At 67.5% G+C, this 55,913-nt stretch carries 55 protein-coding genes (1 of these 55 running past the window's edge); 21 read left to right on the top strand and 34 right to left on the bottom strand.

Annotated features, from left to right (window positions below):
• From AC07PF_RS16080 to AC07PF_RS16020, 13 genes are all read left to right on the top strand, one after another.
• Window positions 1-345 carry the 3' portion of an LON peptidase substrate-binding domain-containing protein gene (locus tag AC07PF_RS16080; RefSeq protein WP_007857091.1) on the top strand. Its footprint begins 291 nt before the window's first position, so 345 of the gene's 636 nt are visible here — the last part of the coding sequence; its start codon lies beyond the left edge, outside the window; it ends in the stop codon at window positions 343-345.
• 34 nt (window positions 346-379) lie between these two features.
• The gene (locus AC07PF_RS16075; RefSeq protein WP_494612556.1) at window positions 380-2,275 is read left to right on the top strand and encodes a polysaccharide biosynthesis protein; all 1,896 of its coding nucleotides are present in this window, start codon (window positions 380-382) and stop codon (window positions 2,273-2,275) included.
• Between the two features lie 194 nt (window positions 2,276-2,469).
• A complete protein-coding gene (locus AC07PF_RS16070; protein WP_494612555.1) occupies window positions 2,470-3,702 on the top strand; it encodes a lipopolysaccharide biosynthesis protein in 1,233 nt (410 codons plus the stop codon).
• The gene (locus AC07PF_RS16065; RefSeq protein WP_494612554.1) at window positions 3,686-4,297 is read left to right on the top strand and encodes an acyltransferase; all 612 of its coding nucleotides are present in this window, start codon (window positions 3,686-3,688) and stop codon (window positions 4,295-4,297) included. Before AC07PF_RS16070 ends, AC07PF_RS16065 begins: the two co-directional genes overlap by 17 nt.
• Window positions 4,290-5,354, top strand: a complete 1,065-nt coding sequence (locus AC07PF_RS16060; RefSeq protein WP_494612553.1) for a glycosyltransferase — start codon at window positions 4,290-4,292, stop codon at window positions 5,352-5,354. Before AC07PF_RS16065 ends, AC07PF_RS16060 begins: the two co-directional genes overlap by 8 nt.
• Complete coding sequence (locus tag AC07PF_RS16055; protein WP_494612552.1) at window positions 5,351-6,382, top strand: glycosyltransferase family 2 protein; 1,032 nt, start codon at window positions 5,351-5,353, stop codon at window positions 6,380-6,382. Before AC07PF_RS16060 ends, AC07PF_RS16055 begins: the two co-directional genes overlap by 4 nt.
• A complete protein-coding gene (locus AC07PF_RS16050) occupies window positions 6,379-7,083 on the top strand; it encodes a class I SAM-dependent methyltransferase (protein WP_494612551.1) in 705 nt (234 codons plus the stop codon). Before AC07PF_RS16055 ends, AC07PF_RS16050 begins: the two co-directional genes overlap by 4 nt.
• 33 nt (window positions 7,084-7,116) lie before the next feature.
• A complete protein-coding gene (locus tag AC07PF_RS16045) occupies window positions 7,117-8,481 on the top strand; it encodes a UDP-glucose dehydrogenase family protein (protein WP_494612550.1) in 1,365 nt (454 codons plus the stop codon).
• Complete coding sequence (locus tag AC07PF_RS16040; RefSeq protein ID WP_494612549.1) at window positions 8,468-9,640, top strand: DegT/DnrJ/EryC1/StrS family aminotransferase; 1,173 nt, start codon at window positions 8,468-8,470, stop codon at window positions 9,638-9,640. Before AC07PF_RS16045 ends, AC07PF_RS16040 begins: the two co-directional genes overlap by 14 nt.
• Window positions 9,641-9,642: 2 nt before the next feature.
• On the top strand, window positions 9,643-10,275 hold the full coding sequence (locus AC07PF_RS16035) for a sugar transferase (RefSeq protein WP_494612548.1): 633 nt from the start codon (window positions 9,643-9,645) through the stop codon (window positions 10,273-10,275).
• Between the two features lie 143 nt (window positions 10,276-10,418).
• Complete coding sequence (gene lysS, locus AC07PF_RS16030) at window positions 10,419-11,963, top strand: lysine--tRNA ligase (protein WP_494612547.1); 1,545 nt, start codon at window positions 10,419-10,421, stop codon at window positions 11,961-11,963.
• Between the two features lie 47 nt (window positions 11,964-12,010).
• A complete protein-coding gene (locus AC07PF_RS16025) occupies window positions 12,011-13,048 on the top strand; it encodes a GGDEF domain-containing response regulator (RefSeq protein WP_494612546.1) in 1,038 nt (345 codons plus the stop codon).
• 46 nt (window positions 13,049-13,094) lie between these two features.
• Entirely contained in the window at window positions 13,095-13,766 is a 672-nt protein-coding gene (locus AC07PF_RS16020) for a mechanosensitive ion channel family protein (RefSeq protein WP_494612545.1), read from the top strand.
• A 19-nt stretch (window positions 13,767-13,785) separates the two neighbouring features.
• Here the strand turns inward: AC07PF_RS16020 and nagZ are convergent, their stop codons facing one another.
• The 22 genes from nagZ to AC07PF_RS15910 form a co-directional block, all read right to left on the bottom strand.
• On the bottom strand, window positions 13,786-14,895 hold the full coding sequence (gene nagZ / locus AC07PF_RS16015; RefSeq protein ID WP_494612544.1) for a beta-N-acetylhexosaminidase: 1,110 nt from the start codon (window positions 14,893-14,895) through the stop codon (window positions 13,786-13,788).
• A 65-nt stretch (window positions 14,896-14,960) separates the two neighbouring features.
• Complete coding sequence (gene acpS / locus AC07PF_RS16010; RefSeq protein ID WP_007857074.1) at window positions 14,961-15,356, bottom strand: holo-ACP synthase; 396 nt, start codon at window positions 15,354-15,356, stop codon at window positions 14,961-14,963.
• An 11-nt stretch (window positions 15,357-15,367) separates the two neighbouring features.
• Complete coding sequence (locus AC07PF_RS16005; RefSeq protein ID WP_494612543.1) at window positions 15,368-16,123, bottom strand: pyridoxine 5'-phosphate synthase; 756 nt, start codon at window positions 16,121-16,123, stop codon at window positions 15,368-15,370.
• 14 nt (window positions 16,124-16,137) lie between these two features.
• Window positions 16,138-16,905: a DNA repair protein RecO gene (gene recO / locus AC07PF_RS16000; RefSeq protein ID WP_494604603.1), complete on the bottom strand. Its 768-nt coding sequence runs from the start codon at window positions 16,903-16,905 to the stop codon at window positions 16,138-16,140.
• A gap of 67 nt (window positions 16,906-16,972) precedes the next feature.
• Complete coding sequence (gene era, locus AC07PF_RS15995) at window positions 16,973-17,983, bottom strand: GTPase Era (RefSeq protein WP_007857071.1); 1,011 nt, start codon at window positions 17,981-17,983, stop codon at window positions 16,973-16,975.
• A complete protein-coding gene (gene rnc, locus AC07PF_RS15990) occupies window positions 17,980-18,663 on the bottom strand; it encodes a ribonuclease III (RefSeq protein WP_108016326.1) in 684 nt (227 codons plus the stop codon). The genes era and rnc overlap by 4 nt, the downstream gene beginning before the upstream one ends.
• A complete protein-coding gene (locus AC07PF_RS15985; protein WP_007850118.1) occupies window positions 18,663-19,028 on the bottom strand; it encodes a DUF4845 domain-containing protein in 366 nt (121 codons plus the stop codon). Before AC07PF_RS15985 ends, rnc begins: the two co-directional genes overlap by 1 nt.
• A gap of 38 nt (window positions 19,029-19,066) precedes the next feature.
• Window positions 19,067-20,041 carry a signal peptidase I gene (gene lepB / locus AC07PF_RS15980; protein WP_145696860.1) on the bottom strand — a complete coding sequence of 325 codons (975 nt, stop codon included), beginning with the start codon at window positions 20,039-20,041 and terminating at the stop codon, window positions 19,067-19,069.
• Window positions 20,041-21,849, bottom strand: coding sequence for a translation elongation factor 4 (lepA, locus tag AC07PF_RS15975; RefSeq protein ID WP_007850122.1), 1,809 nt, complete (start codon window positions 21,847-21,849; stop codon window positions 20,041-20,043). The genes lepB and lepA overlap by 1 nt, the downstream gene beginning before the upstream one ends.
• Window positions 21,850-22,371: 522 nt before the next feature.
• On the bottom strand, window positions 22,372-23,844 hold the full coding sequence (locus AC07PF_RS15970) for a Do family serine endopeptidase (protein WP_494612542.1): 1,473 nt from the start codon (window positions 23,842-23,844) through the stop codon (window positions 22,372-22,374).
• Between the two features lie 108 nt (window positions 23,845-23,952).
• On the bottom strand, window positions 23,953-25,047 hold the full coding sequence (locus AC07PF_RS15965; protein WP_494612541.1) for a MucB/RseB C-terminal domain-containing protein: 1,095 nt from the start codon (window positions 25,045-25,047) through the stop codon (window positions 23,953-23,955).
• Between the two features lie 29 nt (window positions 25,048-25,076).
• Window positions 25,077-25,730 (bottom strand): sigma-E factor negative regulatory protein, encoded by a 654-nt coding sequence (locus tag AC07PF_RS15960; protein WP_007848146.1) that lies wholly within the window; start codon window positions 25,728-25,730, stop codon window positions 25,077-25,079.
• Between the two features lie 58 nt (window positions 25,731-25,788).
• Window positions 25,789-26,418 (bottom strand): RNA polymerase sigma factor RpoE, encoded by a 630-nt coding sequence (gene rpoE / locus AC07PF_RS15955; RefSeq protein ID WP_035201873.1) that lies wholly within the window; start codon window positions 26,416-26,418, stop codon window positions 25,789-25,791.
• 14 nt (window positions 26,419-26,432) lie between these two features.
• Entirely contained in the window at window positions 26,433-26,936 is a 504-nt protein-coding gene (locus AC07PF_RS15950; protein WP_007848150.1) for a hypothetical protein, read from the bottom strand.
• 110 nt (window positions 26,937-27,046) lie between these two features.
• Window positions 27,047-28,291, bottom strand: coding sequence for a beta-ketoacyl-ACP synthase II (fabF, locus tag AC07PF_RS15945; RefSeq protein ID WP_007848152.1), 1,245 nt, complete (start codon window positions 28,289-28,291; stop codon window positions 27,047-27,049).
• 48 nt (window positions 28,292-28,339) lie between these two features.
• Window positions 28,340-28,579, bottom strand: a complete 240-nt coding sequence (gene acpP, locus AC07PF_RS15940; protein WP_003058049.1) for an acyl carrier protein — start codon at window positions 28,577-28,579, stop codon at window positions 28,340-28,342.
• 103 nt (window positions 28,580-28,682) lie between these two features.
• Window positions 28,683-29,432: a 3-oxoacyl-ACP reductase FabG gene (gene fabG, locus AC07PF_RS15935; protein ID WP_007848198.1), complete on the bottom strand. Its 750-nt coding sequence runs from the start codon at window positions 29,430-29,432 to the stop codon at window positions 28,683-28,685.
• Window positions 29,429-30,379 carry an ACP S-malonyltransferase gene (fabD, locus tag AC07PF_RS15930; protein ID WP_494612540.1) on the bottom strand — a complete coding sequence of 317 codons (951 nt, stop codon included), beginning with the start codon at window positions 30,377-30,379 and terminating at the stop codon, window positions 29,429-29,431. Before fabD ends, fabG begins: the two co-directional genes overlap by 4 nt.
• Window positions 30,380-30,435: 56 nt before the next feature.
• On the bottom strand, window positions 30,436-31,413 hold the full coding sequence (locus AC07PF_RS15925) for a beta-ketoacyl-ACP synthase III (protein ID WP_145696855.1): 978 nt from the start codon (window positions 31,411-31,413) through the stop codon (window positions 30,436-30,438).
• On the bottom strand, window positions 31,413-32,465 hold the full coding sequence (gene plsX / locus AC07PF_RS15920) for a phosphate acyltransferase PlsX (protein ID WP_145696854.1): 1,053 nt from the start codon (window positions 32,463-32,465) through the stop codon (window positions 31,413-31,415). The genes AC07PF_RS15925 and plsX overlap by 1 nt, the downstream gene beginning before the upstream one ends.
• A 108-nt stretch (window positions 32,466-32,573) precedes the next feature.
• Entirely contained in the window at window positions 32,574-32,756 is a 183-nt protein-coding gene (rpmF, locus tag AC07PF_RS15915) for a 50S ribosomal protein L32 (protein WP_005794249.1), read from the bottom strand.
• A gap of 98 nt (window positions 32,757-32,854) precedes the next feature.
• Window positions 32,855-33,406 (bottom strand): YceD family protein, encoded by a 552-nt coding sequence (locus AC07PF_RS15910; RefSeq protein ID WP_007848215.1) that lies wholly within the window; start codon window positions 33,404-33,406, stop codon window positions 32,855-32,857.
• A gap of 25 nt (window positions 33,407-33,431) precedes the next feature.
• Here AC07PF_RS15910 and AC07PF_RS15905 point away from each other — a divergent pair, with 25 nt between their 5' ends.
• From AC07PF_RS15905 to AC07PF_RS15895, 3 genes are read left to right on the top strand one after another with little or no spacing between them, the layout of a single operon-like run.
• Window positions 33,432-34,031, top strand: a complete 600-nt coding sequence (locus tag AC07PF_RS15905) for a Maf family nucleotide pyrophosphatase (RefSeq protein ID WP_007848227.1) — start codon at window positions 33,432-33,434, stop codon at window positions 34,029-34,031.
• Window positions 34,028-34,843: an SAM-dependent methyltransferase gene (locus AC07PF_RS15900; RefSeq protein WP_494612539.1), complete on the top strand. Its 816-nt coding sequence runs from the start codon at window positions 34,028-34,030 to the stop codon at window positions 34,841-34,843. The genes AC07PF_RS15905 and AC07PF_RS15900 overlap by 4 nt, the downstream gene beginning before the upstream one ends.
• A 15-nt stretch (window positions 34,844-34,858) precedes the next feature.
• Complete coding sequence (locus tag AC07PF_RS15895) at window positions 34,859-36,040, top strand: toxin-antitoxin system YwqK family antitoxin (RefSeq protein ID WP_494612538.1); 1,182 nt, start codon at window positions 34,859-34,861, stop codon at window positions 36,038-36,040.
• Here the strand turns inward: AC07PF_RS15895 and AC07PF_RS15890 are convergent, their stop codons facing one another.
• The 4 genes from AC07PF_RS15890 to AC07PF_RS15875 form a co-directional block, all read right to left on the bottom strand.
• The gene (locus AC07PF_RS15890; protein WP_494612537.1) at window positions 36,041-37,081 is read right to left on the bottom strand and encodes a S49 family peptidase; all 1,041 of its coding nucleotides are present in this window, start codon (window positions 37,079-37,081) and stop codon (window positions 36,041-36,043) included.
• Window positions 37,082-37,163: 82 nt separating this feature from the next.
• A complete protein-coding gene (locus AC07PF_RS15885; protein WP_007848237.1) occupies window positions 37,164-37,541 on the bottom strand; it encodes a Rieske (2Fe-2S) protein in 378 nt (125 codons plus the stop codon).
• A gap of 30 nt (window positions 37,542-37,571) precedes the next feature.
• Window positions 37,572-38,243 (bottom strand): HAD family hydrolase, encoded by a 672-nt coding sequence (locus tag AC07PF_RS15880; protein WP_007848238.1) that lies wholly within the window; start codon window positions 38,241-38,243, stop codon window positions 37,572-37,574.
• 12 nt (window positions 38,244-38,255) lie between these two features.
• Window positions 38,256-39,266 carry an RluA family pseudouridine synthase gene (locus AC07PF_RS15875; RefSeq protein ID WP_494612536.1) on the bottom strand — a complete coding sequence of 337 codons (1,011 nt, stop codon included), beginning with the start codon at window positions 39,264-39,266 and terminating at the stop codon, window positions 38,256-38,258.
• A gap of 591 nt (window positions 39,267-39,857) precedes the next feature.
• On the opposite strand from AC07PF_RS15875, the gene AC07PF_RS15870 reads away from it, so the two are divergent.
• From AC07PF_RS15870 to queF, 4 genes are all read left to right on the top strand, one after another.
• Complete coding sequence (locus AC07PF_RS15870) at window positions 39,858-43,022, top strand: Rne/Rng family ribonuclease (RefSeq protein ID WP_494612535.1); 3,165 nt, start codon at window positions 39,858-39,860, stop codon at window positions 43,020-43,022.
• Window positions 43,023-43,175: 153 nt separating this feature from the next.
• On the top strand, window positions 43,176-43,955 hold the full coding sequence (yaaA, locus tag AC07PF_RS15865; protein ID WP_494612534.1) for a peroxide stress protein YaaA: 780 nt from the start codon (window positions 43,176-43,178) through the stop codon (window positions 43,953-43,955).
• An 8-nt stretch (window positions 43,956-43,963) separates the two neighbouring features.
• Complete coding sequence (locus AC07PF_RS15860) at window positions 43,964-44,863, top strand: 2OG-Fe(II) oxygenase (RefSeq protein ID WP_494612533.1); 900 nt, start codon at window positions 43,964-43,966, stop codon at window positions 44,861-44,863.
• A gap of 39 nt (window positions 44,864-44,902) precedes the next feature.
• Window positions 44,903-45,754, top strand: a complete 852-nt coding sequence (gene queF / locus AC07PF_RS15855) for an NADPH-dependent 7-cyano-7-deazaguanine reductase QueF (protein ID WP_494612532.1) — start codon at window positions 44,903-44,905, stop codon at window positions 45,752-45,754.
• A gap of 33 nt (window positions 45,755-45,787) precedes the next feature.
• Here the strand turns inward: queF and AC07PF_RS15850 are convergent, their stop codons facing one another.
• The 7 genes from AC07PF_RS15850 to amaB all read right to left on the bottom strand — a co-directional run bounded on the left by AC07PF_RS15850 (window position 45,788) and on the right by amaB (window position 54,317).
• Window positions 45,788-46,048, bottom strand: coding sequence for a hypothetical protein (locus tag AC07PF_RS15850; protein ID WP_007848258.1), 261 nt, complete (start codon window positions 46,046-46,048; stop codon window positions 45,788-45,790).
• A 75-nt stretch (window positions 46,049-46,123) separates the two neighbouring features.
• Window positions 46,124-47,392: a Y-family DNA polymerase gene (locus AC07PF_RS15845; RefSeq protein WP_494612531.1), complete on the bottom strand. Its 1,269-nt coding sequence runs from the start codon at window positions 47,390-47,392 to the stop codon at window positions 46,124-46,126.
• Between the two features lie 65 nt (window positions 47,393-47,457).
• Complete coding sequence (locus AC07PF_RS15840; protein ID WP_494612530.1) at window positions 47,458-49,155, bottom strand: thiamine pyrophosphate-binding protein; 1,698 nt, start codon at window positions 49,153-49,155, stop codon at window positions 47,458-47,460.
• Between the two features lie 48 nt (window positions 49,156-49,203).
• Entirely contained in the window at window positions 49,204-50,430 is a 1,227-nt protein-coding gene (locus AC07PF_RS15835; protein WP_494612529.1) for a pyridoxal phosphate-dependent aminotransferase, read from the bottom strand.
• Complete coding sequence (locus tag AC07PF_RS15830) at window positions 50,427-51,326, bottom strand: amino acid ABC transporter substrate-binding protein (protein WP_007848271.1); 900 nt, start codon at window positions 51,324-51,326, stop codon at window positions 50,427-50,429. The genes AC07PF_RS15835 and AC07PF_RS15830 overlap by 4 nt, the downstream gene beginning before the upstream one ends.
• Window positions 51,327-51,409: 83 nt before the next feature.
• Window positions 51,410-52,585 carry an NAD(P)/FAD-dependent oxidoreductase gene (locus AC07PF_RS15825; RefSeq protein ID WP_494612528.1) on the bottom strand — a complete coding sequence of 392 codons (1,176 nt, stop codon included), beginning with the start codon at window positions 52,583-52,585 and terminating at the stop codon, window positions 51,410-51,412.
• A 199-nt stretch (window positions 52,586-52,784) separates the two neighbouring features.
• Window positions 52,785-54,317: an L-piperidine-6-carboxylate dehydrogenase gene (gene amaB / locus AC07PF_RS15820; RefSeq protein ID WP_494612527.1), complete on the bottom strand. Its 1,533-nt coding sequence runs from the start codon at window positions 54,315-54,317 to the stop codon at window positions 52,785-52,787.
• Window positions 54,318-54,521: 204 nt separating this feature from the next.
• Between amaB and AC07PF_RS15815 the strand changes: the two genes are divergently transcribed.
• Entirely contained in the window at window positions 54,522-55,442 is a 921-nt protein-coding gene (locus tag AC07PF_RS15815; RefSeq protein WP_007848276.1) for a LysR family transcriptional regulator, read from the top strand.
• Here AC07PF_RS15815 and AC07PF_RS15810 read toward each other — a convergent pair.
• The gene (locus AC07PF_RS15810) at window positions 55,437-55,745 is read right to left on the bottom strand and encodes a TipAS antibiotic-recognition domain-containing protein (RefSeq protein WP_494612696.1); all 309 of its coding nucleotides are present in this window, start codon (window positions 55,743-55,745) and stop codon (window positions 55,437-55,439) included. The genes AC07PF_RS15815 and AC07PF_RS15810 overlap by 6 nt on opposite strands.
• Window positions 55,746-55,913 lie beyond the last annotated feature (168 nt).

Raw genomic sequence — 55,913 nt, 5'->3', positions numbered from 1 at the left:
CGTTTTCGCATCGTGCAACGCAGCCACCTGGTCCACGGGCTGTGGATCGCCGATGTGACGCACCTCGACCCCGATCTGGCCGTGCCCGTGCCCGATGACCTGCGCAAGGCGTCGCAGGCCCTGGCGCAGGTGCTCAACACCCTGCAGCAGCGCGATCCGGACAGCCCCGCGGCCCTGGTGCCCACCGCTGCCCAGCTCGACGACTGCGGCTGGGTGGCCAACCGCTGGTGCGAGTTGCTGCCCGTGCCGCTGGAGCTCAAGCAGCGGCTGATGGAGCTCGACAACCCCCTCGTGCGGCTGGAACTCGTGGGCGACGTGCTGGAGCGCACGGGCATCGCGCAATGACGACCCGCAGGGCTAGCAGCCAGGCGGCAGGCACGTGCTGAGCAATGTTCTGGAGTGGCCCCGCCCGGTCAAGCGGCTGGTGGTGGTGGCGCTGGACATCGGCATGGGCCTGTTCGCCATGTGGCTGGCCTTCACGCTGCGCCTCGATACCCTGCACTGGCCCAACGAGGGCATGCAGTGGCTGGCCTATGTGCTGGCGCCTGCGCTGGCCTTTCCCATCTTCGTGAACCTGGGACTGTACCGGGCCATCTTCCGCTACACCGGCATCGCGGCGCTCATCACCACGGGCAAGGCCGTGGCCATCTACGGTGCGCTGCTGTTCGCCATTTTGCTGGTCGGGCAGTGGACCGGCATTCCGCGCAGCGTGGGCATCCTGCAGCCGGTGATCTTTCTGCTGCTGGTGGGCGCCAGCCGTTCGCTGGGCTGGCTGTGGCTGGCCGGGCAGAACACCCGGGCCCCGCACCGCCTGCTGATCTATGGGGCCGGCTCGGCCGGCGCCCAGACGGCCGCCGGCCTGGTGAGCGCGCGCAATTACGTGCTCGAGGCCTTTGCCGACGACGACCACGCCAAGGTGGGCCGCAGCATCAATGGCGTGCGCGTGTATGCACCCATCGCCCTGGCCGAGGTGGTCAAGCGCTTTGGCATCACCGATGTGCTGCTGGCGCTGCCCAGCGTGCCACGCCAGCGCCGCCACCAGATCATCGAGAACCTGCGCGAGCTGCCCGTGCGCATACGCACCATCCCGGGCCTCACGGACCTGGCCAGCGGGCGCGTGACGGTGACCGACTTCCAGGACCTGGAGCTCGAGGACCTGCTGGGCCGCGACCCGGTGGCCCCCGACCCCGCACTGCTGGGCCGCCATATCCGTGGCCAGGTGGTGATGGTCACGGGCGCGGGCGGCAGCATCGGCAGCGAGCTGTGCCGCCAGATCGCGCGCCAGGGCGCGGCACGCCTGCTGTTGCTGGACCACAGCGAGTTCGCGCTCTACAGCATCCACCAGGAACTGCAGTCCATCGTGCAGCAGGAAGCCATGGCCTGCGAGCTGGTGCCGCTGCTGGCCAGCGTGAGCCACGCGCAGCACATGCTCGACCTGTGCCAGGCGCACCGCCCGCGCACCATTTACCATGCCGCCGCCTACAAGCATGTGCCCATGGTGGAAGCCAACGCGGGCGAAGGCATCCGCAACAATGTCTTCGGCACACTGCACATGGTGCGTGCGGCCATGGCCAGCGGGGTGGAAAATTTCGTGCTGGTCTCCACCGACAAGGCCGTTCGCCCCACCAATGTGATGGGGGCCAGCAAGCGCGTGGCCGAGCTGGTGCTGCAAGCGGTGGCGTCCTGCACCGGCAACCAGCCCCCGACCGAGGGCGGTGCTGCGCGCCGCCATTTCTCCATGGTGCGCTTTGGCAACGTGCTGGGTTCCAGTGGCAGCGTGATCCCGCTGTTCCGCAGCCAGATCGCCGCGGGCGGCCCGGTCACGGTGACGCACCCGGACGTGACCCGCTATTTCATGACCATCCCTGAAGCCGCGCAGCTGGTGCTGCAGGCCGGTGCCATGGCCCAGGGCGGCGAGGTCTTCGTGCTCGACATGGGCGAGCCCATCCGCATCCTGGACCTGGCGCAGCGCATGGTTGCGCTGTCGGGCCTGAGCGTGCGCGCCCCGGAGCACCCCGAGGGCGACATCGAGATCGTCTTCACCGGCCTGCGCCCCGGGGAAAAGCTCTACGAGGAACTGCTGATCGGCGATGGCGCACAGCCCACGCCGCACCCGCGCATTCTGCGTGCGCACGAGGAACACCTCGCCTGGGACGCATTGCAGGGCCGCCTGCAGGCCCTGGAGGAAGCCATCCACCAGGGCGATGGCGCGACCATGATGGCCCTGCTGCACGAACTGGTGCCAGGCTTCCACCAGGAGCCGCTACAGGCCTGACATGAAGCCCCCCCTGAGTCGCTTCACGCCTTCCCCCTCTCTCAGTTTGCTTCGCAATCTGGGAGGGGGACGCCCCCGGTGCAAGCGCTGGACACGCCGCCCTTGCGGCGGGGCAGCCCTTGCACGGGGGCACTGGCCTTGTGCGTGCCGGTTTCGGGGGCTGCAGGTGGCGCGCAGCGCCATGGATCACTGAAGTGAGCTCCACCCTGTTGCGTGCCACGGCGACCTTGCTGACCGGCAGTGTGGTGGCCCATGCGCTGCCGCTGCTGCTGGGGCCTGCCCTCACGCGCCTGTACACCCCCGCCGAATTCGGCCAGTTCGCGTTGCTGTGGGCCCTGGCGACCAATGTGGCGGTGGTCGGCTGCGCGCGCTACGAGTTCGCGCTGCCGCTGGAAAAGACCGAACCGGGTGCGGCCGAGCTGATGGCGCTGTGCGCGCGCCTGCTGCTGCTGGCCACGACCGGCACGCTGGTGGCCGGCGGGGTCATCGCCGTGCTGCAGGGCAAGCCGCTGGCCTGGGCCCTGCCCCTGGCCGTGCTGTCCATCGCGGCCACGCAGTGGCTCACGCTGTGGGCCACGCGCTCGCAGCGCTTTGGCCTGCTGTCCGTCGCGCGCCTGGTGCAGCATGGCGGCGGCGCCCTGCTGCAGCTGGCACTGGGCCTGCTCAAGGTGGGCACGGCAGGTCTGCTGGCCGGTGCCGTGGCCGCAGGGCTGGTGGCTGCAGCCGCACTGGCCAGGCCGGCTCCTGCCGGGGGCTGGGCGGTGCTGTGGAGCACCCCCTGGGCATCGCTGCGCGCCATGGCGGCGCGCCACCGCGACTTTCCGCTGCTCAACACGCCGCATGCCTTCATGGGTGCGCTGCAGGACACGCTGACACTGATCGCCGTGGCGGCCTGGGCGGGTGGTGCGGCAGCGGGCCTGTGGGCGCTGTCGCTGCGCTACCTCAAGGCACCGGCCACCTTGCTCGGCGGCGCGCTCTCGCAGGCGCTGTACCCCCAATTGCTGCAGGCCCGCACGGCGGGCGAGGCCCGTGCCCTGGTGCGCAAGAGCATGCTGGCGCTGGCCACCATCGCCCTGCCGATGGCAGCCGTGCTGATGCTCTGGGGACCCTGGCTGTTCACCACCGCGTTCGGTGCGCAGTGGAGCGAGGCGGGCCCGCTGGTGCGCGCGATCGCGCCCTACATCGCCCTGCACTTCATCGCCTCGCCGCTGTCGGTGACCACACTGGCCTGGCGCGCGCAGGCCTGGGCGCTGCGCCTGGCACTGGTGGGACAATTGGCCTTCTTTGCCGGGCTGCTGGCCGGCCTGGCCCTGGGCGGCCTGGAAGGTGCGGCCTGGGGCCTGTCGGCCTCCATGCTGCCCTACTTCGCCTACTACTTCCTCACCCTTGCCCACTGGAAAAACATCCCCGATGAAAGCCTGGCTTAACCGCGCACGGCGCCGGATCTGGCAGGCGCTGATGTACCGCATGGTGTTCGGCGAGCGCACGCCGGGCGGCGTGCTGCTGGCGCACACGCGCATCGCGCCCAGCACCTGCATCGAGGGGGAGCCGGGCCTCACGCTCGCGGACCACGTGTTCATCGGCCAGTTCAATTTTCTCGACGCCACCGCGGGTCTCACGATCGACGAGGGAGTGCAGATCACCAATTTCGTGAGCATCGTCACCCACAGCTCGCACCGTTCCATCCGGCTGCTCGGGCGCGGCTACGCAACCCATGCGGGTGGTGAAGTGCCCGGCTACGTGAAGGGGGCCGTGCACATCGGCGCCTATGCCTTCGTCGGGCCGCACAGCCTGGTCGAGGCCGGCACGCGCATCGGCCGCGGGGCGCTGATCTGCGCCTACTCGCAGGTGCGCGGCGAAGTACCGGCATTTGCCGTGATGGCCGGCGCGCCGGCACGCCAGGTGGGCGACGTGCGCACGGCCGATGCGGCCCTGCTGGCGCAGTACCCCGAATGGGCACAGCATTACCAGGCCTGGGCGGGAGAACTGCCCACCGCCGGGCCGGAGCAACCCCATGGCTGAGGCACAGAAGCACCTGTGCCTGCTGGGCGATGCCAACAGCCCGCACATCCGGCGCTGGGCGGCGGAGATGCGCGCGCGCGGCTACCGGGTATCACTGGTCACGGCCCGCCCGGAGCCTATCGAGGGGGTGGAGCAGAAGGTGCTGGCGCCCGTGCGCCGCTCAACCGACTGGCTGCTGCGCGTGGGGCAGGCACGCCGCTACGTGCAGGCGCTGGCGCCCGACATCGTGCACGCGCACTACATCACCTCCTACGGCTACCTGGCGGCCCGCTGTGGCCGCCACCCGCTGGTGATGACGGCCTGGGGCAGCGACCTGCTGGTGACGCCGCACAAGAGCGCGCTGATGCGCTGGCTCACGGGCTGGAGCCTGCGCCGGGCCGACCTGATCACCGGTGACTCGCAGAGCCTGATCGACGCGGCCCAGGCCTACGGCCTGGCCTGCCCTGTGCAGGAGATCCACTGGGGCGTGGACCTTGCGCGCTTTGCGCCGGTGCCCTGGGCCGGCAAGACCGGGCTGCAGCTCGTGAGCCTGCGCTCCTGGGAACCCAACTACAACATCGACACCATCGTCGAGGCGGTGGCCGCCCTGGTGGCGCGCCATCCCGAAGCAGGGGTGCAACTGCACCTGCTGGGCGGCGGATCGATGGAAGCCGCGCTGCGCGCGCTGGTGAGCGCCAGGGGGCTGGAGCAGCAGGTGGTCTTTCACGGCCGGCTGGACGATGCGGGCATGGCGCGGGTGCTGGCGCAGTGCAAGATCTCCGTCTCGGTGCCCACGAGCGACGCGACCTCGGTCTCGGTGCTCGAAAGCATGGCCTGCGGCCTGGCCGTGGTGGCCAGCGACCTGGACGCCAACCGTGCCTGGCTCGATGCCAGCGTGCTGGTGCCACCGCGCGATGCGGCCGCCCTGGCCCGCTGCCTGGAGGCGCTGGTTGCCGACGATGGAGGGGCGCAGCGCCACGGCCAGGAGAACACGCAGCGCATTGCGCGCGACGGCGACCGTGCCGTACAGATGGATACGATGGACCGACTTTACCGAGAACGGATGGGCACGCCATGAGCCGGCCCCAGGACACCCCGGCATGGGTCAGCGTGATCGCGCCCTGCTGCAACGAGGCGGCCCACATCGCGGCCTTCTGCGACAGCGCGCTGGCACAGGTGCTGCCGCCCAGCTGGCAGATGGAAGTGCTGGTGGCCGATGGCTGCAGCGACGACGGCACGCGCGAGTTGCTGGTTGCGCGCAGCGCGCAGGATGACAGGCTGCAGTGGGTGGACAACCCCGGGCGCATCGTCTCCACCGGGCTCAACGCCTGCATTGCACGCGCACGGGGCGAAGTCATCGTGCGGCTGGACATCCACACCCGCTTCGCACCCGACTATGTGGCGCGCTGCATCGAGACCTTGCAACGCACCGGCGCCGACAACGTGGGCGGCCCCTGGGTGGCCGAAGGCACGGGGCCCATGGGCCAAGCCGTGGCCGCCGCCTTCCAGTGCCGCTGGGTGGTGGGTGGCGCGCGCTCGCGCGACACCGGGTTCGACGGCGAGGTGGACACGGTCTACCTGGGCTGCTGGCCGCGCGCCGTGTTCGAGCGCATCGGCGGCTTCGACGAGGCCCTGGTGCGCAACCAGGACGACGAGCACAACCTGCGCCTGCGCCTGGCGGGCGGGCGCATCTGGCAGAGCCCGCTGATCCATTCGCTCTACCACCCGCGCAACTCGCTGCGCCATTTGTTCGCGCAGCAGCGGCAGTATGGCTACTGGCGCCCTTTCGTGGTGCGCAAGCACGGACAGGCCGGTTCGGTGCGGCAGCTGGTACCCGCCGCCTTCGTGGCCGCGCTCGGCCTGTTCGCGCTGTGCCTGCCCTGGACCGCGCTGCCGCTGGCCGCATTGGTGGCGCTGTATGCAGCCTACGTGGGCCTGGCCTCGGTGTCGGCTGCGCGCAGTGCAGGCCGCTGGCAATTGCTGGCGCGGCTGCCGGTGGTGATCGCCGCATACCATGTGGCCTATGGCCTGGGCACCTGGCGCGGCCTGTGGGACGTGCTGCGCGCGCGCGCGCCCTCGGCCCAATTTGCCCGGATCACGCGATGAGCAACCCCGGCGAACCCCAGGCCGTGCAGGCGCGCTATGCGCGCCGCGATGCCGCACAGGATGCCCTGCGCTACCAGCTGATGGCCAGCGCCTCGGCCCTGCAGGCGCAGCAGGAGCGCCTGCGCGCCCTGGTACGGCTGTGGAACGCCCATGGCTGGACCAGCCTCTCGGACCTGGCCATCACCGAGGTCGGCTGCGGCGCGGGCGGCAACCTGCAGGACCTGCTGCGCCTGGGTGCCAGCCCGGCACGCCTGCAGGGGCTGGAGCTGATCACCGAGCGTGCCGCGCAGGCGCGCGCCGCGCTGCCGGGTGCCGTGCGCATCACCGAGGGCGATGCCACGCTGGCCCCCGTGGCCGAGGACAGCCAGCATGCCGTGCTGGCCTTCACCCTGTTCAGCTCGCTGCTGGACCCGGCCTTCCGCAAGCACATGGCAGAGACCCTGTGGCGCTGGGCGGCTCCGGGCGGCGGCGTACTGGTCTATGACTTCATCGTGGACAATCCCCGCAATCCCGACGTGCGCGGCGTGCCCCTGACCGAACTGCGCCGCCTGTTTCCCCACGCGCAGGCGGTGCAGTCGCGGCGGACCACGCTGGCCCCGCCCATTGCGCGCCGGCTGCCTGCGGCCTGCCTCGCGCCGGCATCCGTACTGCTGTACCCGCTGCGCACCCACCGGTTGACCTGGCTGGCCAAGCCGGCCTGACCCTCTGCTTCGCACCGCACTGAATCACGCTCCATGAAAATCACCGTCATCGGCACCGGCTATGTGGGCCTTGTCACCGGGGCCTGTCTCTCGGAGATGGGCAACCACGTGGTGTGCCTGGACCTCGATGCGCGCCGGATCGCCGCGCTGAACCAGGGCCAGTTGCCCATCCACGAGCCCGGCCTGCTCGACGTGGTGCTGCGCAACGCGCGCAGCGGCCGCCTGGAGTTCACGACCGACATCGACCGTGCCGTGGCACACGGCATGCTGCAGTTCATCGCCGTGGGTACGCCCCCGAGCGAGGACGGCTCGGCCGACCTGCAGCATGTGCTGGCAGCGGCGCGCTCGATCGCCGAGCGCATGGCGGGCTACAAGCTCATCGTCAACAAGAGCACGGTGCCCGTGGGCACGGCCGACCGGGTGCGCGACGCGGTGGCCGGCGTGCTGGCAGGCCGCGGCCTGCCGGCCGACTTTGCGGTGGTGTCCAACCCCGAATTCCTCAAGGAAGGCAGCGCGGTACAGGACTTCATGCGGCCCGACCGCGTGATCGTGGGCAGCGCGGACGAACGCGCCACCGAGCTCATGCGCGCCGTGTACGCGCCCTTCATGCGCAACCGCGACCGCCTGGTGGTGATGGACGTGCGCAGCGCCGAATTCACCAAGTACGCGGCCAATGCCATGCTGGCCACGCGCATCAGCTTCATGAACGAGCTGGCGCTGCTGGCCGAGAAGCTTGGGGCCGACATCGAGAACGTGCGCACCGGCATCGGCATGGACCCACGCATCGGCACGCATTTCCTCTACGCAGGCACGGGCTATGGCGGGTCGTGCTTTCCCAAGGATGTGCGCGCGCTCATCCGGACTGCGCAGGACGCGGGGCAGGAGTTCCACATCCTGCCTGCAGTGCGGGCCGTGAACGAGCGCCAGAAACAGGTGCTCACGGACAAGATCACCGCGCGCTTCGGCCCCGACCTAGCGGGGCGGCGCTTTGCGCTGTGGGGCCTGGCCTTCAAGCCCGGTACCGACGACATGCGCGAGGCCCCGAGCCTGGCCATCATCGAGCGCCTTCTGGCCCTGGGCGCCGAGGTCGTTGCCTACGACCCCCAGGCCATGGACCAGGCGCGCCAGGCCCTGGGCGAACGCCCCGGCCTTTCTTTCGCGCAGCTCGCCGATGCGGCTTTGCAGGGCGCGGACGCGCTCGTCATCGCCACCGAGTGGAAGGAGTTCCGCAGCCCGGACTTCGCCCACCTGGCCGCCACGCTGCGCGAACGCGTGGTGTTCGATGGCCGCAACCTTTTCGAGCCCGCCGAGCTGCATGCCGCGGGGCTGGAATACCACGCCATCGGCCGTGGCACTGTCCCCGCCAAACCTTTGCCATCCAACCATGCCGAACGCTGACACTGCCGCCCTGCCCTTCCTCCCTTTCGCCCGCCCCGACATCGGCGATGCCGAGGTGAATGCGGTTGCCGAGGCCATGCGCTCGGGCTGGGTCACCACCGGGCCGCAGACCAGGACCTTCGAGCAGGCCTTCACCGACTACCTCGGCGGCGGCGTGGATAGCCTGGCCGTGAACTCGGCCACGGCCGGCCTGCACCTGGCCCTGGAAGCCCTGGGCATCGGCCCGGGCGACGAGGTGATCGCGCCCACGCTGACCTTCACGGCCACGACCGAGGTGGTGCGCTACCTCGGTGCCGACCCGGTGCTGGTGGATGTGGACCCGGTGACGCTGAACATGGACCCGGCCCGGGTGCGCGCCGCCATCACGCCGCGCACCAAGGCCGTCATGCCGGTGCACTACGGTGGCCTGGCCTGCGACATGGATGCCATCCTGGCGATTGCGAAGGAACACGGCCTCAAGGTGGTGGAAGACGCGGCACATGCCCTGCCCACGACCTGGAAGGGCACGCTGGTGGGGCAACTGGCCTCGGATGTCACGGTGTTCAGCTTCTACGCCAACAAGACCATCACCACCGGCGAAGGCGGCATGGCAGTGACGCGCGACCCGGACCTGGCCAGGCGCATGCGCGTGATGCGCCTGCACGGCATGAACCGCGATGCCTTCGACCGTTTCACCTCCAAGACACCCGCCTGGTACTACGAGGTGGTGGCACCGGGCTTCAAGTACAACATGACCGACGTGGCCGCGGCCATGGGGGTGCAGCAACTGGCGCGCCTGCCGGCCTTCGTGGAGCGGCGCCAATACCTGGCACAGCGCTACCACGCCGGCCTGAAAAACCTGCCCCTGGAGTTGCCGGCACAAGCCCCTGCGGGCGACGTGCATGCCTGGCACCTGTACGTGATCCGCCTGACACAAGGCGCACGCCTGTCGCGCGATGCACTGGTGCAGGGTTTGTCGGACCTCGGTATCGGCACCAGCGTGCACTATGTGCCGCTGCACCGCCACCCCTACTGGCGCGACCGCTATGCGCTCACGCCTGCGATGTTCCCGCAGGCCGACGCGGCCTACCAGGCCATGGTGAGCATTCCCTTGTTCACCGCGATGGGCGATGCCGACCAGGACCGTGTGATAGCGGCCCTGCAGACCCTGCTGGGGTGAGGATGCTCAAGCGCCTGCTGGACATCGGGGTTGCGGGCAGTGCCCTGCTGGCGCTTGGCCCGGTGCTGCTGGCCATCGCGCTCTGGGTGCGTTGTGATTCGGCCGGTGGTGCGCTGTTCCGCCAGGAGCGGGTGGGCCGGCATGGGCGCCATTTCACCATCTACAAGTTCCGCACCATGCGCACCGGTGCCGATCGAACCGGCCCGGCGATCACCATTGGCGAGGATGCGCGCATCACGCGCGCGGGCCACTGGCTGCGCCACAGCAAGCTCGACGAACTGCCCCAGCTGCTCAACGTGCTCAAGGGCGACATGAGCCTGGTGGGCCCCCGGCCCGAGGTGCCGCACTACGTGGCGATGTACCCGGCCGAGATCAGCGCCATCGTGCTCAGCGTGCGCCCGGGCATCACCGACCTGGCCTCCATCGCCTTTCGCAACGAGAGTGCGCTGCTGGCGCAGAGCGCCGACCCCGAGCGCACCTATGTGGAAGACATCCTGCCCGTGAAGCTGGACTACGCCGCGCGCTATGCGCAAAACCCCAGCCTGTGGCAGGACCTGGTGATCCTCGTGCGCACGGCGGATGCCGTGCTGCGGCCTGCCCGCGCCGAGGGCGGCGGCCCCGGCCAGCCGCACTGACCGGCGGAAAACCGCGGCCGCAGGGGCAAAAAACCGTGCCGGGCACGCCAAGCCGATAAAATGGCAGGTTCGCCGCCGTGGACTGTGGTCCCGGCAGCCTTCCTACAACGACGCGCCACGCGCGCACCGCATTGACCGCACCTATGTCTGAACAGAACACCCCCCCAGTGCCCCCGGACGACAACAAGCTCATGGCCGAACGCCGTGAGAAACTCCGCGCCCTGCGCGAAGTGCAGGCCCAGGGCGGTGGCGTGGCCTTTCCCAACAACTTCAAGCCGGCCAACAAGGCGGCCGAGCTGCACGCCACCTATGGCCCGCTGGATGCCGAGGCCCTGGAGGCCAACCCGGCCACGGTGAGCGTGGCCGGGCGCATGATGCTCAAGCGCGTGATGGGCAAGGCCAGCTTCGCCACGGTGCAGGACGGCTCGCTGGGCGACACCGGCGGCCAGATCCAGCTGTACGTGACCCGCGATGCGCTGGGTGAGGAAGCCTATGCGGCCTTCAAGCACTGGGACCTGGGCGACATCGTGGGCGCCGAGGGCACCACGTTCAAGACCAAGACCGGCGAGCTGTCGATCAAGGTCACGCGCCTGCGCCTCCTGACCAAGAGCCTGCGCCCGCTGCCCGACAAGTTCCACGGCATGGCCGACCAGGAGCAGAAGTACCGCCAGCGCTATGTGGACCTGATCACCGACGAACAGGCGCGCAAGCGCTTCATCGCGCGCAGCAAGGCCGTGAGCGGCCTGCGCGAGTTCATGGTGGAACACGGCTTTCTCGAAGTCGAGACGCCCATGCTGCACCCGATCCCGGGCGGCGCCAATGCCAAGCCTTTCGTGACGCACCACAACGCGCTCGAGCAGGAGATGTACCTGCGCATCGCGCCCGAGTTGTACCTCAAGCGCCTGATCGTGGGCGGTTTCGAGCGCGTGTTCGAGATCAACCGCAGCTACCGCAACGAAGGCATCTCGGTGCGCCACAACCCCGAGTTCACCATGATGGAGTTCTACGCGGCGTACTGGAACTACCTGGACCTGATGGACTTCACCGAGACGCTGATCCGCGAGGTGGCGCTCAAGGCCACGGGCTCGCTGCAACTGACCTACCAGGGCCGCGCGGTGAACCTGTCGCAGCCGTTTGCGCGCCTGACGATCCGCGAAGCCATCTTCCAGTACACCGAGGCCGGTGCCCACGTGGACGATGCCGCCTGGCTGACCAGCGCCCTGAAGAAGCTGGGCCTGAATGAAGAAAAGAACAAGCTGTCCACGCGTTCGCTGGCCAGCCTGCAGGTGCTGTACTTCGAGGAGACGGTGGAGGACAAGCTGTGGCTGCCCACCTTCATCATGGAACACCCGACGGAGATCTCGCCGCTGGCGCGTGCCAATGACACCCGCCCCGAGGTGACCGAGCGCTTCGAGCTGTACATCACCGGGCGCGAGTTCGGCAACGGCTTCAGCGAGCTCAACGATGCCGAGGACCAGGCCGCGCGCTTTCACGCCCAGGTGGCCGCCAAGGACAGTGGCGACGACGAGGCCATGTTCTACGACCACGACTTCGTGCGCGCGCTGGAATACGGCATGCCTCCCACGGGCGGCTGCGGCATTGGCATCGACCGCCTGATGATGCTATTGACGGATAGCCCCAGCATCCGCGACGTGATACTGTTCCCGGCACTGCGACGGGAATCCTGAGCAGCTGGCTGCTGCCCATCTCCTGAGCTTCGCACCAAGGAGTCACCGTGCCATTCACTCCCAGCAGCGCGCCCTACCCCGCCACGGCCACCGGGCCCTCGTCCCGCAACAGCTTCTCGGTCCTGGTGGTCGAGGATCAGAACTCGGTGCGGGCAGCCCTGGTGGCCGAGTTGCGGCAGGCCGGGGTGGCGAAGATCTTCGAGGCACCCGAGGGCTCGGCGGCGCTGCACCTGTTCAAGGCGCAACGCCCGGACCTGGTGCTGCTGGACATCAAGTTGCCCGGCAAGGACGGCTACTGGGTGGCGCAGCAGATGCGCGAGAGCGAGGCCGGTGACTGGACGCCCATCATCTTCCTGTCGGGCCTGGACAACGAGCTCGACGTATGGCGCGGCATCGAGGTGGGGGGCGACGACTACCTGGTCAAACCCGTCAGGCCCATCGTGCTGATGGCCAAGCTGCGCGCCATGCAGCGCCTGCTGGACATGCGCCGGCGGCTGGTGTCGGTATCGGCCGAGCTGCACGTGGCCAACCAGCGCCTCAACGAGATGGTGGAGGTGGACGCGCTGACCGGCCTGGTGAACCGCCGTGGCTTCGACCGCATGCTGCACAACGAGATCCTGTCGGCCCGGCGCGATGGCACGCCACTGACGCTGATGCTGTGCGACCTGGACCATTTCAAGCGCTTCAACGACGCCAGCGGGCATGTGCAGGGAGATGCCTGCCTCAAGGAGGTGGGCCGGCTGCTGCGCGAAGTGTGCGTGCGGCCGCGCGATGTCGCATCGCGCTATGGTGGCGAGGAATTCGCACTGATCCTGCCCAACACCCCGCGCTCCGGCGCCATGACTTTTGCACGCGCGCTGGGCCAGTTGCTCAAGGTGCGCGGCGTCGCACACCCGGATTCCCCGCTGGGCGATGCGCTCACGCTGTCGGGCGGCATCACCACCTGCGTGCCCGATGACAGCACCAATGCCGAGAGCATGATCATGCGTGCCGACCAGGCCCTGTACGCGGCCAAGGCCCAGGGTCGCAACCGCTTTTTCAGTTTCGAGATGCAGATGGATACCGTGGAGCAGTTGCGCAGTTGATGGCGATATTTCCTGTTGTTGTTTCCGGGCCTCGCGCTCTTTTCCCATGGCCAGCACTGGTCTGCATGTTTTGAAAACACGTCTGCCCGACTGGGTGCAGGACTGGCTCGAGGTGATCGTGCCCGGCCTGCAGATCCTGCTGATCATTTTCGTGGCCTGGCTGCTGCAGCGCCTGCTGAGGCGCCTGGTGGCGCGTGCCGCCGCCCACTACCAGTTGCCCGACGAGTTGCTGGTGCCCATCAAGGGGTTGATCCGCTGGACCATCGTGGCCAGCGCCTTCCTGCTGGTACTCGAGCGCATGGGGGTGTCGGCCACCGTGCTGTGGACAGCCCTCACGGGCTTTGCCACCGTGGGTGCCGTGGCCTTCTTCGCGGCCTGGAGCGTGCTCTCCAACCTGTTCTGCGCACTGCTGATCTTCACCGTGCGGCCGTTCCGCGTGGGCGACTACATCGAGGTGCTGGACACGGCCGAGAAGCCCGGCGCCAAGGGCCGGGTGGTGGACATCAACCTGCTGTACACCACGCTCGAAGACCACCTCCATGCAGGTCCGGACGGTACCTGGCTGCAGATACCCAATGCCCTGATCTTCCAGCGCGTGATCCGGCGCTGGAGAGGACCGCCGCCCGCAGCGGCGGAGTCCGCAGCGCCGGCAATGCCCGCGCTGCCCGCGAACTCCGCACCGGTGCAGGAGTCCCCTCCCGCCACGCCCGCGCCCTGAGCCGGGACGGCGGCGCAGTTCAGGGCAGCAGGTCGAGTGCCTGCAGGTAGGCCGGCTGGTACATCAGGTCGTCCCAGGCCTGGGGAAGGGTTTCGGGCAGCAGGGCGATGCGGCGCGCTTCGCTGTCCACGCTGGGCTGCCAGCGGCCCTTCGCCCGGGCCTCGGCCAGGCCGTCGAGCAGTTCGTCCACCGCCTTGCCATCGCCCACACTCTGGTTGCACAGCAGCACCAGGTCGCAGCCGGCGTCCAGCGCGGCCAACGCGCCATCGGTGTAGCTGACCAGCTGGCCGTCCAGGCGGCGGGCGCCTTCCATGCTCAGGTCGTCGCTGAAGATGGCGCCGTCAAAGCGCATCTCGCGGCGCAGGATGTCCTGCAGCCAGCGCCTGGAAAAGCCGGCCGGGCGGCTGTCCACCTTGGGGTAGATCACGTGGGCCGGCATCACGCTGGTGAGCGTGCTGCTGAGCCAGGGGTACGGGGCCGCGTCATCGGCCAGGATGGCCTTCTTGCTGCGGGTGTCCACCGGCACCTCGGTGTGCGAATCGGCCCGGGCGAAACCATGGCCGGGAAAATGCTTGCCGCAATTGGCCATGCCGGCCTGGAGCAGCCCGTGCATGAGGCTCTTGGCCAGCAGGGATACCACGCGCGGGTCGCGGTGGAAGGAGCGGTCGCCGATCACGCCACTGCGCGAGCCGGCAGCCTCTTCCTGCCAGTCGAGATCGAGCACCGGGGTGAAGGAGAAATCCACACCGCAGGCGCGCAGCTCGGTGCCCAGCACATAGCCAGCGGCCGTCGCGGCATTGGTCGCGCGCAGGGCGCCGCTGCCGGGTACCGCCTTGGCGCCCTTGCCATCGTCCATCCACATCGCGCCCAGGGCGCGCATGGGCGGCAGGTGGGTGAAGCCATCGGTGCGAAAGCGCTGCACGCGGCCGCCTTCGTGGTCCACGCAGATCAGGAGATCGTCGCGCACGGCCTTGATGGCGCTGGTCAGGGACAGCAGCTGGGCGCGGTTGTCCCAGTTGCGGGCGAACAGGATCACGCCACCCGTGAGCGGGTGGGCCAGGCGGCGGCGGTCGTCGGCGCTGAGGGACGTGCCGGCCACATCGAGGATGACGGGTGCGTGTTCGGTCATGGACTTGTGAGAATCAGAAGGAATGGGGATGGGCAGGTGCGCCAGGGAAAGCGCCCCCACAGGTATCAAGGCGCTTTTTCGACCACGCAGAAGCTGGCCGCGTAGTCGGTCTCGTCGGTCACGCTCAGGTGGGCCTGCAGGCCGCGCTCCTCGAACCATTCCTTGAGCGCGCCGTGCAGCACGATCACGGGTTGGCCTGATGGCAGCTTGGCCACTTCGCAGTGGCGCCAGGTCATGGGCATGCGCATGCCGAGGCCGATGGCCTTGCTGAAGGCCTCCTTGGCAGAAAAGCGGGTGGCCAGGTAGCGCAGGCCCCGGTCCGGCCAGCGAGCGGTGCGGGCGCGCCAGGTGGCGAGCTCGCCCGCGGACAGCACCTTCTCGGCAAAGCGGTCGCCATGGCGCTCCAGGCTGGCCTTGATGCGGCGCACGTCGCAGATGTCGGTGCCGATACCGTAGATCATGGCTGCAGTGCTCAGGCGGCCGCGATGCAGGCGTTGTAGGCCCGCACGGTGGCCGCATAGCCCAGCTCCAGCGCGTCGGCGATCAGCGCATGGCCGATGGACACCTCGAGCACGCCGGGCACCCCGCGCACGAAGGCGGTCAGGTTGTCGCGGTTGAGGTCGTGGCCGGCATTGACGCCCAACCCGGCATCCAGGGCCGCCTGGGCGGCGGCGCGGTAGCGCTCCAGCTGCGCTGCCTGGTCGGGCGTACCCCAGGCGGCGGCATAAGGCTCGGTATAGAGCTCGATGCGGTCGGCCCCCACGGCCCTGGCGGCGGCCATGGCCTCGGGTGTCGGGTCCATGAACAGGCTCACGCGCACGCCCAGGGCCCTGCATTCGGCAATCAGCGGTGCCAGGCGCTCGGCATCCTGAGGGAAGCTCCAGCCATGGTCGCTGGTGAACTGGTCTTCGCTGTCGGGCACGAAGGTCGCCTGGTGCGGACGCACCTGGCGGATGAAATCCATCAGGTTCTGCGAGGGGTTGCCCTCGATGTTGTACTCCCGGTCGGGCCAGGCCTTCATGAGCTCGGCCAGCTGGAACACGTCGTGGCTGCGGATATGGCGTTCGTCCGGGCGGGGATGCACGGTGATGCCCCGGGCACCGGCCTCCAGGCACACCTGCGCCGCGCGCGTGACGCTGGGAATGCCCAGGTGGCGCGTGTTGCGCACCAGGGCGACCTTGTTGACGTTGACCGACAAAGCGGTGCGATGCGACGGGAGTTGTGCCATGGAAGGTTCGTAGATCAGAGGGTCTGCAGATCCATCATGAGCTGGCGGGTGCGCAGCGTGGGACTGCCGCAATGGTATTGCAAGAGCGCCCGCAGCTGGGGCTTGAGCTCGGCGGCCACCGGCGCACAGGCACGCAAGGTGGCCGTGTAGCTGGATGCGCTGGTGTCGAGTGCTGCCTGCAGGGCCTGCCACTGGCTGCCGGGCAGCGCGACACGGTCGCCCGATGAGGCCGTACGCAAGCCCCCTTCGGCCACCAGCGTGTAGCGTGTGCCGGGGTGCAAGGGCTCCAGGGTCATGGTCTGCGCATCCAGGCTGGGCAACAGGCCGATCTCACGCAGCAGCAGCAGCTCGAAGCTGCGCAGCACGGGCTCGAGCGCATCGCCATGCTCGCTGGCGAGCACGCGCACCACCCCGGCATAGGCATCGAACAGCGCGGTGTGCGCATCGGCCCGCGCGAGCAGGCGCAGCAGCAGCTCGTTGAGGTACATGCCCGACAGCAGCGCGTCACCCGTGGGCATGACATGGCCGCCCACCCACTCGGCCCCCTTGAGGGTGTGGATGTCGGCCGAACCATCGCCCGACAGGGTGTAGGTGAGCAACAGCGGCTGCAACGGCAGCAGCACCGGCCGGAAGTTGGAAGTGGGCTTCTTGGCGCCCTTGGCGACCAGGGCGACCCGGCCCTGGCGGCGGCAGAAGACCTCCAGAATCAGGCTCGACTCGCTCCAGTCGTAACTGTGCAGCACGAAGGCGGGCTCATCGGAAATGCGCTTGGCAACGGCCACAGGCAGCCCTCAGTCAGGCCGAAGGCGCAAACGCACCACGGCGTCGACAACCAGGGCGGTCATGCCCTCACTCGTAGCCGAACGAACGCACGCGCGCTTCGTCGTCGGCCCAGCCCGAGCGCACCTTGACCCAGAGCTCGAGGAACACCTTGGCGTCCATGAGTTTTTCGAGCTCCTGTCGGGCCTCGGTGCCGATGCGCTTCAGGCGCTCACCCTTGTCGCCGATGACCATCATCTTGTGGTTGTCGCGCTCGACCACGATGGTGGCGGCGATCTTCACGAGACGCTTGTGCTGCTTGCTGGCCTCTTCCTCGAATTTGTCGATGACGACGGTGGAGGTGTAGGGCAGTTCATCGCCGGTGAAGCGGAACAGCTTTTCGCGCACGGTTTCGCTGGCCAGGAACTTCTCGCTGCGGTCGGTGAGCTCGTCCTCACCATACCACCAGGCCTGCTCGGGCAGGTACTTGGCGCAGATGCCGAAAAGGCGCTCTATGTCGCCCTTGTTCTTGGCCGACATGGGCACGAATTCGGCGAACGGGTGGCGCTCCTGCATGCTTTTGAGCCAGGGGGCCAGTTCGGCACGGCGGTTGACCATGTCGAGCTTGTTGGCGATCAGCAAGGTGGGAATGCCGGGCTTGAACAGCGACAGCACCTTGGCATCGGCCAGCGTGAAGTTGCCGGCCTCGACGACGAAGAGGATCAGGTCCACATCACCGATCGCGCCCATCACCGTCTTGTTGAGCGACTTGTTGAGCGCCGTGGCGTGGCGGGTCTGGAAACCCGGCGTGTCGACGAAGACGAACTGGGTCTGCTCGCGCGTGCGGATGCCCGTGATGCGGTGGCGCGTGGTCTGCGCCTTGCGCGAGGTGATGCTGATCTTCTGGCCCACCAGGGCGTTGAGCAGCGTGGACTTGCCCACGTTGGGCTTGCCGACGATGGCGATCACGCCGCAGCGCTGGCCTTCCACCGCAGCAGCCGGCACCCGCGCCCCGGCCAGCATCGCCTCCAGGTCGGCGGGCGACTGGGCGCCCGGTGGCTGGCTGGAATCGCCGGCCGGTTCGTTGGTGGCGTCGTTCATAGGTTCTTTGCTTTCAGTGTGGCCAGCATGGCGGCCGCAGCGGCCTGCTCGCCGGCACGGCGGGAGCCGCCGATGCCACGCTCGGTCAGGCCCAGTTCGGGAATATCGCACTCGACATCGAATGTCTGGCGGTGCGCCGCCCCCACGGTGGCCACGACGGCATACTGGGGGAGCTTCATTTTGCGGCCCTGGAGCCACTCCTGCAACGCGGTCTTGGCATCCTTGGACGCGGCCTGCATCTGCGGGTTGATCTCCATGGCCTGGAACAGGCGGTGGACCAGGGCCTCCGCCTGGAGGTACCCGGCATCGAGGTACACCGCACCGATCAGCGCCTCCAGCGCGTCGGCAAGGATCGAGGGGCGCTGGTGTCCGCCGGATTTGGACTCCCCCTCGCCCAGGCGCAACACCTCGGACACGCGCAGGCGCAGGGCCAGCTGGTGCAGCGTGTCCTGCTTGACGAGGTTGGCCCGCACCCGCGAGAGATCGCCTTCGGGCAGTGAACCCAGGCGCTGGTACAGCAGGCTTGCCACCGCCAGGTTCAAGACGGAGTCCCCGAGAAACTCCAGCCGCTCATTGTGGTCGGCCGAAAAGCTGCGGTGCGTGATGGCACGTTGCAGCAGCGAGGGGTCGGAAAAGGGGTGCTGCAGGCGGTCCTGCAACGCTTGGAGACTGGGGGACACTACTTGGTCTGTCCCTCGAGGCGGTAGACAAGAAACGCTGGGCCAACGAGAGGGATTTCACGCGAGTACTTGAAACTCACGACGGTCTTGTCACCGCGCTTGCTCACCTCCAGGTCTTTGCCAGAGATGGAGCTGATGTTGTCAATTGTGCCGGCTCGGTCGAAACTCGCGCGGACTCCCGGCACCGTAGTCTCTTCCCTGGCCGCCTTGGCCGCGGCCTTGTTGATGGCCTGGTACTCCAGAAAAATCGGCAACGACTGCCCGCCGATGGCAAACGCCGCCACGCAGATCAGGCCGATGAAGACCACGCCGATGAAAGACAGGCCACGCTGGCGCGAGCGGCTGGCGAAACGATGGATATGCATGCTCTCCCCTCTCAATGTTGATGGAAATGGGCTATCGGTCAATGAAAAGGCCCGATGCGCTTGAGATTACCGAAATTCATCCAGACAAAAAAGGCCTTGCCCACGATATTGGCGTCCGGCACGAAGCCCCAGTAACGGGAGTCCAGCGAATTGTCGCGGTTGTCCCCCATCATGAAATAGTGGCCCTCGGGCACCTTGCAAACCACGCCTTCGACACTGTAGCGGCAGTTCTCGCGGTACGCAAAATTGCTCGCGCCCTGGATGAAAGCAGGGACCTCGGGATTGTTCAGCAGCCGGTGGGCCTTGCCGTCCAGCTGCTCCTCCAACTGTTTGAAGTAGCGCATGCTGTCTTCCTCGAAGAAGTCCGGCGCATTGGTGGTGGGCACCGCCTGCCCATTGACGGTCAGGCGCTTGTTCAGGTAGGCCACTTCGTCGCCCGGCACGCCGATCACGCGCTTGATGTAGTCGAGGTTGGGCTGGGGCGGGTAGCGGAACACCATCACATCGCCACGCACCGGCTTGTTGCCCTCGATGATCTTGGTGTTGATCACGGGCAGGCGCACGCCATAGGTGAACTTGTTGACCAAGATCAAGTCGCCCACCAGCAGCGTCGGAATCATCGAGCCCGACGGAATCTTGAAGGGCTCGAACAGGAAGGAGCGCAGCACGAACACCGCCGCGATCACCGGGAACAGGCCGGCCGTCCAGTCCAGCCACCAGGGCTGCATGAGCAGGCGACCCTGGGCTTCCTGCACATCCACGTCCACCTTCTGGATGCCCATGCGGTCGAGTTCGGCCCGGCGCTGCACAGCCGCGTCTTCGATCGCCTGGGCCGCACGGCGGCGCTGGGGCAGAAAGTACAGGCGCTCCGCCAGCCAGAACGCCCCCGTGACCACCGTGGCCAGGAACAGCAGCAACGCAAAATTGCCCTCGATGAGGCCAAAGTACCAAGAACCCATGTAACCGACGAAGGCCGCCAGGATGGCCGCCGTGAGAATTTGCATGAACTGCATCAATCTTCCACCTGCAAAATGGCGAGGAAGGCCTCCTGGGGCACCTCGACCGAACCGATCTGCTTCATCCGCTTCTTGCCCGCCTTCTGCTTTTCCAGAAGCTTGCGCTTGCGGCTGATGTCACCGCCGTAGCACTTGGCCAGCACGTTCTTGCGCAACGCCTTGATGGTCTCGCGGGCGATGATGTTGGCACCGATGGCGGCCTGGATGGCCACGTCGTACATCTGGCGGCTGATGATCTCGCGCATCTTGCCGACCACAGCGCGGCCGCGGTACTGCGACTGCGAGCGGTGCACGATGATGGACAGCGCATCGACCTTCTCGCCATTGAGCAGGATGTCGACCTTGACCACGTCGGAGGCGCGGTACTCCTTGAACTCGTAGTCCATCGAGGCATAGCCGCGCGAGACCGACTTGAGCTTGTCGAAGAAGTCGAGCACGATCTCGCCCAGGGGCATCTCGTAGGTCAGCATGACCTGGCGGCCGTGGTAGGCCATGTTGATCTGCACGCCGCGCTTCTGGTTGGCGAGTGTCATCACCGGGCCCACGTAGTCCTGGGGCATGTACAGGTGCACCGTGACGATGGGCTCGCGCACCTCTTCCAGACGGCCCTGGTCGGGCATCTTGGAGGGGTTCTCGACCATGACCGTCTCGCCGTCTGCGCGCACCACCTGGTAGACCACACTGGGTGCGGTGGTGATCAGGTCCTGGTCGAACTCGCGCTCCAGGCGTTCCTGCACGATCTCCATGTGCAACAGGCCCAGGAAGCCGCAGCGGAAACCGAAGCCCAGCGCCTGGCTGACTTCGGGCTCGTAGTGCAGCGAGGCATCGTTGAGCTTGAGTTTTTCGAGCGCGTCGCGCAGCGAGTCGTATTCGCTGGCTTCCGTCGGATACAGGCCGGCAAACACCTGCGGCTGGATTTCCTTGAAACCCGGCAGTGCTTCAGTGGCCGGCCCGGCATTGTTGGGCAGCTTCTTTTCCAGGGTGATGGTGTCGCCCACCTTGGCGGCCTGCAGCTCCTTGATGCCGGCGATGATGTAGCCCACCTGACCCGCATCAAGGGACTCGCGTGGCTCGTTGGCAGGGGTGAAAACGCCCAGGTTGTCCGCGTTGTACACAGCCCCCGTGGCCATCATCTTGATGCGCTCGCCCTTGAGCAGACGACCGTCGACGACACGCACCAGCATCACCACGCCGACGTAGCTGTCGAACCAGCTGTCGATGATCATGGCGCGCAGCGGACCGTCGGCATTGCCACGCGGCGCAGGCACCTTGGCCACGATGGCTTCGAGGATCTCGTCGATGCCCATGCCGGTCTTGGCCGAGCAGGGAATCGCATCGGTCGCGTCGATGCCGATCACGTCCTCGACCTCGGCCTTCGCGTTGTCGGGATCGGCATTGGGCAGATCCATCTTGTTGAGCACGGGCACCACTTCGACGCCGAGGTCCAGCGCGGTGTAGCAGTTGGCAACGGTCTGTGCTTCCACACCTTGCGATGCATCGACGACGAGCAGTGCGCCCTCGCATGCAGACAGCGAGCGGCTCACCTCGTACGAGAAGTCCACATGGCCCGGCGTGTCGATCAGGTTGAGGTTGTAGACCTGTCCATCACGCGCCTTGTACTGCAGCGCAGCGGTCTGCGCCTTGATGGTTATCCCACGCTCTTTTTCGATGTCCATCGAGTCCAGAACCTGGGCCTCCATATCGCGGTCCGCAAGGCCGCCGCATCGCTGGATCAAGCGGTCGGCCAACGTCGACTTGCCATGGTCGATGTGCGCAATGATGGAAAAATTTCTGATGTGGTTCATCAACGGGAAGCGTCAAGTAATTGAATTAAAACGGCGCGCACAAGAAAAAAGGGCGCGTCGAGTGGCGACGCGCCCTGAACCAACAATCATTGGCAACTGCGATAGTTGGATCTTCATTGTAGGCAAAAAGCGTGTCGGGAGCAGCCCGGCACTGGCATGAAAAGGGTCGTTGCCTGACTGCAACAGGGATTTTATACACAGTTTATTCACAGATTCAAGCCACGCATCGATGAACAACTTGTGGGTGAGCTGTGGATCAGCTGTGCATGAGCACGGTACATCCCGCATGGTGGAGCAGGCGCCGTTCAATATGCACATAATGGTTGAACAAGCACCCGTATTCTATCGAAACTGGTTGATGCACTGACCAAGAAGTTAGCGAGAGCTAACCTTTCAATTTTTTTTCGACCCTTGGCGCAGGCTTGCTTCCGGTGGGATTTTTGGCAAAACCCCACCGGAGTCAGAGGGAATAGCCCTCCTGAAACCGCCTTGTGCGCACGGCCGCCAGATGGCCTTCTTTCCTCAGCGCAGAGGCCGGATCACTGCGTACTGGGCCCACTCGCCACGTCGGTAGAGCACGCTCAGGGGCTTGCTCTTGTCTGCCTTGGACACCACTGCTTCAAAGTCCTTGAGGCTTGCGACCTCCGTGTTGGCAACCGAAAGGATCACGTCGCCCTCGCGCAGGCCCGCACGCGCAGCAGCATCAGTGGCCGAAGCCACGGCCACGCCCCCCTTGAGCTTGAGCTCCTTCTTCTGCGCGTCGGTGAGCTCGAGGACGGACAGGCCCAGCTGCTGGGCCGCTGCCGATGCCTTGGGCTTCTCCTCTTTCGGCTCGGCCGCCTTGGCCACCGGCTTGTTGTCGGGTTCGATCTCGGCGATGGTGACGCTGAGGTCGCGCGAGCTGCCGCGGCGAAACACCGTGATGGAGCTCTTCGTGCCCGGCTTGGTGTTGCCCACCAGGCGCGGCAGGTCTGCCACCTTCTCGATGGGCTTGCCGTCAAAGCGCGTGATGATGTCACCCGCCTCGACCCCCGCCTTGTCCGCGGGCGAGCCCGATTCCACACCCGTGACCAGCGCACCCTGCGCCTTGCCCAGACCGATGGTCTCGGCCACGTCCTTGCTGACGTTGCCGATCTGCACGCCGATGCGGCCGCGCGTCACCCGCCCCGAAGAGCGCAGCTGTTCGCTGACGCGGATGGCCTCGTCCATCGGGATGGCGAACGAGATGCCCATGAAGCCGCCCGAGCGCGAATAGATCTGGCTGTTGATGCCCACCACCTCACCCCGCATGTTGATGAGCGGACCACCGGAGTTGCCGGGATTGATGGCCACGTCGGTCTGGATGAAGGGCAGGTAGTCGCCGGTGTCGCGCGCCTTGGCACTCACGATGCCCGCCGTGACGCTGTTTTCCAGGCCGAAGGGCGAGCCGATGGCCATCACCCACTCCCCGACCTTGAGGCGGCTCACGTCGCCCACCTTCACGGCCGGCAGGCCGGTGGCATCGATCTTCACCACGGCCACGTCGGTGCGCTTGTCGGCGCCCACGACGCGGGCCTTGAACTCCCGCTTGTCGGTCAGCGTCACGATGACCTCGTCGGCGCCATCGATCACATGGGCATTGGTCATCACGAAGCCATCGGCCGTGAGGATGAACCCCGAACCTACGCCGCGCGGCTGTGCCTCCTCTTCCTGCTGGGGGCGCTGGGGACGTTGCTGGCGCGGCATGTTGGGGATCGGCACGCCGAAGCGGCGAAAGAACTCCAGCATCTCCTCATCCATGCCGTTGGCCGAGCGCTCCGACGCTTTCTCGCGTGTGCGGATGTTCACGACCGAGGGCCCGACCTGGTCCACCAGATCGGTGAAGTCCGGCAGACCTCGAACCACCGCGGACTGCGCCATCGCCACGCCCTGGGGCAGCACTGCCACGCTGGCCACCGCTGCCACCATGCCGGACATGGCCAGGGCACGCAACATACTCCCGTCAAACTTGGACATCATCGACCTTTCATGAAATGTGGGGGAACGCCTCAATGTGTCACTGCATGTGAAAGGGGGGACGGCAAATGGTTCCCGAAATCCTCCACCCCGGTGGGCAGCCCTGGCTCAGCGCACACGCTCCAGCGCACCCACGAACAGGCGCAGCGTCTGCATGGGGACTTCGCCCACGGCCGTCACCCAGGCCTCGGACGCCATGCGCTGGCCCAGCATCTGCGTGGCGCCCACGCTGCCCAATTGGCCTTGCGTGCCATGCCGCCTCACATCGAAGGGCTCAATGAACAGTGACACCGTCGCCAGGCCATCGGAATACAGGCACTGCAGCACCGGCGCAGCCTCTGCGGGCCCCGCAGCCGCCAGCCGCTTGTGGCAGCTTTGCGGCACAAAGCCGGTCACCGGCTGCCGCAGGCGCCAGCCCTCCTCCAGCGCTGTGGTCTTGGCCGCAGCCGGGGCGATCACCTTGTAGCCCGACACATCGTCCATCATGCGCGCGAGCTTATCCATGGACACGGAGGCGTTAAAGTCGAGCTCGGAGAACGCCGCCTGCTCCAGCACCCTGCCGTCCGTTGCCAGGGTCTGCATCTTGACCACCAGGCCCGACCCCCTTTCGCTCCAGATGCGGTAGCCGAAACGCAATGCATCGAGCGGCTTGAACCAGACCACATCGGCATCCAGTCCCGCCACGCGCTCCTGCCCGAGCACCTGGGCTTCATAGTGCTTGGCCAGGGAGGTGCCTTGCACCGACGGCAATTGCGGGAAAAGACCCCGCGCATCCCCGCGCTCCGTGCGCACGGTGCGCTCCTCGGGCAAAAAGGTGCGCACCTCGTCGTTGCGCCGAAAGACCTTGCGCGGCGTGCCGCTCAGGCCATCCACGCGCTCAAGTTGCTGCTTGCCATCGCAGGCATTCCAGATGCGCGAGCTGAACATGGCGCCCGACGACGACAGCACCACGAAAGTGCCGACATAGGAGCGCTTGCGCGGCGCCTCGTGCATGCGCTCGATCCATTGGGCGATATCCCGCGCGGGGGTCACCACCGACATCGGCGGCAACGCCGATGCGGACGGCCCTTGCGCGGGCTGGGCCTGGGCGCACGGCACCGCACCCACGACCGCCAAGGCCGCACCCATCCACAACACCACACCCGCGATCATTCGGCGCCACCACCGGCTTTCCGTGGCACCCACCAGGGCAAGATCAGGCATCAATCCGATTCCAAGGCAAGCGGCAGCTGTCAGCGGCTGGGCGAGGCAAACGTGGCGTTGCGCAGGAAGCCCGCAGGCATCTGCAGCGCCGAGGTGCTGCCGAATTGCTTGTGGGCAGCCAGCAGCTCATCCAGGCGCGGATCGCGGATCATGACCTGCTGCCCCTCGTTGTCGGCCACGGCGACCAGGGGCGCGGATGGCAGCAAGCCCTGGGGCTGCTGCGACGCCTGGATCACCGGCACCCCGGAAGACGCCAGCTGCGGACCAGACGCCCCGCGCCCACCCTGCAACGCACCGACCGACGACCACCCGATGGCCGCCACGGCCGCCAGGGAGGCCACACCGGCCACCATCTTCCAGCGGAACACCGAGGCGTTGGCTGCCGGCAGCTGCGCCTGCGCCACCACGGCCAACCCGGATTCGGGCGCCAGGGCCACCGGACGCTGCACCGGGGCCTCCTGGGCCATCTGTTCGCGCAGGCGCGACAGCAGCACGCTGCTGCCATCGGCACGCGCCAGTTCGTTCGAACGCAGCACATCACCCACCAGGTGGTAGAGCTGCCACGTGGCCAAACCTTCATCGTCGCCCGTGCACGCCATGGCATCCGCAAACGCATCACCGTGCAATTGGCCATCGGCCAGTGCCGAAATCTGTTCGCGCTTCGCTGTCACATCATTGTTCATGGTTTCACCTGCATATCCGTCACCGAACACTGCTTCACCCTTGCCGTACACCACACCATCACCACCTTTTACCCGTCTGGTTTTCCAGCATCGGGCGCACGCGGGCCGAAATCGCCTCCCGCGCACGGAAAATACGCGACCGCACCGTGCCTATGGGGCACCCCATGGCGGCAGCGATCTCTTCGTAACTGAGCCCCTCGATCTCGCGCAGCGTCACGGCCTGGCGCAAATCCTCGGGCAGCGCCTCCATGGCGGCATTCACCGCCTGGGCGATTTCATTGGCCGCCAGCACCGTTTCAGGGGTCTCGTCGCTGGTTAGTTCATGCCCGACACGAGAAGTTTCATCTTCGTCATCGGCACCCCTCAGGGCATTTTCCGAAACCACCGGGTTGCGCTTCATGTCCATCAGCGCCTTCTTGGCCGTATTCACGGCAATCCGGTACAGCCAGGTGTAGAACTGGGCGTCCCCCCGGAACTGGTGCAAGGCCCGGTAGGCGCGGATGAAGGTTTCCTGCGCAATGTCCTGGATGATGTCCGTGTCGCGCACCATGCGGCCGATCAGGCGCTCGATGCGGCGTTGGTACTTGATGACCAGCAGCTCGAACGCCCGCTGGTCGCCCGCCACCGTGCGCTCCACCAATTGAAGATCGCTGTTGTCGGGTACAGGAGGCGGCGTTTGGGCAGTCATCAAATGGGGGTTCTTCACGCCTCTCGGCTGTGGATCGGCGCGAACTCGGCAGCACCCACGGTGCCCGTTCCGGCGCGCGAATATACCGCACGGCGCAGATCGGGCCAGCGCTCGGGCTGTTGGCGGCACTCCAGCCACAGCCAGGTGCGCGCTCGCCCGGGGGTGGCATGGGCACACACCCACAGATGGTCCTGCAGGTCCCACTGCACCTCGGGCGCGCCTTTCAAGGGCATCGGTGAGCCCCCAGGGAGCAGGCGGTCCAGCCACCATTGCTGGCCATCCCAGCGCAGCTCCCCGCAAAACTGGCCGAGCCACCAATGCCAGGCCGCCGCCACTGCGGCCAGCCAGGCGGCAGCACCGGCAGCGGCCACGAGCGCGCCCCGACCCGCTCCCACCAGCCACCAGGCCAGCAATGCTGCGCCCCCGGCCAGCGCCAGTGCCGCCAGCACGCCCCCCACGGCACGGCTGCGCCGCACCGGAAAGCGCACGGCAGGAGCACGGCGTGCCGTGGAACTCATGGAAGAAAAAGGAAGCGCGGGGCCATCATCGCCCTGCAGTTTGCCGCAAACCGCCGGCCAGCGCGCACCGCAGCCCCACGACAGGGGCCCGGCACGGAGGCAGCGGCCGCTCAGACCCGCTTGAACACCAGGGAGCCGTTGGTCCCGCCGAAGCCGAAGTTGTTCTTGAGCGCATAGTCCATCTTCAGATCACGGGCCGTATTGGCGCAGTAATCGAGGTCGCACTCGGGGTCCTGGTTGAACAGGTTGATGGTCGGCGGCACCTTCTGGTGGTGCAGCGCCAGCACGGTGAACACGCTTTCGATCCCGCCCGCGCCACCGAGCAGGTGGCCCGTCATCGACTTGGTGGAGCTGACCACCGTCTTGTAGGCGGCATCGCCCAATGCGGCCTTGATGGCATTGGTTTCATTGAGGTCGCCCAGGGGCGTGGAGGTGCCGTGCGCGTTCAGATAGCCCACGTCCTCGGGGTTGATGCCGGCGTTGCGCATGGCGCTGATCATGGCGCGGCGCGGGCCGTCCATGTTCGGTGCGGTCATGTGGCCGGCATCGGCGCTCATGCCGAAGCCGCTGAGCTCGGCATAGATCTTGGCGCCACGGGCCTTGGCATGCTCGTACTCCTCGAGCACCAGCACGCCCGCGCCTTCACCCAGCACGAAACCATCACGGTCCTTGTCCCAGGGGCGCGATGCCGTCTTGGGATCATCGTTGCGGGTGGACAGTGCACGCATCGCGGCAAAGCCGCCGATGCCCAGTGGGGACACCGTGGATTCCGTGCCACCGGCAATCACCACGTCAGCGTCGCCGTATTCGATCATGCGGCCACCCTCGCCGATGCAGTGCAGGCCTGTCGTGCAGGCCGTCACCACCGCCAGGTTCGGGCCCTTGAAGCCAAAACGCATGGACACATGGCCCGCCACCATATTGATGATGGAGGCCGGCACGAAGAACGGCGTGATACGCCGTGGTCCGCGGTTGGTCAGCTCGGCATGGGTGTCCTCGATCAGCGGCAGGCCACCGATTCCGGATCCGATCACACAGGCGATGCGCGTGGCGAACTCGTCGTCCAGCGCCTCTCCGGTGGGCAGCCCCGCATCCTGTATGGCCTGCGCTGCCGCAACAATGCCGAAATGGATGAAGGTGTCCATCGAGCGCGCATCCTTGGCGCTGATGTACGACTCCAGGTCAAGCCCCTTGACCTCCCCCGCAATCTTGCAGGCAAAGTTCGACGCATCGAACTTGGTTATGAGGTCAATGCCGGAATTTCCGGCGAGGACATTGGCCCAGGCATCTGCCACCGTGTTTCCCACGGGGCTGACGCAACCCAGGCCGGTCACGACAACGCGACGACGGCTCATGCGTAAAAACCTTCTGCTGATCGCTCAAGTCAGGCGCGGTGCGCCGGCTCAGGCCTTCTGATGGGTGTTGGCGTAATCGATGGCGTTTTGCACCGTCGTGATCTTCTCGGCGTCTTCGTCAGGGATCTCGATGCCGAACTCGTCTTCCAAGGCCATCACCAGTTCCACCGTGTCGAGCGAGTCGGCACCGAGGTCTGCCACGAAGGCCTTTTCATTGGTGACTTGGGACTCTTCCACACCGAGTTGTTCGGCAATGATTTTTTTGACGCGTGCTTCGATATCGCTCATGGTTTCCCTCTGGGGGTTGTGAATGAATCCGCGATTCTAGCCGCTTCAGGAGAAGCCCCTCAGCAGCCCGCCGTCCGGATGAACCGGCGTTATCTTTCAACAATTACATGTACATGCCGCCATTGACATGCAACTCCTGCCCGGTCACATAGCCTGCTTCGCGCGAAGCGAGGTAGGCGACCGCATGTGCGATGTCCGAAGGCTTGCCCAGATGGCCCAGGGCGATCTGCGTTTGCAGGGCTTTTTGCTGCTCTTCAGGCAGGCCGGCGGTCATGTCGGTCTCGATGAACCCGGGGGCCACGCAGTTCACAGTGATGCTGCGGCTGCCCAGTTCACGCGCCAGCGCGCGCGTCATGCCGGCCACGCCGGCTTTTGCAGCAGCATAGTTGGCCTGGCCTGGATTGCCCGATGCACCGACCACGCTGGTGATGCTGATGATGCGTCCGAAGCGCTGCTTCATCATGGGGCGGATGGCAGCCCGGCTCACGCGAAAGACCGCCTTGAGGTTGGTGTCCAGCACCGCATCCCAGTCATCGTCCTTCATGCGCATGGCCAGGGTGTCGCGCGTGATGCCGGCATTGTTCACCAGCACGTGCAGGCCGCCCTGCTGCTTGACGATGGCATCGATGGTGGCCTCGATGGCCGCACCGTCGTTCACATTGAGATTGACACCCTTGGAGCCCGGGTAGGCCGCCAGCGCCGCAGAGATGCGCGCAGCGCCATCGTCGGTGGTGGCCGTGCCGACCACCTGGTAGCCGCGCACCGCCAGCTCCAGCGCGATCGCCGCGCCAATGCCGCGCGACGCGCCGGTGACCAGCGCCACCTGGGCGGGTTGTTGAACAGAATCCGTCATGCCAGCAACTCCCGTGCTTCGGCCAGCGAGGCCGCGTCAAATACTGCGGCACCGACCAGCTCGGGGTCGATGCGCTTGGTCAGGCCGGCCAGCACCTTGCCGGGGCCACACTCCACGATGTGCGTCACGCCGCGCGCCTTGAGCGCCTGCACGCATTCCACCCAGCGCACGGCACCAAAGGCCTGGCGCACCAGCGCATCGCGGATCGCGTCGGCATCGCTGTGCACCGCCACATCCACGTTGTTGACCACGGGAATGGCGGGTGCCGCCAGCGCCACGCTGGCCAGCGCCTCGCGCAGCTTGTCGGCTGCGGGCTTCATCAGGCTCGAATGAAAAGGCGCCGACACCGGCAGCAGCAGCGCGCGTTTGGCACCAGCCGCCTTGAGCACCTCGCAGGCCTTGTCCACGGCCGCCTTGGTACCGGCGATCACGGTCTGGATGGGGTCGTTGAAATTCACGGCCTCCACCACCTCGGCACTGCCGGGGCCGAACGCAGCCACCGCCTCGGCGCAACCGGCGATGACCCTGGAAGCCTCCATGCCCAGGATGGCGGCCATGGCGCCAGTCCCCACAGGCACGGCCTCCTGCATCGCGGCAGCACGCAGGCGCACCAGGGGCGCCGCCTGCGACAGCGTCAGCACACCCGCAGCAACCAGCGCGGAGTATTCACCCAGCGAGTGCCCGGCCAGCGCGACGGGCGCAGCGCCCCCCTCGGCACGCCACACACGCCACGCCGCCACACCGGCGGCCAGCATCACCGGCTGGGTGTTGGTGGTCAGGGCCAACGCCTCCTTGGGGCCTTCCTTGATCAGGAGGGCAATATCTTCACCCAGGGCATCCGAGGCCTCGCGCAGGGTCTCGGCCACCGCGGGGTGATCACCCCAGCCGTCGAGCATGCCGACCGACTGCGAGCCCTGCCCGGGAAAAACAAATGCAAATGACTTCATGCCAGCACAGATAGAAGAAAGGAATCGGGTACTGCAGGCCGCGCGCAGGCGGCAGGCTACAGCTTCAGGAGCACGGCGCCCCAGGTGAATCCACCGCCAACGCCTTCGAGCAGCAGCGTTTCACCCTTCTTGACCTGCCCGCTGCGCACCCCGTGGTCGAGCGCCAGCGGAATGGAGGCCGCCGATGTATTGCCATGCTGGTCCACCGTGACCACCACCTTGTCCATCGGCAGCTTGAGCTTGCGGGCCGTGCCCTGCATGATGCGGATGTTGGCCTGGTGGGGAATCAGCCAGTCCACATCGGCCTCGGTCAGGCCGGCCTTGGCCAGCACGGCGTGGGCCGCCTTTTCAAGCACCCCCACGGCCAGCCGGAACACGGCCTGGCCATCCATCTTGAGCACGGGATCGCCGAGCACCTGGCCACCCGAGACATTGCCCGGCACGCACAGGATGCCGACATGCTTGCCATCGGCATGCAGGTCGCTCGACAGGATGCCCGGCGTGTCGGACGCCTCCAGCACCACGGCCCCGGCGCCATCACCGAACAGCACGCAGGTGGTACGGTCCTTGAAATCCAGGATGCGGCTGAACACCTCGGCGCCGATCACCAGGGCGCGGTTGGCAGCGCCGGTCTGGATCATGGCATCGGCCACCGACAGCGCATAGACGAAGCCGCTGCACACAGCCTGCACATCGAAGGCCGGGCAGCCATTGGCACCCAGCTTGTTCTGCAGAATGCAGGCGACCGAAGGAAACACCATGTCCGGCGTGGACGTGGCGACGATGATCAGATCGATGTCCTTCGCTTCCAGGCCCGCGGCCGAGAGGGCATTGCGGGCCGCTTCCAGACCGAGGTCGCTGGCCGCCACGTCGGGGGCCGCAAAATGCCGCGCCCGGATTCCCGTGCGCTCGACGATCCACTCGTCCGAGGTTTCGATGCCATCGCGGGCCAGCTCGGCCACCAGGTCGGCATTCGTGAGCCGGCGCGGTGGCAGGTAGCTGCCAGTGCCGGTGATGCGGGAATAGCGTCTCATTAATGTGTCGTCGCCGCTGCAGGCCGGGGCTGGGCATCGGCAGGGGCCAGGAGCGGCGCTGCGTGCGCAATCCGGGCCCGGACACGGTCGAGCAGGTTGTTGCGGGCTGCATCATACGCCCGGTTCAGCGCCTGCTCGAAGGCCATGGCGTCGGCCGAGCCGTGGCTCTTGAACACCAGTCCGCGCAACCCGAGCAAGGCGGCGCCGTTGTAGCGCCGGTAATCCATGCGGGCCATGAGCGCTTTTAGCACCGGATAAGCGATGATGGCAGCAGCTTTGGTGAAGATGTTCTTGGAAAACTCATTCTTGAGCCCACCAATCACCATGGCCGCAACCCCCTCGCTGGCCTTGAGCGCCACGTTGCCGACAAATCCGTCACAGACCACGATGTCCACCGTGCCCTTGAAGATGTCATTGCCTTCGACGTTTCCGTAAAAGTTGAGATCACCCGCTTCGGCCGCAGATCGCAGCAGTTCACCCGCTTTTTTGATAACTTCGCTGCCTTTGATGATCTCCTCACCAATATTGAGCAAGCCAACGGTCGGCTCCCCGCCATCATCGCGCAGGGCCGACACCAGGGCCGAGCCCATGACCGCAAACTGCAGCAGGTGCTCAGCCGAGCAGTCCACATTCGCCCCCAGGTCCAGCACCGTGGTGGCGCGCCCCTGGTTGTTGGGCAGTTGGGTGGCAATCGCGGGCCGGTCGATACCGTCCAGGGTCTTGAGCAGGTAACGTGCAATGGCCATCAAGGCGCCGGTGTTGCCAGCCGAAACCGCTGCCGCTGCCGTGCCATCCTTGACCTGCTGGATGGCCACACGCATGGAAGAGTCTTTTTTACGGCGCAGGGCCACCTCGACGGGATCGTCCATGGCCACCACTTCGGTGGCGGGGACGATGGTGGCGCGGTCGTGGGAAAAATCGTGCAGACTGTCCGCCAGGCCGACCAGCAGCAAGCGGGCATCCGGGTGATTGCCAAGGAACTGACGGCACGCCGCGAGCGTGACGCGGGGGCCGTGATCGCCCCCCATGCAGTCAACAGCCAGTGTGATCATGGGCGACTTGTCCGGCCAACAGCGCGGGCCGGAAGATGGATACAACGGTCAAAACAAAGGCCCGCGCTACAAACTCAGTAGCAACGGGCCTTTGAGGGGTACTGAAGATCAGGCTTCAGACTTGTTCTTGAGCACCTGGCGGCCACGGTAGAAACCGTTGGGGCTGATGTGGTGGCGCAGATGGGTTTCGCCGGTGGTAGGTTCCACAGCAATGCCCGGCACATTCAGGGCATTGTGCGAACGGTGCATACCGCGCTTGGAAGGGGACTTTTTGTTTTGCTGAACGGCCATGATGGCTCCTGGTCTTAAATAGGTTGGTAAATACGCGATGGGCCCATAGAAGACACGAGGGGATTCGCGCGAAGCCCTCGATTATAGCCCAAATGGATTCAGTGCTTGTGGCTGTCTTTTTTGAGGCCTGCCAGCGCCGCAAATGGATTGGGCTTGTCCGCGTTCGCTTCCTCGAAGTCGTCGTCCGACGATGCCAGCGGCACGGCCGTAGGGCACTCGTCGTGCTTGGGCACCACGGGCAGCGCCATCAGCAGCTCGTCCTCGATCAACTCGTGCAGGTCGAACTCGCGGCTCATGGCCAGCAGGTCTTCTTCGCTCTCGTCGTCGAGGGCCTCGGCCGTGGCCTCGTCGGCCACGAAACGGAAGGCGCGGTCCACCTCCAGCGGCACGTCCACGGGCGTGAGGCAGCGCTGGCATTGCATCGGGAAGGCGGCACGCACCTTGAGCACCAGCCACACCTGGCTGGCACCACCGAGCGCCGTGCGCACTTCTCCCTGTGCCTGCCAGTCCACCAGCAGGTCGGGATGCAGGCCCCGGGCCTCCTGGGCCAGGCGCTCATACTTCAAAAGGGAATCATGGCCGGCCAGGCGCGCGCCAGCCAAAGCAAACGCCTTGACGTCGAGCCGGTCCACTGAGAATTCCTTGGTCATGGCGGCAGTGTAAGAGAATCAGCGAATGCATCAATCCCCCGCCCTGCAACGCCCTGTGGTATTGGGCTCCACCTCGCGCTACCGGCGCGAACTGCTGTCCCGCCTGAACCTGCCTTTCGAAGTCGCCTCGCCCGAGGTCGACGAGACCCCCGCCCCCGGGGAAGCCCCACGCGATCTGGCCCTGCGCCTGGCCCTGGCCAAGGCCCGGGCCGTGGCACGCCTTCATCCCGAGGCCGTGGTCATCGGTTCCGACCAGGTGGCGGACCTGGCGGGCCAGCCCCTGGGCAAGCCTGGCACCCATGAGCGCGCCGTGCAGCAACTGCGCCAGATGCGCGGGCAGACCGTGATTTTCCAGACCGCCGTGGCCACCGTGTGCCAGGCCAACGGCTTCGAGCAGGTGGACATCGCCCCCGTGGAAGTGCGCTTTCGCGATCTGTCGGACGAGGAGATCGAACGCTACCTGCGCGCCGAACAGCCCTACGACTGCGCCGGCAGCGCCAAGAGCGAGGGCCTGGGCATCGCCCTGCTCGACGCCATCCACAGCGATGACCCCACAGCCCTCATCGGCCTGCCGCTGATCCGCACCTGCCGCATGCTGCGCGCCGCCGGGGTGGTCCTGCCATGAGCACGCGCCCCGCCACACCCGTGGACGCGCCCGCCCATGCCGCCGCCAGCGGCACGCTGTACCTGGTGCCCGCCCCGCTCGATTTCGGCTGCGACGTGGAGATCCCACTGCAGGAGGCCCTGCCCGCCGGCACCATGCAGCAGGCGGCGCAGCTCACCCACTGGGTCTGCGAGAACGCCAAGAGCACCCGTGCCTACCTGAAGCGCATCGATGCCCTGCACCCCTTGGCCGCCCCCCTGCAGCAGCAGCAGATCACCGAATTGCCGCGCGAGGTGCACAAGAAAGGCGACCACGGCGACAAGGGCTCGGCCCATTTCGACGCCAAACCCCTGCTGGCGCCCGCCCTCGCCGGCCATGCCATGGGCCTGGTCAGCGAGGCGGGCATGCCGGCCGTGGCCGACCCGGGCTCGTCCGTGGTGCGCGCCGCACACGACCTGGGTATCCCCGTCGTGCCGCTGGTGGGCCCGGTCTCGCTGCTGCTGGCCCTGGCCGCCAGCGGCCTCAACGGCCAGAGTTTCGCCTTTGCCGGCTACCTGCCGCAGGACGGACAGGAGCGCACGCAGCGCATCCGCGAACTCGAGTCCCTGGCACTCAAGACCGGCCAGACCCAGCTCTTCATCGAGACGCCCTACCGCAACCCCGCGCTGTGGCAGGCCCTGGTACAGACCCTGCAGCCCCACACCCGCCTGGCCCTGGCCAGCGGGCTGACCCTGCCCGACGCGCAGATCCGCAGCCAGCTCGTGCGCCAGTGGCGCGCCCAGCCCCTGGCACCCGGCAACCGCACGCCCATGGTGTTCGCCCTGGGCCGCTGATCCCTCCTTCACGCCATGCAACGCCTGCCCGCCCTCCTGCTTCTGGCCCTGGGCACCTGCGCCACGGGCGCAAACGCCATCATCCGCTGCGAATTCAACGGCAAGCCGGTCAACCCCAACAATGGTGCCGAAACCGCCGGCCTGACCGGCCTGCTGCGCTGCCGCGACGAGAACACCGGCCTGCTGCAGCGCGAGCAGGAGCTCAAGGACGGCAAGTACCTGGGCAAGGAACGCTTTTTCGACCGGGAGGGCAAGCTGCTGCGTGAGCGCAGCGTGAACGAGCGCGGCAACAGCCAGGGCCGCGTGGCCGAGTTCTGGCCCAACGGGCAGCTCAAGCGCGAGGAATTCGCCGAGAACGGCAGCACCGCCGGGGTGGTGCGCCGCTTCGATGCCAATGGCCGGCCCGAGCGCCTGTCCTTCCACACCGGCGGGCAGGAGCAGTTCGTCATCGAATACAACGCCGCCGGCCAGCCCACGCGCCTGCAGTGCCCGCGCACCAGCGTCCTGCCCGAAGACCGCAAGCTTTGCGGCTTCGAGGGCGCCGCCGACACCCCGCTGTTCACCAGCGCGGGTGCCAAGACTGGCCAGGTGCGCTACGACCAGGGCCGGCTGCTGCTGTCCACCGAATGGACGGGCGAGGGCCTGGTCGCGCAGCAGATGCTCTTCGAGGAAGGCCGGCGCGTGCACCGCAGCTTTTTCACCGAGGGCGGCAAGAGCGTGCTGCGCGAGGAGCGCATCTTCCTGCCCGACGAACAGCGCTTTCTGCGCGACACCCGTGGGCCACTGCACAGTCTGCGCCGCTTCGGCAGCACCGGCCAGTTGACCGAGCAGCACAGCTATGCCGACGGACGCGAGGTGCTGCTGGAGCGCTGGTACCTGAACGGGGCGGCGCGCGAGCGCTCGACCATGACCGGCACCGGCGAGGCCGCCCGCATCCAGCGCGAACTGCGCGACGACGAGGGCCGGCTCACGCGCAAGGAAACACTCACCGAACAGCAGCAGCGCACCGGCGTGCAGCAACTGTTCTACCCCAATGGCCGCCTGGCCCAGGAAGACCGCTACACCGCGCCCGACGCCCGGGGCCGCACCCGGCTGGAGGCGCGCAAGCAGTGGGATGACTCGGGCAAGCTGCTGGCCGACGACACCATCCTCGAAGACGGCTCACGCCAGCGCAAGGCTGGCGGACGGGACTCCTGATCAGCGCAGCTGCGGCCCGGCAGACATCACGGCCTTGGCCGCGCCGATGCCCATGGCCGCGCCGAAGCGCTTGGCCAGGCGTTCGGCCACATTGTCACGGCGGGTGTAGTCGATGATCTCCTCGGCCTTGACCACTTCGCGCGCCACGAAGTCGAGGTTGCCGAGCTTGTCGGCCAGGCCCATCTCCACGGCCTGCTGGCCGGTCCAGAACAGGCCGCTGAAGGTCTCTGGCGTGGTCTTGAGCCGATCGCCCCGGCCCGCCTTCACCACGGCGATGAACTGCTGGTGGATCTGGTTGAGCATGGCCTGCGCATACTCGCGCTGCTTTTCGGTCTGGGGACTGAAGGGATCGAGGAAGCCCTTGTTCTCGCCCGCGGTGAGCAGGCGGCGCTCCACACCGAGCTTTTCCATGATGCCGGTGAAGCCGAAGCCATCCATCAGCACGCCGATGCTGCCCACGATGCTGGCCTTGTCCACGAAGATCTCGTCGGCCGCTGCCGCAATGTAATAGGCAGCCGAGGCGCAGGTCTCCTCGACCACGGCATACACCGGCTTGTTGTACTTGGCCTTCAGGCGCACGATCTCGTCATTGATGATGCCGGCCTGCACCGGGCTGCCGCCCGGCGAGTTGATCAGCAGCACCACGGCCTGGGAGCCCTCGTCCTCGAAGGCGCTGCGCATGGCCGCCACCACGAACTCGGCACTGGCCTCGGCCCCCGAGGCGATCTCGCCCTTGACGTCCACCACCGCCGTGTGCGGCGTGCTCTTGCTGGCGCCCGTCGATGCCTGGCGCATGGCCCCCCAGGCCAGCGCGACGATCAGGAACAGCCATGCGAAGCGGAAAAAGATCTTCCAGCGCCGGGCCGAGCGCTGCTCGCTGAGCGCCGCAAAGGCCAGCTTCTCCAGCGTGGCACGCTCCCAGCCGGGCTCCTGCGCCGCCGCGCGGGCGCCGGACGGGGCGGCCGATTGCGACCACAGGTCCTGCGAAGGGGGAAAATTCTTGTCGGAACCCGGGGTTCCGGGCTGTTGCGGATCGGTCATTTCAGGCCTTTTGAGACACCGTGCACCCCGGGCAGGCAGGGGTGCAGAAAAACAGGGGCATGCCCGTTCGGATCATCATGCTCTAGAACACGACGGGCTGGAGGTTGTAGGCAGTATGCCAGTGCACCACACCGTCGGACTCCGAGAGGGTGATCTTCACCAGGCCGCCCCGGCAGGGCCCGCCCGCACACTGGCCCGTGTCGGGCAGGTAGGCGGCGCCATGCGTGGCGCACAGCAGCCAGTTGCCGGAATCGTCGAAAAAACGGTCCGGCTGGTAGTCCATCTCCATCGCCACGTGCGTGCAGCGGTTGAGGTAGGCGTGCGGCGCCCCGCGGTAGCGGATGGCGAAGGCGCGGCAGGTCTGGCCGGCGTAGGTCACATCGAACGGCACCGCAAGGCCGCCGTCCGCCAGGTCGGCGCTGTTGCACAGGGCGATGGGGGCGGATTCGGTGGTGCTCATGGCAGGACAGCAGTGGCGCGGGGGCGCAGATCAGCCATTGGCCCGCAGCCAGTCATGCAACTCGCGCACGGAATGCGCCACGGCCAGCGGCTGCAGCACATGGAAGGCATCGGGCTCATGGGCGCCATAGCTCACCCCCACGCTGGCACAGCCGGCGTTCAGCGCCATCTGCAGGTCGTGCGTGGTGTCGCCGATCATCAGCACGCGCTCGGGCAGCACATCGAACTCGGCCATCAGCTCCTGCAGCATCAGCGGGTGGGGCTTGCCGGCTGTCTGGTCGGCCGTGCGCGAACCGTCGAATACGCCCTTGAGGTCCTTGGAGTGCAGCACGTCGTCCAGCCCGCGCCTGCTCTTGCCCGTGGCCACCGTGAGCAGGTGCCCGGCGTCGCGCAGGTCGGCCAGCATGGGCAGCACGCCCTCGAACAGGCTCAGGTCGTCCTGGTGCTGCAGGTAGTGGAAACGGTAGCGGTTGCCCAGCTCGGGGTATTTCTCGGGCGGCACGTCGGGCGCTGCATGGGCCAGCGCCTGCATCAGCGCCATGCCGATCACGTACGAAGCGGCCTTGTCCGTGGGCACGGTGCCGCCCACGTCCTTCACGGCCGCCTGGATGCAGCGCACGATGATCTGCGTGGAATCGAACAGGGTGCCATCCCAGTCAAAGGCGATCAGGTCGAAGCGGCGGGGACGGGACGTGGGGCGCATGGAGGAAGGCACTCAGGCAGAAGGGACAAAATCGGCCAGTTCGGGCGGCAGTTCGGCGTTGAGCGCCACGCGCTCGCCACTGGCCGGGTGGTTGAACTGTAACCTCCAGGCGTGCAGGAACATGCGCCGCATGCCCAGCTTCTGCAAGCGTTTGTTCAGCTCGAAATCACCGTACTTGTCGTCACCCACGATGGCGTGCCCCTGGCTGGCCAGGTGCACGCGGATCTGGTGCGTGCGACCGGTCTTGATGGTCACCTCCAGCAAGGTCATGGCCGGCAGGCCCTGCTCCTGGCGCGCCGGCACCTTCTGGCGCACCTTGACCAGGGTGATGGAGCGCATGCCATCGGGGTCGTCGGCCGTGGTCACGCGCACCCGGCGCTCGCCATCGGCCTGCAAATACTTGTGCAGCGGCAGGTCGATGACCTTGTTGCTGGCAGCCCACACGCCCGTGACCAGGGCCAGGTAGGTCTTGCCGGTTTCGCGCTCGCGGAACTGGTCCTGCAGGTGCGTGAGCGCCGAGCGCTTCTTGGCCACCAGCAGGATCCCCGAGGTGTCCCGGTCCAGCCGGTGCACCAGTTCCAGAAATTTCGCGGCCGGCCGCGCCTGGCGCAACTGCTCGATGACGCCGAAGCTGACCCCGCTGCCGCCATGCACGGCCACGCCTGCGGGCTTGTCGAGCGCGATCACATGCTCGTCCTCGAGCAGGATGGGAAATTCGCGCGCGGGCGCCGGGCGCTCGGCCTTCTCGGCCACCTTCTCGGAGACACGCACGGGCGGCAGGCGCACCTGGTCGCCCGCCTCCACCCGGGTGTCGGCGCTGGCGCGGCCCTTGTTGATGCGCACCTCGCCGCTGCGGATGATGCGGTAGACATGCGTCTTGGGCACGCCCTTGAGATGCCGTATCAAAAAGTTATCGAGGCGCTGGCCCGCCGAGTCCTCGTCGACCTCGACGAGCCGGGCGGCTGGCGGGTTGGAAGCCGGGGCGGGACCGGACGGCGGTTTGCCCCCTATAATGTGTTTCACCTGCGCGTTGCTGTGTAAGTGGTTGATTTGTCTGGAGTTTAGTCCACACGACCGCCACACGGGCGCAGGCCGGTCGATGCCAGCGGGTGTCGCCCACGCAGATTGCAGGCCAGATGCTTGCAATGGCCTGGGCGCCAGCCGGCGGGCTGACAGATTGAAACACTGATACGGAATCCCCCAAGCTGGCAGATGCGCCCCACCAGGGCAAGGTCTGCCAGCGGATCGAAGCGAGCATGTGGTTGTTGATGGCCTGGATTGTGACCTTGTGGCGGTGGCGCATGCCCCTGGCCATGCGCGCGCAATGGCAAGGGCCTGTGGCATCCACCCGGCAAGCGCAACCAGCCGCCTTGTTCGTGGCAAAACTGCGCCTCTCCCACTCGCCCCCTTCCACGCGCCCCTGCCTTTTGCTGCCGCGCTAACGCGCGGCAGGCTTTCGGCATCCCCGGCAATTCCCTTCGTTTCGACGCGTCAGTCCAGGCATTCACGGCTCCTGTAGAGCTTGTTCAATGGTTTGGAACTGCGGGTGGCAGCCCGCTGCAGCACTGATGGCTGCGCCGCTGCCCACCGCGAAACACAAGAAGGAATCGCATCATGAAGCGGATGCTCATCAACGCCACGCAGCCCGAAGAACGGCGCCTGGCCATCGTCGACGGACAAAAGCTCCTCGACTACGAGATCGAGATCGAGGGGCGCGAGCAGCGCAAGGGCAACATCTACAAGGCCGTCGTCACGCGCGTCGAGCCTTCGCTGGAAGCCTGCTTCGTCGACTACGGCGAAGACCGCCACGGCTTCCTGCCGTTCAAGGAAATCTCGCGCAGCTATTTCGCCCCTGGCGTCTCCCCCAGCCAGGCACGCATCAATGAAGTGATCCGCGAAGGCCAGGAACTGCTGGTCCAGGTCGAAAAGGAAGAGCGCGGCAACAAGGGCGCAGCCCTGACCACCTTCGTCTCGCTGGCCGGCCGCTATGTGGTGCTGATGCCCAACAACCCTCGTGGCGGTGGCGTCTCGCGCCGCATCGAGGGCGAGGACCGCGCCGAGCTCAAGGAGGCGATGGACCAGCTGGAATACCCCAACGGCATGTCCATCATCGCGCGCACCGCCGGCATCGGCCGCACCGCGCCCGAGCTGCAGTGGGACCTGAACTACCTGCTCAAGCTGTGGAACGCCATCGACGGCGCCGCCAAGGGCGGCAAGGGCGCCTTCCTGATCTACCAGGAATCGAGCCTCGTCATCCGCGCGATCCGCGACTACTTCAACAACGACATCGGTGACATCCTCATCGATACCGACGACATCTACGAACAGGCGCAGCAGTTCATGGCGCACGTGATGCCCGAGCATGCCGCCCGCGTGAAGCGCTACCGCGACGACGCCGCCCTGTTCAGCCGCTTCCAGATCGAGCACCAGATCGAATCGGCCTATGCACGCACCGTGCAACTGCCCTCGGGCGGCGCCATCGTGATCGACCACACCGAAGCGCTGGTCAGCGTGGACGTGAACTCGGCCCGCGCCATCAAGGGCGGCGACATCGAGGAAACCGCCACCCGCACCAACCTGGAAGCCGCCGACGAAGTGGCCCGCCAGATGCGCCTGCGCGACCTGGGCGGCCTGATCGTGATCGACTTCATCGACATGGAGGAGAGCAAGAACCGCCGCGAAGTGGAAAACCGCCTGCGCGACGCGCTGCGCCAGGACCGCGCCCGCGTGCAGTTCGGCACCATCAGCAAGTTCGGCCTCATGGAAATGAGCCGCCAGCGCCTGAAGCCCGCGCTGTCCGAAGGCTCGTCCATCCCCTGCCCGCGCTGCGGTGGCTCGGGCCACATCCGCGACACCGAGTCCTCGGCGCTGCAGATCCTGCGCATCATCCAGGAAGAGTCGATGAAGGACAACACGGCCGCCGTGCACTGCCAGGTGCCGGTGGAAGTGGCCTCGTTCCTGCTGAACGAAAAGCGCACCGAGATCGCCAAGATCGAGCTCAAGCAGCGCGTGGCCGTGCTGATGGTTCCCAACAAGACGCTGGAAACCCCCAACTACCGCCTGGAACGCCTCAAGCACGACGACCCGCGCCTGGACCACATCGAAGCAAGCTACAAGCTCGCCGAGGAAGTGGAAGACCCCACGGCCGTGACGCGCCGCTCGCAGGAGCCCACCAACAAGCAGACCCCGGTGATCAAGGGCGTGCTGCCCGACGCACCGGCCCCGCAGGTCGAGCCCCGCCCCGAAGGCACGGCCCGCCCCGCACGCGCCGGCCAGGGCCAGCGCCCCGCAGGCACACCAGCCGCCGCTGCCCCCACGCCCGCACCGGCACCTGCTGCAGCTGCCCCGGCCGCGCCGCAGGAGCAAGGCATCCTGGCCTTCATCAAGGGCTTCTTCGGCTTCGGCGACAAGCCAGCAGCACCGGCCCCGGTGGCAACCCCTGCCGCCGCGCCCGCACCTGCCGCGGCAGAAACCACCGCCCGTGAACCCCGCCGTGATGGCCGCGGTGAAAGCCGTGGCGGACGCCGCAGCAACCGCGACGCGCCTGGCCGCAGCGATGGCCAGCGCGAAGGCGGCGGCCGTGACGGTGGCAACCGCGATGGCGCCGCAGAAGGCCGTGGCCGCCGCGGTGAGCGCTCGGCCGAAGGCCGCGCACCGCGCGATGCCGAGGGCCAGGGCAACCGCCCACCCCGCGAAGGCGGCGAACGCCGTCCCGAGGGTGAAGGCCGCGAGGGCCGTGAAGGACGCGGCGGCCGCAATGGCCGTGGTCGCAACGACGGCGAAAGCCGCAACCAGGCCAACGGCGCTGCGCTGAATGGCGAGCAGGCCGCTGCAGTTGCCGGCGCCCAGGTGGAAGGCCCGATCGGCAGTGGCGCCGACGCCGCCGCCGGCCAGCCCCCCCGTGGCGAACGCGGCCCCCGCCGCGAGCGCGGCGACGGCTCCGGCCGCCGTGAACGTGGCGAGCGCGGTGAGCGCGCCCCCCGCAATGCCGAGGGCGCTGAACAGGCGGCACCGGCCGGCGACTTCGCCGATACCTCGCCGCTGGCGTTGCTGCCCGACCTGGACCTGACCGGCAACGAGTCGGCCAACGCCGCTGCGGGCAGTGAAGAGCAACGCCGTGAGCGCCGCTCGCGCGACCGCTACGGCCGCGACCGCCGCGAACGTGGCGAGCGCGGTCCGCGCGACAATGCCGAGGGCGCAGCCGCACCGGCACCGGCAGCAGCCCCACTGCTGGACTTCGATACCTCGGCGGTCCCAGCCCCCGCGGCCGAGCCCCAGGACGATGCACCACGCCGCAGCTACTTCAGCGCCCCCGCCGAAGCCGCAGCACCCGTGGCAGCGCCCGTGCAGGAAAGCACCCCTGCCCCGGTTGCAGCGGCACCCGTCGCCCCTGCACCAGTGGCACAGGCACCTGCCCCTGTGGCAGCACCCGTGGCTGCCCCTGTGACAGCGCCTGTGGCCGCCCCGGCGCCCGCTGTCGCCGCACCGGTGGCGGCAGCCCCGGCCCCCGCAGCCGGCCTGCCCCGTGTGCAGGCATTCACCCTGCCGCTCGGCGAGCTGCAGCAGGTTGCCGAGTCGTCGGGCCTGCAGTGGGTGAACTCCGATGCCGCAAAGATCGCCGCCGTGCAGGCTGCGATCGCAGCAGAGCCCAAGCCCATCCACGTGCCGCGCGAGCGTCCACCCGTGGTGGTGGTCGACGAGGGCCCGCTGGTGCTGGTGGAAACCCGCCGCGACCTCTCGGCGATGAAGCTGCCTTTCGAGCAGCCACCGGCCGCCTGATGCGGTGAGTGCACAAGAAGGCGGCCTCGGCCGCCTTTTTGCTTTTCGGGCCCCCCTTTGCGCAGGCGCATGGCCGATGCCGGTATCCTTGCGGCCACGCCCGCCGGTGCCCCACTTTCCTTTTGTTCGACCTCGACGAACCACCACGCCACCATGCTGTTCCTGCTGTCCCCCGCCAAGTCGCTGGACTACGAAACCCCGCTGCCACCCGACCTGCCGCACACACTGCCGCAGTTCGTGCCGCAATCCAAGGACCTGATCAAGGTGCTGCGCGAGAAGTCGCACCAGGACATCGCCACGCTGATGTCGCTGAGCGACCCGCTTGCCGCACTGAACGTGGCGCGCTACCAGGCCTGGAAGCCGCGCTTTACCGACACCAACTCGCGCCAGGCCCTGCTGGCCTTCAATGGCGACGTCTACGAAGGCCTGGACGCGCGCACGCTGGGCAGCGAAGACCTGCAATGGGCACAGGACCATGTCTGCATCCTGAGCGGCCTGTACGGCCTGCTGCGCCCGCTGGACCGGATGCAGCCCTACCGCCTGGAGATGGGCACGCGCCTGGCCACCGAGGCCGGCAGTAACCTCTACCAGTTCTGGGGCGACCGCATCGCCAGGCACCTGAATACCCGGCTGCGCGCCGACACCACGCCGGTGGTGGTGAACCTCGCCTCGCAGGAGTACTTCAAGGCCGTGGACACCAAGGCCCTCAAGGCGCGCGTGGTCGAGTGCGTTTTCGAGGACTGGAAGGGTGGCACCTACAAGATCATCAGCTTCCATGCCAAGCGCGCGCGCGGGCTGATGGCGCGCTACGCCGTGACCCAGCGCATCGCCACCCCGCACGGCCTCCAGGGCTTTGGCCTGGAAGGCTACACTTTTGCTCCCGCTGCCTCCCAACCCGAGCGCCTGGTGTTCCGGCGCAAGACCAACGTGTGAGATCTGCCATGGCATCGTCTTCCGAACAGTCGCCGTCCACCACCAGCACCGCCGCTGCGGCACGCCAGGCCATCACGCCCGAGCTGCGCCGCTGGATCGTCGAACAGGCCGAGGCCGGCTTTGCCGCGCCCGTGGTGCTGCAATCCATGCGCGATGCCGGCTGGAACGAGGACGTGGCCGCCGAGGCCCTGGAAATCACGCTGCAGGACCACCTCAACGCACTGGCCGAGCAACAGGGCCAACCGCCCGCCGTGAAGGTGCCCGAGCCCCTGCTGGACGAATCGCCGGCCCAGATCGACGCTGGCGACCGCGCGGTGAACATCCTGCTGGCCATCGCCAAGCCGCGCATCGTGGTGTTCGGCAACCTGCTCTCTGCCGAGGAATGCGACGCCCTGATCGCCGCGGCCACGCCCCGCATGGCACGCTCGCTCACGGTCGCGACCAAGACCGGCGGCGAGGAGGTCAACGACGACCGCACCAGCGACGGCATGTTCTTTCAGCGCGGCGAGAACCCGGTGGTGCAGCGCATCGAGGAGCGCATCGCCCGGCTGCTGGACTGGCCCATCGAGAACGGCGAGGGCCTGCAGGTGCTGCACTACCGCCCCGGGGCCGAGTACAAGCCGCACTACGACTATTTCGACCCGGGCGAGCCGGGCACGCCCACCATCTTGAAGCGCGGCGGGCAGCGTGTGGGCACACTGGTGATGTACCTCAACACGCCCGAAAAGGGCGGCGGCACCACATTCCCCGACGTGCACGTCGAAGTGGCTCCCCAGCGCGGCAATGCCGTGTTCTTCAGCTACGAGCGCGCCCACCCTGCGACCCGCACGCTGCATGGCGGCGCACCGGTGATTGCCGGCGAGAAATGGATCGCCACCAAGTGGCTGCGCGAGCGCGAATTCAAGTAAGGCGGCACCACCGCCCAGCCAACCAGGGAAGCACCCGCCATGAACGACAACACCCCCGAGCAATCCCAGCTGGGCAAGGCCTCCGCCTATGTGGACCAGTACGACGCCTCGCTGCTGTTCCCCATCCCGCGCGCCGGCAAGCGCGCCGAGATCGGCATCACCGCAGCCCCGCCCTTCTTCGGCGCGGACCTGTGGACGGCCTTCGAGCTGTCCTGGCTCAACCAGCGCGGCAAGCCGCAGGTGGCCCTGGTGCACATCACCATCCCCTGCGAGACGCCGAACATCGTCGAGAGCAAGTCCTTCAAGCTCTACCTGAACAGCTTCAACAACACGCGCTTTGCCGATCCATCCGAGGTGCAGGCGCGCATCCGCACCGATGTGAGCGAGGCCGCCTGGCGCGGTGCCGAGCACCCGGCCACAGTGGGCGTGCGGCTGCTGCTGCCCGAGATGTTCGACCGGGAACCGGTGCACGAGCTCGACGGCCTGAGCCTGGACCGCCTGGACGTGGAGTGCACCCACTACCAGCCCGCGCCACACCTGCTGCACGCCGTGCATGACGAGCCCGCCGTCACCGAAGTGCTCACCAGCAACCTGCTCAAGAGCAACTGCCTGGTGACCGGCCAGCCCGACTGGGGCAGCGTGCAGATCCGCTACACCGGCGCCCCCATCGACCAGGAAGGGCTGCTGCAGTACCTGGTGAGCTTTCGCAACCACAACGAGTTCCACGAGCAGTGCGTGGAGCGCATCTTCATGGACCTGTGGACACGCTGCAAGCCGCTCAAGCTCACGGTCTACGCGCGCTACACGCGCCGCGGCGGCCTCGATATCAACCCGCTGCGCACCAGCCACCCGCAGGCCCTCCCGGGCAACGTGCGCACCGCACGGCAGTAAACACCTGAGCCGGCGCGACCTCTCAGGTGGTGTTCACGCCCTGAGCCAATCGCATCGCAACTTGTTCAAGCGGTGCGCCCGGGCACGCCAGCCCACGTAGAGGCTGGGCAACAGAGTCCCGGCAAAACACAGGGGCGCAGCCCAGGCGTCACCCAGCGCGCACGTGGGCACCCAGCCCACCCAGCCCATGAGCCAGAGCGTGAGGACCATATCCCACAGGTGGTATTCCAGCGGATGCTCCACCCGGTGGTCCACATGCCATTGCTTGATGCGTTGGAGCTCCTTGAGCGTCATGACCATCTCCCGCCAGAGGAATGATCAATGTAAGTTTGACGTAAGACTTCGTCAAGCCCCCCCGCCCGTCGGCCCTCAGAACAGCGGTCGGGTGTGCGGGTCGGCCTCGCGCACCCGGGGGGCGCGTGGTTCGGGCGGGCCGTCTGGCACCTCGCCCTCGCGCTCCAGCGTGCCCACGCGCACGCCCAGCAAACGCAGCTTGCGGTCAAGCGGCACCCGCTTGAGGCACAGGCCCGCCGTGCGGCGGATGGTGGCCGCGTCCTGGGTGTAGCGGTCCAGCGTCTGGTCGCGCGTGGCGATCCTGAAGTCGTCGTAGCGCAGCTTGATGCCGATGGTCTTGCCGACATAGCCCTTGCGCTGCAAATCGGCCGCCACGCGCTCGCACAGGTCGGTGAAGATGCGGCCGAGCTCGGCCTTGTCGCGCACGGCATGCAGGTCGCGGTCGAAGGTGGTCTCGCGGCTCATGCTCACGGGCTCGCTCTCGGTCACCACAGGGCTGTCGTCGCGGCCCCAGGCCACGCGGTGCATCCAGGCGCCGCTCGATTGGCCGAAGCGTGCGATGAGCCACTGTGGGTCCTGCTCGGCCAGCTCGCCGATGGTCGTGATGCCCAGCGCCGCGAGCTTCTCGCCCGCCTTGGGGCCGATGCCGTTGATCTTGCGCACGTTGAGCGGCCAGATCCTGTCCTTGAGGTCTTCCTCGTGAACGATGGAGATGCCGTTGGGCTTGTTGAACTCGCTGGCCATCTTGGCCAGCAGGCGGTTGGGCGCCACGCCGATGGAGCAGGTCAGGCCCGTCACGTCGAAGATGCTCTTCTGGATCAGCCGCGCCAGCACCCGACCCCCTTCGCGCTGGCCGCCGGGCACGTCGGTGAAGTCGATGTAGACCTCGTCCACCCCGCGGTCCTGCATCACGGGCGCGATCTCGGCGATGGTGCTCTTGAACAGGCGCGAGAAGCGGCGCACCTCGTCGAAATCCACGGGCAGCACGATGGCATGCGGGCACAGTTTGGCGGCCTTCATCATGCCCATGGCCGAGCCCACGCCGAACTGCCGCGCCGCGTAGGTGGCGGTGGTGATGACGCCCCGGCCCACATAGTCCTTGAGCAGGGGAAAGTCGGCCACCGGAATGAAGTGCGGCTCGCGCAGACCCTGGCCATCAGGGCTCTGGTGCAGCAGCTCGTCCACCTTGCGCCGCCCGCCGCCGATGACCACGGCCAGGCCCTTGAGCTGCGGGTAGCGCAGCAACTCGACGGATGCGAAGAAAGCATCCATGTCGAGGTGCGCGATGCGGCGCAGGCGCGGTGCGGAAGGCTCGTCGGGCGGTGGGGAGGTCACGGCCTCCATTGTGCGCAAAAGCGCAGACACCCTGCTGTCAGCCGCCCAGCCGACCGCAGGGTTTGGGCGCGGTATTACTTCTTGGCGAGCGCCGCGTTGCGCAGGCCCTGCAGCGTTCCCGTCGGCGTGATCGCCTCGGGATCGATCAGGCAGTGCAGCACACTGGGCAGGCCGCTGGCACGGGCGCGGGCCAATGCAGGGCCGAACTCCTCGGTGGTAGTGACGCGCTCGCCATGGCCGCCGAAGGCCTGCGCGTAGGCCTTGAAGTCGGGGTTCTTGAGCGCGGTAGCGCTGACGCGGCCCGGGTACTCGCGCTCCTGGTGCATGCGGATGGTGCCGTACATGGCGTTGTCCAGCAGCACCACGATGATGGGCAGGCCGTACTGCACGGCGGTGGCGAACTCCTGGCCATGCATGAGGAAGTCGCCGTCGCCGGCAAAGACCACCACCTCGCGCTGCGGCCACAGGCGCTTGCCGCCCACGCCGGCCGGCAGGCCGTAGCCCATGGAGCCGCTGGTGGGCGCCAGCTGGCTAGCGTAGGTGGTGAAGGGCCAGAAGCGGTGGATCCAGGTGGCGAAGTTGCCCGCGCCGTTGCAGAAGATGGTGTCGGCCGGCAACACCTCCTTGAGGTGCTGCATCACCTGGCCCATCTGCAGGTCGCCGGGGATGCGGATGGGAGCGGTGTCGCTCCAGGCCAGGTATTCGGCGTGTGCGGCCTCGGCATGGGCCGCCCAGGGCACGGCGGCCTTGGGGCGCACCGCAGCCAGCGCGGCGGTGAAGGCCTGCGGGGTGGCATGGATGGCCTGCGCGGGGCGGTACAGCCGGCCCAGTTCGTCGGCGTCGGCATGCACATGCACCAGGGGCTGCACGGGGTTCGGAATGGCGAACAGCTCATAGCCCTGCGAGGGCACCTCGGACAGGCGCCCGCCCAGCACCAGCACCAGGTCCGACGAGCGGATGCGCGCCAGCAGCTTGGGGTTCACGCCCAGGCCCAGGTCGCCGCCATAGCAGGCATGCGTGGCCGGGAACAGCATCTGCCGGCGGAACGAGCAGTACACAGGCAGCGACCAGGCCTGGGCAAAGGCCGTGAACTCGCGCACGGCCTGCTCGGACCAGCGGCTGCCGCCCAGAATGGCCACGGGCTGCTGGGCCTTGCCCAGGCGCTCGGCCAGCTCAGCCATCTGCGCAGCGCCGGGGTGGGTTTCGGTCACCTGGTAGGGCAGCGCGTCGGCCACCGTGGCGGCCTCGGTCAGCATGTCCTCGGGCAGGGCCACCACCACCGGGCCGGGCCGGCCCGAGGTGGCGACGTGGAAGGCGCGCGAGATGAGCTCGGGCACGCGGGCCGGGTCGTCGATCTGCACCACCCACTTGGCCATGGTGCCGAACACGGCACCGTAGTCCAGCTCCTGAAAAGCCTCGCGCCCCAGCGCCCCGCGCGCCACCTGGCCTACGAACAGGATCATGGGCGTGGAGTCCTGGTGCGCGATGTGCACGCCGGCCGAGGCATTGGTGGCCCCGGGCCCGCGCGTGACGAAGCAGATGCCCGGCTGGCCGGTGAGCTTGCCCTGAGCCTCGGCCATCATGGCGGCGCCGCCCTCCTGGCGGCAGACGGTAACGGCAATGTCGGCGTCGTGCAGCGCATCCAGCACGGCCAGGTAGCTTTCACCGGGCACGCAGAACAGCTGCTTGACGCCATGGGTGATGAGCTGCTGGACCAGGATCTGGCCGCCCGTGCGGCTGGCGGCGTTGCTGGAGGAGGAAGGCGTGGTCATGTCAAGGGTCCGAAACGAAAGAAACAGAAGAAAGAAGTCACAGGGGCATCAGCGCAGCGCCTCGCAGGCACGGCGGATGCGCGCGCAGGCTTCCTGCAGGTCGGCCATGGACGCAGCGTACGAGATACGGAAGTACGGCGCCAGCCCCAGCACGCTGCCGGGGACCACGGCCACATGGAACTCGCGCAGCAGGTAGTCGCAGAAATCCGCATCGCTGCGCAGCGTGGCGCCACCCGGCGTGGTGCGGCCTAGCACGCCTTCGCAACTGGCAAAGGTGTAGAACGCCCCTTCAGGCACGCGGCAGCGCAGCCCCGGCGAGGCGTTGAGCGCGGCCACCACCAGGTCGCGCCGCGCCTGGAATTCGCGGCAGCGCTCGGCCACGATGTCCTGCGGCCCGGTGAGCGCCGCCACGGCCGCCGCCTGGCTGATGGACGAGGCGCACGAGGTAGCCTGGCTCTGCACCACGGCCATGGCCGCGATCAATGCGCGCGGGCCCGCGCCGTAGCCGATGCGCCAGCCCGTCATGGCATACGACTTGGAGACGCCGTTCACGGTGAGCGTGCGCTCGCGCAGCGCAGGCATCACCGCCGCGGGGGTGGCGAAGGCGTGGCCGTCGTACAGGATGTGCTCGTAGATGTCGTCCGCCAGCACCCAGACCTGCGGGTGGTGCAGCACCACCTCCAGGATGGGCTGGAGCTGCTCGGCGCTGTAGGCCGTGCCGCTGGGGTTGGAGGGGGAGTTGATGAACACCCAGCGCGTGCGCGGCGTGATCGCGGCGTCGAGTTGTTCGGCCGTGATGCGAAAGCCATTGGCCTCGCTACACGGCACCACCACCGGCACGCCGCCCGCGATCAGCACCATGTCGGCGTACGAGGTCCAGTACGGCGCGGGCAGGATCACCTCGTCGCCGGGGTTCAGGCTGGCCATCAGCGCGTTGTAGATGACCTGCTTGGCACCCGCTCCCACCGTGATCTCGTGGGTGGCGAACTCCAGCCCGTTGTCATGGCGGAACTTGCGCTGGATGGCGGCCTTGAGCTCGGGCGTGCCGTCCAGCACGGTGTAGTGGGTCTCACCCCGCGCCATGGCCTGCTGCGCGGCCTCCTGGATGTGCAGGGGCGTGTCGAAGTCCGGCTCGCCCAGGCCCAGCACGATCACGGGCTGGCCCTGGCGCTTGAGCTCGTTGGCGGCCTGGGTGATGCGCACGATGTCCGACACGCCGATGGCGCTGATGCGGTCGGCCGCGCGAAAGGCCGTGGCGGGGATGGCGGCGTTCATTGCTGGTAGGTCTCCAGGGGCTTGTCGTTGGGGGCGGCGAACAGCTGGCGCAGCGTGGTGCCCAGCGGCAGGCTCAGACCCAGGTTCTTGGGCGGGATGGGGCTGACGAACCACTTGGTGTAGATCTTCTCCATCTCGCCGCTCTGCATGAGCTTGGTGAGCACGCCGTCCACGGCGGCCTTGAAGCTCGGGTCGTCCTTGCGGAACAGCAGCGCGATCGGCTCGGCGCCCAGCGGCTCACCCACGATGCGGTAGGCCGAGGGGTCCTTGGAATTGGCGATCATCCCGGCCAGCAGGTTGTCGTCGAGCACGAAGGCATCGGCACGGCCCGATTCGAGCAGCAGAAAGCTTTCGTGGTGGTCCTTGCCCAGCACGGTCTTGATGGGCGCACCGCCCAGGGCACGCTCCTGCCTGCGCAGCAGCTGCACGGCCGTGGTGCCGGTGGATGCCGCGATGGTGCGGCCCGCGAGCTGGCTGATGGACTTCAGGTCCGAATCCTTGCGCACCGCCATGCGTACTTCGCTCACATAGGTGGTCACCGCGAAGGCCACCTGCTGCTGGCGCGCGGTGTTGTTGGTGGTGGGGCCGCAGCCGATGTCGAGCGTGCCGTTCTGCACCAGCGGCAGGGTGTTCTGCGCCGTCACGGCCATGTACTCGAGCTTGGCGTCGGGCACGATGTCCTTGAGCACGCGCTCGCACAGCTCGACGTGGTAGCCCACGTATTTTTCATTGGCACCCAGTGCATAGGCCATGGGCGGCGAGGTCTCGCGCACGCCGAGCACGACCTTGCCGCTGGCCTTGATCTTCTCGAGCGTGGTCTGGGCGCTGGCGCCTGCGGCGCACAGCAGCGCTGCCAGTGCCACGGCCATCATCTTGCGGTTGGGGGAAAAAGCCATGTCGTTGTCTCCTCGTTGGTTGTTGTGGATGGCGTTGGGAAAGCAATGCAGGGCGCGCCACACCCACGCGGCGGACCCCAGGTTCAGATGACGTTCTTCTCCAGCAGCGGCCGGTTCTCGGCAATGCGCGTGATGGACAGCGGCGACAGGTCGAGGCTCTGGTAGCTACCCGTGAGCAGCAGCTCGGCCACGCCCCGGCCCACGGCCGGGCACTGCTGCAGGCCGTGGCCCGAGAAGCCGTTGGCGAAGACCAGGTTGTCGCAGTCGGGGGACAGGCCCACGATGGCGTTGTGGTCGAAGGTGTTCATCTCGTAGTAGCCGGCCCAGGCGCCCTGCATGCGCAGCGCCTCGAAGCCGGGGATGCGCTCGGCCAGCGTGGGCCAGACATGTTCCTCGAAGGCGTGGTACTCGGGCTCCAGCGGGGCGAAGTCGGCATCCTGGTCGGCGGGCGGCGCAAAACCGGCAATGAAGCCGCTGCCCTCGGGCCGCAGCCAGATGCCACTGGTGTCGATGAGCAGGGGGCAGCGGGGCAACGGGGCCGGGCTGGACAGGTGGAACACGGTGCGGCGCTTGCCCACCACGGGCAGCGCGATGCCGGCCCAGCCCGCGATGGCAGCGGCCCAGGGGCCACCGGCATTGACCGCATGGCTGCAGGGCAGCGTGGTGCCGCTCTTCAATTGCACCGCGGCCACGTGCTGCACGCCGCCGCTGGTGGCCATGTCCAGGCCCACGGCCTCGTCGGCCACGTAGCGCACGCCCTGGCTCTGCGCCTTCCTGCGCAGCGCGGTGAGCAGCAGGTAGCCGTCGAACCAGCCCTCGCCCGACAGGCCCAGCGAGCCCAGCACCACGTCCTGCAGCGCCAGCCAGGGGAAGCGCGTGGCCAGTTCGTCCGCAGTGAGCAGCGCCACATCGGCGCCATGGCGCCTTTGCAGCCCATGGTTGTCGCGCAGCGTGGCCTCGCCGGCCGCCGTGGCCAGGTACAGGTAGCCGCCCTCGTGCAGGCCGATGCCGGGCACATCGCCGTTGCAGGCCAGCAGCGTGCTCACATTGCGCAGAAAGCCGATGCCATGGGCCGAGATCTGCACGTTGATGTCGGTGGAGAACTGCTGGCGGATGGAACTGGCCGACAGCGCCGAGGAGGCGCGTGCATAGCCCGGGTCGCGCTCCACCACCACGACCTCGCAGCCGGGCTGCTGGCGTGTCAGCTCGTAGGCGATGGCACTGCCGATGACGCCGCCGCCGATGATCACGATGGGCATGGGGTGCTCCTGGGCGTTTGCGTAGCGAACAGCATGGTTAGAAGGTGTGAATGGACCCGGCGTGTCCGAGCAGGCCGCCAAAACGCGTGCGATCTAGGCGCAAAGCACAGCCATAGCTTGGGCTATGGCGAGCATTTGCAACGACGAGCGCGCGCGTTTTGGCGGAATGAGCGGGCATGTCGGGTTCGTTCGCACCTTCTTAGACGTCGAACTTCACGCCCTGCGCGAGCGGCAGGGCGGTGGAGTAGTTGATGGTGTTGGTGGCACGGCGCATGTAGGCCTTCCAGCTGTCGGAGCCGGCCTCTCGGCCACCGCCGGTTTCCTTCTCGCCGCCAAAGGCCCCGCCGATCTCGGCACCGCTCGGGCCGATGTTGACGTTGGCGATGCCGCAGTCGGATCCCGCGGCCGACATGAACTGCTCGGCCTCGCGCACGTTGAGCGTGAAGATCGAGGACGACAGGCCTGCCCCCACGGCGTTGTTCCAGGCGATGGCTTCGTCCAGCGTACGGTAGCGCACCACGTAGAGGATGGGCGCGAAGGTCTCGTGCAGGGCCGGGCCTTCATGCTTTTGCAGTTCCACCAGCGCGGGGCGCACGTAGTAGGCATCGCTGCCGCCCAGGCCCGGTACGCGCTCGCCGCCGTGCACCTTGGCATCCAGGGCACGGGCTTCTTCCAGCGCCTTTTGCATGCCGTCGTAGGCACCGCGGTCGATCAGCGGGCCGACCAGGGTGCCGGCAGCGCGCGGGTCGCCCACCTGCACGTTGCCGTACACCTTGCGCAGTTGGGGCACCAGGGTGTCGTAGATGCTCTCGTGCACGAACAGGCGGCGCAGCGTGGTGCAGCGCTGGCCGGCCGTGCCCATGGCGGCGAAGGCGATGCCGCGCAGGGCCAGGCCCAGGTCCGCCGAGGGCGCGACGATGGCGGCGTTGTTGCCGCCCAGCTCCAGGATGGCGCGCGCGAAGCGGGCCGCCAGGCGCGGGCCGACCGCGCGGCCCATGGCCGTGGAGCCGGTGGCCGAGAGCACGGCCACGCGGGCGTCGTCCACCAGCACCTCGCCGATGCCGCGCTGGCCAATCAAGAGTTCGAGCAGGCCCTCGGGCGCATCGCCGAAGCGGGCCAGGGCGCGCTGGGCGATGGCATGCGTGGCCAGGGCGGTGAGCGGCGTCTTCTCGGACGGCTTCCAGACCACGGAGTCGCCGCAGACCAGGGCCAGGGCCGCATTCCACGACCACACGGCCACGGGGAAATTGAAGGCCGAGATCACGCCGCACACGCCCAGCGGGTGCCAGGTTTCCATCATGCGGTGGCCGGGGCGCTCGGTGGCGATGGTCAGGCCATAGAGCTGGCGCGACAGGCCGACGGCAAAGTCGCAGATGTCGATCATCTCCTGCACCTCGCCCAAGCCTTCGGGCGGGATCTTGCCGGCCTCGATGGTCACGAGCAGGCCCAGGTCGTCCTTGGCGGCGCGCAGCTCTTCGCCGAGCAGGCGCACCAGTTCGCCACGGCGCGGTGCCGGCACATTGCGCCAGGCCTGGAACGCGGCCTGCGCGCGCGCGATGGCGGCAGTGGCGTCGGCCGGCGAGACCTCGTGCACGGCGCCGATGGCCTCGCCGGTGATGGGCGAACGCACCGACAGGCCGCCACCTGTGTAGGCGGCACGCGGCACGCCCAGGCGCTGCAGCAGCGCATCGGCGTCGGTCACGAGGGAAGCAGAGGCGGAGGTATCGGACATGGCGGCGTTGGATAGAAGGGGTTCAGCAATGCCCCCAATATCGCCCAATCGCCATCTGCCGGATAGCAAAAAATTGGAACAACTTGATTCGCAAATAGAATCAACTCTCTTCAATACCCGGGCCATTTTGGGGAATGGATAGGCACCAGCGCAGTGCGCCAGGGTGTAAACCCTGAGAATCATTCTCCTCACGCATGAACAGCCATGTTCCGCAAGACCTTCCTGCCCCCTGTGGCCGACCTGCTCGCCTTCGAGGCGGCCGCGCGCCACACCAGCGTCTCGCGCGCAGCCGAAGAGCTGCACCTGACGCAAAGCGCCGTCTCGCGCCAGATACGCCAGCTGGAGGAGCAACTGGGCATGGCCCTGTTCCACCGCGTGCGCCAGCGCGTGGTGCTGACCGATGCCGGGCGCGTCTACGCGGCCGACGTGCGCGCCCTGCTGCAGCAGCTGTCGGCCGCCACGCAAAAGGCCATGGCCTTTTCGAGCGCGGGCGGGCTGCTCAACCTGGCCGTGCTGCCCACGCTTGGCACACGCTGGCTGATACCGCGGCTGCCGGGCTTCATGGCGCTGTACCCCGATGCCACGGTGAATTTCTCGGCGCGCTCCGAGCCCTTCGACTTTGCGCAGGAGCCCATGGACGCGGCCATCCACTTCGGCGCGCCGCACTGGGCCGGCGCCGTCTGCGAGTACCTGATGCACGAGCAGGTGTTGCCCGTGTGCAGCCCGCACTACCGTGCCCAGCAGGGCCTGCGCACGCCCGCCGATCTGGCCGGTGCCGTGCTGCTGCAGCAGAACACCCGACCCACGCAATGGACCGAATGGTTCGAGCGCATAGGCGCCCCCACCCCGCAGGCGCTGCGCGGCCCGCGCTATGAGCAGTTCTCGATGATCGCGCAGGCGGCGGTGTCAGGCCTGGGCGCTGCGCTGCTGCCGCGCTTTCTGATCGAAGGCGAACTCGCTTCGGGGGCCCTGGTGGCCCTGTCCACCGAGGTGCTCACCAGTAGCGAGGCCTACTACCTCGTATACCCCGAGGCGCGCGCGCAGACGCCACTGGTCAAGGCCTTCAGGGATTGGCTACTCGCGCAGTGCGCGGGCATCGCGACGGCCGCCCGCCCCAGCCTATAGATGGCTGTGCGCGTAGGTGTGGATGGCCTCACCGAGAAACGCCACCATGCGCGGGTGGTAGGCATTGTGAAAAGCCTTCATGTCGGGGTTGTCGGCATAGAACAGCGCCGTGCCGATATAGGCCTCGCGTGACGGCACATAGAAGCGCGACGCAATGGCATGGTGCCGTGCCATGAGGGACTGGATGGCCGGCGAAGAGGGCTCGGCGCTGTCGATCAGCGGCGCCAGTTCCTCATAGAAGCGCTGGAAGTCCTGGTGCGCCCGGGCCTTGTCGACATGGGCCCACTGGTGGGTGGCCGCCAGCGAGGCGGCCTGCTCTGCGCCCTGCGCATCGCGTCATTGCTGGAGGTAATCGGGACTTGCGTTCTGCAATGTAGTCATGGGTGCGGCATTCGGCCGAGGCTGTGTGAAAACCCAACCCTAAACCGCTGCCCAAAACTAAAATAACGGCACCCGATTCAAGCGAGGTGC

This window comes from Acidovorax sp. GW821-FHT10A04 (assembly GCF_059415825.1).
Note: the sequence above shows the minus strand (reverse complement) of the source record. Positions and strands in the feature narration are given on the sequence as shown.

What these genes read in the sequence shown, in the direction of transcription:
- AC07PF_RS15970 (WP_494612542.1), bottom strand. Translation starts at nt 23,844, where the DNA reads ATGTCCAAGTTTGACGGGAGTATGTTGCGTGCCCTGGCCATGTCCGGC.
- AC07PF_RS15905 (WP_007848227.1), top strand. Translation starts at nt 33,432, where the DNA reads ATGCATCAATCCCCCGCCCTGCAACGCCCTGTGGTATTGGGCTCCACC.
- AC07PF_RS15925 (WP_145696855.1), bottom strand. Translation starts at nt 31,413, where the DNA reads ATGAGACGCTATTCCCGCATCACCGGCACTGGCAGCTACCTGCCACCG.
- AC07PF_RS16005 (WP_494612543.1), bottom strand. Translation starts at nt 16,123, where the DNA reads ATGGCACAACTCCCGTCGCATCGCACCGCTTTGTCGGTCAACGTCAAC.
- AC07PF_RS15895 (WP_494612538.1), top strand. Translation starts at nt 34,859, where the DNA reads ATGCAACGCCTGCCCGCCCTCCTGCTTCTGGCCCTGGGCACCTGCGCC.
- AC07PF_RS16055 (WP_494612552.1), top strand. Translation starts at nt 5,351, where the DNA reads ATGAGCCGGCCCCAGGACACCCCGGCATGGGTCAGCGTGATCGCGCCC.
- fabF (WP_007848152.1), bottom strand. Translation starts at nt 28,291, where the DNA reads ATGAGCCGTCGTCGCGTTGTCGTGACCGGCCTGGGTTGCGTCAGCCCC.
- AC07PF_RS15950 (WP_007848150.1), bottom strand. Translation starts at nt 26,936, where the DNA reads ATGAGTTCCACGGCACGCCGTGCTCCTGCCGTGCGCTTTCCGGTGCGG.
- AC07PF_RS15965 (WP_494612541.1), bottom strand. Translation starts at nt 25,047, where the DNA reads ATGCCTGATCTTGCCCTGGTGGGTGCCACGGAAAGCCGGTGGTGGCGC.
- fabD (WP_494612540.1), bottom strand. Translation starts at nt 30,379, where the DNA reads ATGAAGTCATTTGCATTTGTTTTTCCCGGGCAGGGCTCGCAGTCGGTC.
- acpS (WP_007857074.1), bottom strand. Translation starts at nt 15,356, where the DNA reads ATGATCTACGGTATCGGCACCGACATCTGCGACGTGCGCCGCATCAAG.
- AC07PF_RS15910 (WP_007848215.1), bottom strand. Translation starts at nt 33,406, where the DNA reads ATGACCAAGGAATTCTCAGTGGACCGGCTCGACGTCAAGGCGTTTGCT.
- AC07PF_RS15960 (WP_007848146.1), bottom strand. Translation starts at nt 25,730, where the DNA reads ATGAACAATGATGTGACAGCGAAGCGCGAACAGATTTCGGCACTGGCC.
- AC07PF_RS16040 (WP_494612549.1), top strand. Translation starts at nt 8,468, where the DNA reads ATGCCGAACGCTGACACTGCCGCCCTGCCCTTCCTCCCTTTCGCCCGC.
- AC07PF_RS15850 (WP_007848258.1), bottom strand. Translation starts at nt 46,048, where the DNA reads ATGACGCTCAAGGAGCTCCAACGCATCAAGCAATGGCATGTGGACCAC.
- AC07PF_RS16060 (WP_494612553.1), top strand. Translation starts at nt 4,290, where the DNA reads ATGGCTGAGGCACAGAAGCACCTGTGCCTGCTGGGCGATGCCAACAGC.
- AC07PF_RS16065 (WP_494612554.1), top strand. Translation starts at nt 3,686, where the DNA reads ATGAAAGCCTGGCTTAACCGCGCACGGCGCCGGATCTGGCAGGCGCTG.
- AC07PF_RS15860 (WP_494612533.1), top strand. Translation starts at nt 43,964, where the DNA reads ATGGCATCGTCTTCCGAACAGTCGCCGTCCACCACCAGCACCGCCGCT.
- era (WP_007857071.1), bottom strand. Translation starts at nt 17,983, where the DNA reads ATGAACGACGCCACCAACGAACCGGCCGGCGATTCCAGCCAGCCACCG.
- plsX (WP_145696854.1), bottom strand. Translation starts at nt 32,465, where the DNA reads ATGATCACACTGGCTGTTGACTGCATGGGGGGCGATCACGGCCCCCGC.
- AC07PF_RS15885 (WP_007848237.1), bottom strand. Translation starts at nt 37,541, where the DNA reads ATGAGCACCACCGAATCCGCCCCCATCGCCCTGTGCAACAGCGCCGAC.
- lysS (WP_494612547.1), top strand. Translation starts at nt 10,419, where the DNA reads ATGTCTGAACAGAACACCCCCCCAGTGCCCCCGGACGACAACAAGCTC.
- fabG (WP_007848198.1), bottom strand. Translation starts at nt 29,432, where the DNA reads ATGACGGATTCTGTTCAACAACCCGCCCAGGTGGCGCTGGTCACCGGC.
- AC07PF_RS15890 (WP_494612537.1), bottom strand. Translation starts at nt 37,081, where the DNA reads ATGACCGATCCGCAACAGCCCGGAACCCCGGGTTCCGACAAGAATTTT.
- AC07PF_RS15900 (WP_494612539.1), top strand. Translation starts at nt 34,028, where the DNA reads ATGAGCACGCGCCCCGCCACACCCGTGGACGCGCCCGCCCATGCCGCC.
- AC07PF_RS15870 (WP_494612535.1), top strand. Translation starts at nt 39,858, where the DNA reads ATGAAGCGGATGCTCATCAACGCCACGCAGCCCGAAGAACGGCGCCTG.
- nagZ (WP_494612544.1), bottom strand. Translation starts at nt 14,895, where the DNA reads ATGACCGAACACGCACCCGTCATCCTCGATGTGGCCGGCACGTCCCTC.
- acpP (WP_003058049.1), bottom strand. Translation starts at nt 28,579, where the DNA reads ATGAGCGATATCGAAGCACGCGTCAAAAAAATCATTGCCGAACAACTC.
- lepA (WP_007850122.1), bottom strand. Translation starts at nt 21,849, where the DNA reads ATGAACCACATCAGAAATTTTTCCATCATTGCGCACATCGACCATGGC.
- AC07PF_RS16020 (WP_494612545.1), top strand. Translation starts at nt 13,095, where the DNA reads ATGGCCAGCACTGGTCTGCATGTTTTGAAAACACGTCTGCCCGACTGG.
- AC07PF_RS15835 (WP_494612529.1), bottom strand. Translation starts at nt 50,430, where the DNA reads ATGAACGCCGCCATCCCCGCCACGGCCTTTCGCGCGGCCGACCGCATC.
- amaB (WP_494612527.1), bottom strand. Translation starts at nt 54,317, where the DNA reads ATGTCCGATACCTCCGCCTCTGCTTCCCTCGTGACCGACGCCGATGCG.
- lepB (WP_145696860.1), bottom strand. Translation starts at nt 20,041, where the DNA reads ATGCAGTTCATGCAAATTCTCACGGCGGCCATCCTGGCGGCCTTCGTC.
- AC07PF_RS16045 (WP_494612550.1), top strand. Translation starts at nt 7,117, where the DNA reads ATGAAAATCACCGTCATCGGCACCGGCTATGTGGGCCTTGTCACCGGG.
- AC07PF_RS16035 (WP_494612548.1), top strand. Translation starts at nt 9,643, where the DNA reads ATGCTCAAGCGCCTGCTGGACATCGGGGTTGCGGGCAGTGCCCTGCTG.
- rpoE (WP_035201873.1), bottom strand. Translation starts at nt 26,418, where the DNA reads ATGACTGCCCAAACGCCGCCTCCTGTACCCGACAACAGCGATCTTCAA.
- yaaA (WP_494612534.1), top strand. Translation starts at nt 43,176, where the DNA reads ATGCTGTTCCTGCTGTCCCCCGCCAAGTCGCTGGACTACGAAACCCCG.
- AC07PF_RS16050 (WP_494612551.1), top strand. Translation starts at nt 6,379, where the DNA reads ATGAGCAACCCCGGCGAACCCCAGGCCGTGCAGGCGCGCTATGCGCGC.
- queF (WP_494612532.1), top strand. Translation starts at nt 44,903, where the DNA reads ATGAACGACAACACCCCCGAGCAATCCCAGCTGGGCAAGGCCTCCGCC.
- AC07PF_RS15845 (WP_494612531.1), bottom strand. Translation starts at nt 47,392, where the DNA reads ATGGAGGCCGTGACCTCCCCACCGCCCGACGAGCCTTCCGCACCGCGC.
- rpmF (WP_005794249.1), bottom strand. Translation starts at nt 32,756, where the DNA reads ATGGCCGTTCAGCAAAACAAAAAGTCCCCTTCCAAGCGCGGTATGCAC.
- AC07PF_RS15840 (WP_494612530.1), bottom strand. Translation starts at nt 49,155, where the DNA reads ATGACCACGCCTTCCTCCTCCAGCAACGCCGCCAGCCGCACGGGCGGC.
- AC07PF_RS15815 (WP_007848276.1), top strand. Translation starts at nt 54,522, where the DNA reads ATGTTCCGCAAGACCTTCCTGCCCCCTGTGGCCGACCTGCTCGCCTTC.
- AC07PF_RS15830 (WP_007848271.1), bottom strand. Translation starts at nt 51,326, where the DNA reads ATGGCTTTTTCCCCCAACCGCAAGATGATGGCCGTGGCACTGGCAGCG.
- AC07PF_RS15880 (WP_007848238.1), bottom strand. Translation starts at nt 38,243, where the DNA reads ATGCGCCCCACGTCCCGTCCCCGCCGCTTCGACCTGATCGCCTTTGAC.
- AC07PF_RS15985 (WP_007850118.1), bottom strand. Translation starts at nt 19,028, where the DNA reads ATGCATATCCATCGTTTCGCCAGCCGCTCGCGCCAGCGTGGCCTGTCT.
- AC07PF_RS15825 (WP_494612528.1), bottom strand. Translation starts at nt 52,585, where the DNA reads ATGCCCATCGTGATCATCGGCGGCGGCGTCATCGGCAGTGCCATCGCC.